Annotated in this window: 40 protein-coding genes and 3 pseudogenes; 23 read left to right on the top strand and 20 right to left on the bottom strand. The window is 72.2% G+C overall.

Annotation, left to right across the window (positions count from 1 at the left end; all coding sequences use genetic code 11):
- Positions 1–202: 202 nt before the first annotated feature.
- Positions 203–724 (bottom strand): excalibur calcium-binding domain-containing protein, encoded by a 522-nt coding sequence (locus tag ABZ622_RS34915; protein WP_360550233.1) that lies wholly within the window; start codon positions 722–724, stop codon positions 203–205.
- 268 nt (positions 725–992) lie between these two features.
- Here ABZ622_RS34915 and ABZ622_RS34920 point away from each other — a divergent pair, with 268 nt between their 5' ends.
- Positions 993–2,030: an NUDIX domain-containing protein gene (locus tag ABZ622_RS34920; RefSeq protein WP_360550235.1), complete on the top strand. Its 1,038-nt coding sequence runs from the start codon at positions 993–995 to the stop codon at positions 2,028–2,030.
- Here the strand turns inward: ABZ622_RS34920 and ABZ622_RS34925 are convergent.
- Together ABZ622_RS34925 and ABZ622_RS34930 are read right to left on the bottom strand one after the other, a co-directional pair.
- A pseudogene (locus tag ABZ622_RS34925) lies at positions 1,992–2,318 on the bottom strand (hypothetical protein); the annotation flags it as partial. The gene ABZ622_RS34920 and the pseudogene ABZ622_RS34925 overlap by 39 nt on opposite strands.
- A 36-nt stretch (positions 2,319–2,354) precedes the next feature.
- Complete coding sequence (locus ABZ622_RS34930) at positions 2,355–3,719, bottom strand: dipeptidase (protein ID WP_360550237.1); 1,365 nt, start codon at positions 3,717–3,719, stop codon at positions 2,355–2,357.
- Positions 3,720–3,902: 183 nt separating this feature from the next.
- On the opposite strand from ABZ622_RS34930, the gene ABZ622_RS34935 reads away from it, so the two are divergent.
- Positions 3,903–5,117, top strand: coding sequence for a geranylgeranyl reductase family protein (locus ABZ622_RS34935; protein ID WP_266918100.1), 1,215 nt, complete (start codon positions 3,903–3,905; stop codon positions 5,115–5,117).
- 77 nt (positions 5,118–5,194) lie between these two features.
- Here ABZ622_RS34935 and ABZ622_RS34940 read toward each other — a convergent pair whose 3' ends face one another.
- Positions 5,195–5,647 carry a nitroreductase family deazaflavin-dependent oxidoreductase gene (locus ABZ622_RS34940; protein ID WP_360550239.1) on the bottom strand — a complete coding sequence of 151 codons (453 nt, stop codon included), beginning with the start codon at positions 5,645–5,647 and terminating at the stop codon, positions 5,195–5,197.
- A gap of 127 nt (positions 5,648–5,774) precedes the next feature.
- Here ABZ622_RS34940 and ABZ622_RS34945 point away from each other — a divergent pair, with 127 nt between their 5' ends.
- From ABZ622_RS34945 to ABZ622_RS34955, 3 genes are all read left to right on the top strand, one after another.
- Positions 5,775–6,482, top strand: coding sequence for a TetR/AcrR family transcriptional regulator (locus ABZ622_RS34945; RefSeq protein ID WP_360550241.1), 708 nt, complete (start codon positions 5,775–5,777; stop codon positions 6,480–6,482).
- Positions 6,483–6,575: 93 nt separating this feature from the next.
- Positions 6,576–7,838, top strand: coding sequence for a sensor histidine kinase (locus ABZ622_RS34950; protein ID WP_360550243.1), 1,263 nt, complete (start codon positions 6,576–6,578; stop codon positions 7,836–7,838).
- Positions 7,835–8,500, top strand: coding sequence for a response regulator transcription factor (locus ABZ622_RS34955; protein WP_360550245.1), 666 nt, complete (start codon positions 7,835–7,837; stop codon positions 8,498–8,500). Before ABZ622_RS34950 ends, ABZ622_RS34955 begins: the two co-directional genes overlap by 4 nt.
- A 96-nt stretch (positions 8,501–8,596) precedes the next feature.
- On the opposite strand, the gene ABZ622_RS34960 is transcribed toward ABZ622_RS34955, so the two are convergent.
- Positions 8,597–10,099: an MFS transporter gene (locus ABZ622_RS34960; protein ID WP_360550247.1), complete on the bottom strand. Its 1,503-nt coding sequence runs from the start codon at positions 10,097–10,099 to the stop codon at positions 8,597–8,599.
- 87 nt (positions 10,100–10,186) lie between these two features.
- On the opposite strand from ABZ622_RS34960, the gene ABZ622_RS34965 reads away from it, so the two are divergent.
- Positions 10,187–10,588 (top strand): MarR family transcriptional regulator, encoded by a 402-nt coding sequence (locus tag ABZ622_RS34965; RefSeq protein WP_360550249.1) that lies wholly within the window; start codon positions 10,187–10,189, stop codon positions 10,586–10,588.
- Positions 10,589–10,636: 48 nt separating this feature from the next.
- Here the strand turns inward: ABZ622_RS34965 and ABZ622_RS34970 are convergent, their stop codons facing one another.
- Both ABZ622_RS34970 and ABZ622_RS34975 read right to left on the bottom strand, forming a co-directional pair.
- Complete coding sequence (locus tag ABZ622_RS34970) at positions 10,637–11,392, bottom strand: maleylpyruvate isomerase family mycothiol-dependent enzyme (protein ID WP_360550251.1); 756 nt, start codon at positions 11,390–11,392, stop codon at positions 10,637–10,639.
- A 43-nt stretch (positions 11,393–11,435) separates the two neighbouring features.
- Positions 11,436–12,674 carry an MFS transporter gene (locus tag ABZ622_RS34975; RefSeq protein ID WP_360550253.1) on the bottom strand — a complete coding sequence of 413 codons (1,239 nt, stop codon included), beginning with the start codon at positions 12,672–12,674 and terminating at the stop codon, positions 11,436–11,438.
- Between the two features lie 298 nt (positions 12,675–12,972).
- Here ABZ622_RS34975 and ABZ622_RS34980 point away from each other — a divergent pair, with 298 nt between their 5' ends.
- The 5 genes from ABZ622_RS34980 (at position 12,973) to ABZ622_RS35000 (ending at position 19,014) form a co-directional block, all read left to right on the top strand.
- On the top strand, positions 12,973–14,187 hold the full coding sequence (locus ABZ622_RS34980; RefSeq protein WP_360550255.1) for an ROK family protein: 1,215 nt from the start codon (positions 12,973–12,975) through the stop codon (positions 14,185–14,187).
- Positions 14,188–14,467: 280 nt separating this feature from the next.
- The gene (locus ABZ622_RS34985; RefSeq protein WP_360550257.1) at positions 14,468–14,899 is read left to right on the top strand and encodes a hypothetical protein; all 432 of its coding nucleotides are present in this window, start codon (positions 14,468–14,470) and stop codon (positions 14,897–14,899) included.
- Positions 14,900–15,363: 464 nt separating this feature from the next.
- The gene (locus ABZ622_RS34990) at positions 15,364–15,654 is read left to right on the top strand and encodes an SHOCT domain-containing protein (protein ID WP_360550259.1); all 291 of its coding nucleotides are present in this window, start codon (positions 15,364–15,366) and stop codon (positions 15,652–15,654) included.
- A complete protein-coding gene (locus ABZ622_RS34995; protein ID WP_360550261.1) occupies positions 15,651–16,445 on the top strand; it encodes an ABC transporter ATP-binding protein in 795 nt (264 codons plus the stop codon). Before ABZ622_RS34990 ends, ABZ622_RS34995 begins: the two co-directional genes overlap by 4 nt.
- Before the next feature lie 4 nt (positions 16,446–16,449).
- Complete coding sequence (locus tag ABZ622_RS35000) at positions 16,450–19,014, top strand: FtsX-like permease family protein (protein WP_360550263.1); 2,565 nt, start codon at positions 16,450–16,452, stop codon at positions 19,012–19,014.
- An 81-nt stretch (positions 19,015–19,095) separates the two neighbouring features.
- Here ABZ622_RS35000 and ABZ622_RS35005 read toward each other — a convergent pair whose 3' ends face one another.
- Complete coding sequence (locus ABZ622_RS35005) at positions 19,096–19,587, bottom strand: ATP-binding protein (RefSeq protein ID WP_360550302.1); 492 nt, start codon at positions 19,585–19,587, stop codon at positions 19,096–19,098.
- Between the two features lie 217 nt (positions 19,588–19,804).
- Positions 19,805–20,122 (bottom strand): hypothetical protein, encoded by a 318-nt coding sequence (locus ABZ622_RS35010; RefSeq protein ID WP_259933348.1) that lies wholly within the window; start codon positions 20,120–20,122, stop codon positions 19,805–19,807.
- 205 nt (positions 20,123–20,327) lie between these two features.
- Here ABZ622_RS35010 and ABZ622_RS35015 point away from each other — a divergent pair, with 205 nt between their 5' ends.
- Complete coding sequence (locus ABZ622_RS35015) at positions 20,328–21,458, top strand: PLP-dependent cysteine synthase family protein (protein ID WP_360550265.1); 1,131 nt, start codon at positions 20,328–20,330, stop codon at positions 21,456–21,458.
- Between the two features lie 28 nt (positions 21,459–21,486).
- On the opposite strand, the gene ABZ622_RS35020 is transcribed toward ABZ622_RS35015, so the two are convergent.
- From ABZ622_RS35020 to ABZ622_RS35030, 3 genes are all read right to left on the bottom strand, one after another.
- A complete protein-coding gene (locus ABZ622_RS35020; RefSeq protein ID WP_360550267.1) occupies positions 21,487–21,966 on the bottom strand; it encodes an SRPBCC family protein in 480 nt (159 codons plus the stop codon).
- Between the two features lie 126 nt (positions 21,967–22,092).
- A complete protein-coding gene (locus ABZ622_RS35025; protein WP_360550269.1) occupies positions 22,093–22,545 on the bottom strand; it encodes an SRPBCC family protein in 453 nt (150 codons plus the stop codon).
- A 68-nt stretch (positions 22,546–22,613) separates the two neighbouring features.
- Positions 22,614–23,450: a DeoR/GlpR family DNA-binding transcription regulator gene (locus ABZ622_RS35030; RefSeq protein ID WP_266918126.1), complete on the bottom strand. Its 837-nt coding sequence runs from the start codon at positions 23,448–23,450 to the stop codon at positions 22,614–22,616.
- 186 nt (positions 23,451–23,636) lie between these two features.
- Here ABZ622_RS35030 and ABZ622_RS35035 point away from each other — a divergent pair, with 186 nt between their 5' ends.
- Positions 23,637–26,030, top strand: coding sequence for a hypothetical protein (locus ABZ622_RS35035; protein WP_360550271.1), 2,394 nt, complete (start codon positions 23,637–23,639; stop codon positions 26,028–26,030).
- Here ABZ622_RS35035 and ABZ622_RS35040 read toward each other — a convergent pair.
- The 3 genes from ABZ622_RS35040 to ABZ622_RS35050 all read right to left on the bottom strand — a co-directional run bounded on the left by ABZ622_RS35040 (position 26,000) and on the right by ABZ622_RS35050 (position 29,929).
- The gene (locus ABZ622_RS35040) at positions 26,000–28,438 is read right to left on the bottom strand and encodes a right-handed parallel beta-helix repeat-containing protein (protein ID WP_360550273.1); all 2,439 of its coding nucleotides are present in this window, start codon (positions 28,436–28,438) and stop codon (positions 26,000–26,002) included. The two genes, ABZ622_RS35035 and ABZ622_RS35040, sit on opposite strands and share 31 nt — an antisense overlap.
- A 152-nt stretch (positions 28,439–28,590) precedes the next feature.
- Positions 28,591–29,124 carry a hypothetical protein gene (locus tag ABZ622_RS35045; RefSeq protein ID WP_360550275.1) on the bottom strand — a complete coding sequence of 178 codons (534 nt, stop codon included), beginning with the start codon at positions 29,122–29,124 and terminating at the stop codon, positions 28,591–28,593.
- A 298-nt stretch (positions 29,125–29,422) separates the two neighbouring features.
- Positions 29,423–29,929 (bottom strand): DUF6643 family protein, encoded by a 507-nt coding sequence (locus tag ABZ622_RS35050; protein ID WP_360550277.1) that lies wholly within the window; start codon positions 29,927–29,929, stop codon positions 29,423–29,425.
- A 358-nt stretch (positions 29,930–30,287) separates the two neighbouring features.
- Here ABZ622_RS35050 and ABZ622_RS35055 point away from each other — a divergent pair, with 358 nt between their 5' ends.
- The gene (locus ABZ622_RS35055) at positions 30,288–31,214 is read left to right on the top strand and encodes a PfkB family carbohydrate kinase (RefSeq protein WP_360550279.1); all 927 of its coding nucleotides are present in this window, start codon (positions 30,288–30,290) and stop codon (positions 31,212–31,214) included.
- A gap of 55 nt (positions 31,215–31,269) precedes the next feature.
- Here the strand turns inward: ABZ622_RS35055 and ABZ622_RS35060 are convergent, their stop codons facing one another.
- Positions 31,270–31,785: a DUF6630 family protein gene (locus tag ABZ622_RS35060; protein WP_360550281.1), complete on the bottom strand. Its 516-nt coding sequence runs from the start codon at positions 31,783–31,785 to the stop codon at positions 31,270–31,272.
- A gap of 312 nt (positions 31,786–32,097) precedes the next feature.
- Here ABZ622_RS35060 and ABZ622_RS35065 point away from each other — a divergent pair, with 312 nt between their 5' ends.
- Positions 32,098–33,072: an alpha/beta hydrolase gene (locus ABZ622_RS35065; RefSeq protein WP_360550283.1), complete on the top strand. Its 975-nt coding sequence runs from the start codon at positions 32,098–32,100 to the stop codon at positions 33,070–33,072.
- Between the two features lie 76 nt (positions 33,073–33,148).
- Here the strand turns inward: ABZ622_RS35065 and ABZ622_RS35070 are convergent, their stop codons facing one another.
- The gene (locus tag ABZ622_RS35070; RefSeq protein WP_360550285.1) at positions 33,149–34,210 is read right to left on the bottom strand and encodes a 2,4-dienoyl-CoA reductase; all 1,062 of its coding nucleotides are present in this window, start codon (positions 34,208–34,210) and stop codon (positions 33,149–33,151) included.
- Between ABZ622_RS35070 and ABZ622_RS35075 the strand changes: the two are divergent.
- A pseudogene (locus tag ABZ622_RS35075) lies at positions 34,211–34,666 on the top strand (TetR-like C-terminal domain-containing protein); the annotation flags it as partial.
- Positions 34,667–34,748: 82 nt separating this feature from the next.
- Here the strand turns inward: ABZ622_RS35075 and ABZ622_RS35080 are convergent.
- Both ABZ622_RS35080 and ABZ622_RS35085 read right to left on the bottom strand, forming a co-directional pair.
- Positions 34,749–35,444 carry a L,D-transpeptidase gene (locus ABZ622_RS35080; protein ID WP_360550287.1) on the bottom strand — a complete coding sequence of 232 codons (696 nt, stop codon included), beginning with the start codon at positions 35,442–35,444 and terminating at the stop codon, positions 34,749–34,751.
- 96 nt (positions 35,445–35,540) lie between these two features.
- A complete protein-coding gene (locus ABZ622_RS35085; protein WP_360550289.1) occupies positions 35,541–37,364 on the bottom strand; it encodes a choice-of-anchor A family protein in 1,824 nt (607 codons plus the stop codon).
- A 280-nt stretch (positions 37,365–37,644) separates the two neighbouring features.
- Here ABZ622_RS35085 and ABZ622_RS35090 point away from each other — a divergent pair, with 280 nt between their 5' ends.
- The 3 genes and pseudogenes from ABZ622_RS35090 to ABZ622_RS35100 all read left to right on the top strand — a co-directional run bounded on the left by ABZ622_RS35090 (position 37,645) and on the right by ABZ622_RS35100 (position 40,245).
- Complete coding sequence (locus ABZ622_RS35090; protein ID WP_360550291.1) at positions 37,645–38,025, top strand: antibiotic biosynthesis monooxygenase; 381 nt, start codon at positions 37,645–37,647, stop codon at positions 38,023–38,025.
- Between the two features lie 45 nt (positions 38,026–38,070).
- Positions 38,071–38,674: pseudogene (locus tag ABZ622_RS35095) on the top strand (IS630 family transposase); the annotation flags it as partial.
- A 245-nt stretch (positions 38,675–38,919) separates the two neighbouring features.
- Positions 38,920–40,245 (top strand): TerD family protein, encoded by a 1,326-nt coding sequence (locus ABZ622_RS35100; protein ID WP_360550293.1) that lies wholly within the window; start codon positions 38,920–38,922, stop codon positions 40,243–40,245.
- Between the two features lie 52 nt (positions 40,246–40,297).
- Here ABZ622_RS35100 and ABZ622_RS35105 read toward each other — a convergent pair whose 3' ends face one another.
- Positions 40,298–41,470, bottom strand: coding sequence for a glycosyltransferase (locus ABZ622_RS35105; protein WP_360550295.1), 1,173 nt, complete (start codon positions 41,468–41,470; stop codon positions 40,298–40,300).
- Positions 41,471–41,528: 58 nt separating this feature from the next.
- On the opposite strand from ABZ622_RS35105, the gene ABZ622_RS35110 reads away from it, so the two are divergent.
- The 4 genes from ABZ622_RS35110 to ABZ622_RS35125 all read left to right on the top strand — a co-directional run bounded on the left by ABZ622_RS35110 (position 41,529) and on the right by ABZ622_RS35125 (position 45,150).
- A complete protein-coding gene (locus ABZ622_RS35110) occupies positions 41,529–42,314 on the top strand; it encodes an aspartate/glutamate racemase family protein (RefSeq protein WP_360550297.1) in 786 nt (261 codons plus the stop codon).
- Between the two features lie 59 nt (positions 42,315–42,373).
- Positions 42,374–42,937, top strand: coding sequence for a hypothetical protein (locus tag ABZ622_RS35115; RefSeq protein ID WP_360550299.1), 564 nt, complete (start codon positions 42,374–42,376; stop codon positions 42,935–42,937).
- Positions 42,938–43,065: 128 nt separating this feature from the next.
- Positions 43,066–44,640 (top strand): apolipoprotein N-acyltransferase, encoded by a 1,575-nt coding sequence (gene lnt, locus ABZ622_RS35120; RefSeq protein ID WP_360550304.1) that lies wholly within the window; start codon positions 43,066–43,068, stop codon positions 44,638–44,640.
- A 30-nt stretch (positions 44,641–44,670) separates the two neighbouring features.
- Positions 44,671–45,150 carry an NUDIX domain-containing protein gene (locus ABZ622_RS35125; protein ID WP_124719350.1) on the top strand — a complete coding sequence of 160 codons (480 nt, stop codon included), beginning with the start codon at positions 44,671–44,673 and terminating at the stop codon, positions 45,148–45,150.
- Positions 45,151–45,214: the final 64 nt, after the last annotated feature.

Consider the following 45,214-nt stretch of genomic DNA (forward strand, 5'->3'; position numbering starts at 1 on the left):
ACTGTCGAAGAAACCGCTGGATGAACAACCTCAGGGGCCAGTTCTTCACGGACTACAACCTGCTCGCCGCGGGCTCGGTGATCGTCGCCCTGCCCACGATCGTGGTCTTCCTGCTGCTCCAGCGCCACTTCATCGCGGGCCTCACCCTCGGGTCCGGTAAGGGGTAGCCGCCGGACCCGAGGGTCGGGACCGCTCCGGGCGGCTATTCGCAGGCCACCCCGTCCCCGTCCCGGTCGAGGTGGCGACCGTAGCCGGGCTCGCCCGCGCGAATGGGCGCGGCGCCGGCCGCGCGCACGGCGGTGCAGTTGGCGTAGTACGTACTGGAGCTGCCCCCGCCCGAACCGGATCCGCCGGAGGAGCCGTCGTCCTCGGCCGCGGGCGGGACGGTCACCCTGACGGTGCGGGTCTTCGTGACGGTCGGCGCCGGCTCCGGGCTTGCGGTCACCGTCTCGGTGACCGACGGCACCGGGGTGGCCGTCACCGTGGCCGTCGCGGTCACCGTCGCGGACGGCGCGGCCTTCGCGGCCGCGGTCTTCTGCGTCGCGGCGGGATCGTCCGCGGCCCCGATGCCCACGCCCACGAGGAACAGGACGACGGCGGCCGGGATCACTATTCGCTTCCGCGCCCACTTCGGCCGACGGTCCGGCGGCACGGGCGGCCCGTACGGGGTGTTGCCGGGCGGCGGTGGCGGCGGTCCCCACGGCGGTTGCTGACTTTGAGACATATGTCCCCCCTGGTGCGGCTCATGGAGAGATGACCGTAACGGTCCCGGCGAGTGCCCAGGATTCAAATATTCCGGTGGTGATGAAATTGTGATGGTGGGGTGGAAAGGCTGTGGCCGTCCGGCGGTCGTCCGGAGATCGCGGCAGCTCGCGGTGGCGTCGGCGGTGCACGGCCGCCGGTTCCGCCCGGGAAGCAGGCATCGCCACAACCGGGTTTTCGCGGCAGGGTGTTGCGGGCAAGCCACAGGGGGCTACGGAAGAGGGGGAACCGTGATCGTCTGGATCAACGGTGCGTTCGGCGTGGGCAAGACGAGCGCCGCGCGTGAACTGATCGATCTGATCCCGAACAGCACCTTCTACGACCCAGAACTGATCGGTGCGGGGCTGCGGCAGCTGCTGCCCCAGAAGAGACTCGCCGAGGTGACGGACTTCCAGGACCTGCCGATCTGGCGGCGCCTGGTGGTGGACACCGCGGCGGCCCTGCTCTCCGAGGTGTCCGGTGTGCTGGTGGTGCCGATGACTCTGCTGAGGCAGGAGTACCGCGACGAGATCTTCGGAGGGCTGGCCTCCCGGCGCATCGCGGTGCGTCATGTCCTGCTCTCGTCCGAGGAAACGATCCTGCGTAAACGGATCGCCGACCGCGTGGAGTATCCCGACGACCCGGCGCACAGCGACCGGGTACGGCAGTGGGCCCGCCAACACATCGAGCCGTACCGGGCGGCCCTCGGCTGGCTCACCCGGGACGCCTACGCCATCGACACCGGCGCGCTCACCCCGTACGCGACGGCCGAGCGCATCGCCGAGGCAATCGGCAGCGGCGCCGCCACCCCGTGCGAGATCGTGCAGACACCCGAGCCGACCGCGGAGACCGTGGCGGCCGGCGTCCTGCTCTTCGACGAGCACGACCGGGTGCTGCTCGTCGACCCGACGTACAAGCCCGGCTGGGAATTCCCCGGCGGAGTCGTCGAGTCCGGCGAGGCGCCGGCCCAGGCCGGCATCCGTGAGGTGGCCGAGGAGATAGGCATCCGTCTCGACCGGGTGCCGAAGCTCCTCGTCGTCGACTGGGAGGCACCCCGGCCGCCCGGCTACGGAGGCCTGCGGCTGCTCTTCGACGGCGGCCTGCTGACCGGCGCGGACGCGCAGCGACTGCTGCTGCCCGGCTCCGAGCTGCGCGGCTGGCGGTTCGTCACCGAGGCGGAGGCGGCCACCATGCTGCCCCCGACCCGGTACGAACGCCTTCGCTGGGCGCTGCGTGCCCGGGAACGGTCGGCCGTACTCAATCTGGAGGCGGGCGTCCCGGTCGGCTGAGGCACGCATCGGCGCGGCGGCGTCCGCGGTGAGCGGTTCGCCGTGCCCGAAGCGGACCATGGCCGAAGCAGACCGTGGCCGGCTCCAGCGTGGCCGGCCGCCGGAAGGAGGCCGCGGTCTGTGCCCGGTCGGTGTTCAGGACGCCCGGCATCACCGAGGCGCCCAGGTCATGGGCGAGGATCTCGGCACTGTGCCGGTCGGCGAACTCCCGCGCCGTGCCGCAGTGGTCGCAGTGCCCTGGGTGATCACGATCCGGCCGATTCGGCCTGGGTCCGGGCCCTGACCGCGTTCTCGATCGGGGCCCGGGCTACGGGTGACGGACGGTCAGACCTGCTTGGATTCCGCGTAGTTGCGCAGGAACAGGGCCTCGGCGACCGACAGCCGCTCCAGCTCCTGGGGCGACACGCTCTCGTTCACCGCGTGGATCTGCGCCTCCGGCTCGCTCAGGCCGATCAGCAGGATCTCGGCCTCCGGGTACAGGGCGGCGAGGGTGTTGCAGAGCGGGATCGAGCCGCCCATGCCGGACGTCTGCATCTCCTCGCCCGGGTACGCGGCCGCCATCGCCTGCGCCATCGACGTGTAGGCCGGGCTGGAGGTGTCCGCGCGGAACGGCTGGCCCTGGCCGACCTGTTCCACCGCGACCCTGGCGCCCCACGGGGCGTGCGCCTTCAGATGGGCGGTCAGCAGCTCGGTCGCCTCGGCGGCGTCCTGGCCCGGCGGGACCCGCAGGCTGATCTGGGCCCGCGCGCTCGCCTGGAGCGACGGCGTCGCGCCGACCACCGGCGGGCAGTCGATGCCGATGACGGTGACCGCGGGCCGGGCCCAGATGCGGTCGGCGACCGTGCCCGAGCCGATCAGCCCGACACCGTCGAGGACCTTCGCGTCCTTGCGGAACTCGGCCTCCGGGTACTGCAGTCCGTCCCACTCGGTGTCCGTGGCGAGCCCGTCGACGGTCGTGGTGCCGTCCTCGGCGCGCAGCGACGCCAGCAGCTGGATCAGCGCGGCCAGCGCGTCCGGGGCGGCGCCGCCGAACTGCCCGGAGTGCAGGTTGCCTTCGAGGGTGTCCACGCAGACCCGCAGCATGGTCATGCCGCGCAGCGTCGCGGTGACCGTCGGCAGACCGACCCGGAAGTTGCCGGTGTCACCGATGACGATGGTGTCGGCGGCCAGCAGTTCGGGGTGCGCCTCCGCGTACCGCTCCAGACCGCCGGTGCCCTGCTCCTCGGAGCCCTCGGCGATCACCTTCACGGAGACCGGGACGCCTCCGTCGGCCTTGAGGGCGCGCAGGGCGAGCAGGTGCATGATGAACCCGCCCTTGCAGTCGGCCGAGCCGCGGCCGTACCAGCGGCCGTCCCGCTCCGTCAGCTCGAACGGGGGTGAGAGCCAGGCGGACTCGTCGAGCGGCGGCTGGACGTCGTAGTGCGCGTAGAGCAGTACGGTCGGGGCGCCGGCCGGTCCGGGCAGGAAGCCGTAGACCGACCGGGTGCCGTCGGGGGTGTCGAGAAGGGCGACATCCCGGAAGTCCTCGGCGCGCAGCGCGTCGGCGACCCAGTCGGCCGCCGCCTCGCACTCGCTCTTCGGGAACTGCGCGGGATCCGCCACCGACTGGAAGGCCACCAGCTCGGCCAGCTCCGCCTTGGCGCGGGGCATCAGCGAGGCAATGGTCTCGGAAATCGGACGGGCGGTCATGGGCACGCTCCTCGTGGGTGCGACGTTATATGTACGAATCCGGCCACATGCGCACCGAGTGTGCGGCGTCGCATGCGGGACGAACGTACGGTCGATCCTCCCACAGCGGGGGCCGGGAGCAACGCGCCGTAGGATGCCGTGAGCAGCATGGGCCACTGGTGGGATCGGGAGCAGAAGCACATCGTGAGCAGCGAGAACGCAGACGCCGTACAGGAGCACGAAGAGTCGTCCGTGTGGGATGTCGTCGTAGTCGGCGGCGGACCGGCCGGAGCCTCGGCGGCATACGCGGCGGCGGTCGCCGGCCGACGGGTGCTGCTCCTTGAGAAGGCGGAGCTTCCCCGGTACAAGACATGTGGCGGCGGCATCATCGGGTTTTCGCGTGATTCGTTGCCGCCGGGGTTCGAACTGCCGTTGCGGGACCGGATCCACGCGGTCACGTTCTCGCTCAACGGCAGGCTGGCGCGGACCCGCCGCTCCAAGCGGATGCTCTTCGGGCTCATCAACCGCCCGGAGTTCGACGCGGGCCTGGTCGAGGAGGCGCAGAAGGCGGGCGCCGAACTGCGCACCGGCGCGACGGTGACGAGGGTCGAGCAGCACGGCGCCTCGGTGCCCGACCGGCGCACGGTCGCCGTGGTGCTCTCCGGCGGCGAGACGGTCCTGGCCCGCGCGGTCGTCGGTGCCGACGGCAGCGCGGGGCGGATAGGAGCTCATGTCGGGGTGAAGCTCGACCAGGTGGACCTCGGCCTGGAGGCCGAGATCCCGGTTCCGGCCACGGTCGCGGAGGACTGGGCGGGGCGGGTGCTGATCGACTGGGGCCCCATGCCCGGCAGTTACGGCTGGGTCTTCCCCAAGGGCGATGTCCTGACCGTGGGTGTGATCTCGGCGCGGGGCGACGGGGCGGGAACCAAGCGGTACCTGGAGGACTTCGTCGCCCGGCTCGGCCTGGCCGGCTTCGAGCCGAAGATCTCCTCCGGCCATCTGACGCGCTGCCGCAGCGACGACTCGCCGCTGTCGCGAGGGCGGGTGCTGGTGTGCGGCGACGCGGCGGGCCTGCTGGAGCCGTGGACCCGCGAGGGGATCTCGTTCGCGCTGCGGTCGGGGCGGCTGGCCGGTGAGTGGGCGGTCCGGATCGCGGAGTCGCACGACGCGGTGGACGCCCGCCGACAGGCGCTGAACTACGCGTTCGCCATCAAGGCGGGCCTCGGCGTCGAGATGGGTGTCGGGCGGCGCATGCTGAAGCTGTTCGAGCGCCGTCCGGGGGTGCTGCACGCGGTGCTGACGGGATTCCGCCCGGCCTGGAACGCGTTCGCCGGAATCACCCGCGGCACGACCTCGCTCGGCGAACTGGTCCGTACGCATCCGCTGGCGCAGCGGGCGCTCAACGCGATGGACCGTTAGAGGCTCTTGCCGGACTGCCGGACTGCCGGACTGCCGGACTGCCGGACTGTCGAACCGCCGCCTGCCGGGCCGCCCGGTCAGCTCTCCACGGAGATCCGGAAGACCGGGTGGTCGGGGCAGGCCGCCAGCAGTTCGGCGTCCGAGGACTCCGCGGTGACGCCCTGGAAGTAGTCGTTGACCTGCCAGCCCCACCGCTCCAGGTAGGTGCGGATGATCAGCGACTTCTGCTCGTCGTCCGGGATCTCCACGGCGCTGAACTCGCGGACCTTGCGGCCCACCCGCAGTTCGCCGCCGCCGGCCGCCCGCATGTTGCGCACCCACTGGGAGTGACCGCGGGCGGAGACGAGGTACTGCGCGCCCTCATGGGCGTGGGGGTTCACGGGCACCCGCTGCATCTGCCCGCTCTTGCGGCCGCGCACCGACATCTCGGCCGAGCCGAACATGCTGAGGCCATGACGGGCGAGCCGGCCGACGATGCCGTTCATCCGGACGCTGAGGGCGCTGCCGCGAAGGTAGTACGGCTGAGACATGGTGACTCCCCAAGGTTTTGAGAGCGGTGCTCTCGCTTGAGATCAGTGTGCATGGATGGGTGCTCAAAATCAAGAGCACTGCTCTCGTTGTTGGTCGGTGCTCTGCTTCCGTGGCAGACTGCTGACCATGAGCACTGTCCGAGGAGCCAGGGAACGGGCCCGTATCGAGGTCACCGCCGCCATCAAGGACGAGGCGAAGAAACAGCTCGCGGCCGAGGGTGCCGCGAAGCTGTCGCTGCGCGCCGTCGCCCGGGAGCTCGGGATGGCGTCCTCCGCCATCTACCGCTACTTCCCCAGCCGGGACGAGCTGCTCACCGCCCTGATCGTCGACGCGTACGACTCCGTGGGCGAGGCCGCCGAGGCCGCCCACCGGGCCGCTGCCGCCGGGAGCGACGGCCACCTCGCCCGCTGGATCGCCGTCACCCGCGCCGTGCGTGACTGGGCCCTCGCCCACCCCCACGAGTACGCCCTGATCTACGGCTCGCCGGTGCCCGGCTACACCGCACCGCAGGCGACGGTCGGCCCCGCGTCCCGCGTCGGCCTCGTCCTGATCGCCCTGGTCGCGGACGCCCACCGCGCCGACGGCCTGGTCCTGCCGCCGCTCGCCGGGGATCTGCGCGCGGAGGCCGCGCGGATGGTCACCGAATTCGCCCCGGACCTCCCGCCGGAGGCCGCCCCTCCGCTGATCGCCGCCTGGGCGCAGCTGTTCGGACTGATCTCCTTCGAGATCTTCGGCCAGTTCCACCGGGTGGTGGAGGTCCGGGAGGCCTTCTTCCGGGAAGCGGTCACCGAGATGGCCCGCACGGTCGGCCTGCCCGCCGGCGGCAACGGCTGAGGGCTCTCCCGTACGACGTACTCCCCAGGGAGTACGGGTGATGACCACGCCCGGCTGACGCCCGGGGCGCGGCCCGCGGTCTAGCGTGGCCGCATGGAAGAGCAGCGCTCACACGGAAGCGGCGGCGGTCCCCCCTGGGCGCACGGCGAGCCGCCGCGGTGGCTGACCGGGGCACCGGGACGGTCCGCCACCCGGCTGCCCTGGCCGTCGACGATCCTGATCGGCGCCGTCGTCATGATCGGCTCCACCGTCGCGGCCCAGGGGCAGATGGACGAGCGGGCCCCGCTGGACCTGTTCGCGCGGCTGCTGCTCTTCCTGGCCGTCGCCGTGCTCCTGGTGCGTCACCGGCACCCCGTGGTGGCCGTCTTCGGCAGCTCGGCCGCGGCGATGACCTATCTGGCGGCCGGCTATCCGTACGGTCCGGTCTTCCTGGCCGTCGCCGTCGGCTGCTTCAGCGCCGTCGTCGCCGGACACCGGCGGGCCGCCTGGTCGGCCGTGGTCATGGTGTGGCTGGGGCACGTCCTGGTGGCGCACTGGCTCTACCGGTGGCTGCCGCCCTCCGACGACCACCCCGCCGCCTGGGGACAGGAACTGGGCATCGCCGCCTGGGTGGTCGCCATCATCGCGGCCGCCGAGTTCGTACGCGTACGACGTGAGCAGTGGGCGGACCGGCGGGCGGAACGGGAGGCCGCCGAGCAGCGCCGGGCCGACGAGGAGCGGCTGCGGATGGCGCGTGAACTCCATGACGTACTGGCCCACAGCATCTCCGTCATCAACGTCCAGTCGAGTGTGGGGCTCGCGCTGCTGGACTCCGACCCCGAGCAGGCGCGTGCGGCGCTGACCACCATCAAGGCAGCCAGCAAGGAGGCGCTGGGCGAGGTCCGCCAGGTCCTCGACACCCTGCGCACCCCCGGCGATGCCCCGAGGGCCCCGGCCCCCGGACTCGGCCGGCTCCCCGAGCTGGTCGAGCAGGCGGCGCGCACCGGACTGACCGTCACCGTCGAGACCGAGGGCGAACGTCCGGCCGTGCCGCCCGGCGCGGATCTCGCCGCCTTCCGCATCGTGCAGGAAGCGCTGACCAACGTGGTCCGGCACTCCGGATCGCGTACCGCACAGGTCGGGATCGGCTACGCGCCCGGCCGGATCCGGCTCCGGATCGACGACGAAGGACCCGCCACCGGCGGTGACGCCGGAGGCAGCGGCAACGGGCTGGCGGGGATGCGGGAGCGGGCCGCCGCGCTGGGTGGCACGATCGAGGCGGGCCCCCGGCCCGACGGCGGCTTCCGGGTGCGCGCCGAGCTTCCGCTGCCGTCCGGTTCGTCCGGCACGGCGGCACACAAGGAGGAGACGCCGTGATCCGCGTACTGCTCGCCGACGACCAGTCGCTGGTCCGGGCGGGCTTCCGCGCCCTGCTGGACGCCCAGCCCGACATCGAGGTGGCCGGGGAGGCCGCCGACGGCGCGGAGGCCGTGCGCCTGGTGGGTGAACTGCGGCCCGACATCGTGCTGATGGACATCCGGATGCCGCGTCTCGACGGCCTCGCCGCGACCCGAGCCATCACCGAGGACGCCCGGCTGGACGACGTCAGGGTGGTCATGCTCACCACCTTCGAGCTCGACGAGTACGTCTTCGAGGCGATCCGGTCCGGGGCCTCCGGCTTCCTGGTCAAGGACACCGAACCGGATGAACTGCTGCGCGCCGTACGGGCGGTGGTGGGCGGCGACGCCCTGCTGTCGCCCGGGGTCACCCGGCGCCTGATCGCCGAGTTCGCGGCCCGTTCCAAGGAGCCCGCGGTGGCGACCGGGCTGCGCGAGCTGACCGAACGGGAGCGGGAGGTGATGGCGCTCGTCGGCATCGGTCTCTCCAACGAGGAGATCGCCCGGCGCCTGGTCGTCAGCCCGCTCACCGCCAAGACCCACGTCAGCCGCACCATGGTGAAGCTGGGCGCCCGCGACCGCGCCCAACTCGTCGTGCTGGCCTACGAGTCGGGGCTGGTGCGGCCGGGCTGGCTCGGCTGACCCCGGCGCGGACGGGGCACGGCGGCGTACGGATGCGGTGCCCGGCCGACGGGCAGGCCCCCGGCCGGACACCGCACCGTCCCCCTCGCCCGGTGGTCAGTCCCGCACGGACACCTTCCGCGCGGACGTCGCCGCGGCCTCCGCCACGCGGTCCGTCCCGGACGACGCGACCAGCACGGTGTGCTGGACGGGCCGGCGGCGCCGCAGCCCGGTGAGCGTGATCAGCAGTCCGGCGAACGCGACCACGGTCACCACGACCAGGCCGGGCCGGTAACTGTCCAGGACCGCCTGACGCGATCCGTCGCCACTGCCGTGCGCGGTGATCACCGCGGTCACGACCGCCAGGAAGATCGCCCCGCCGACCTGGATCGAGGTGTTCAGCAGGCCCGAGACCATGCCCTGCTCGTCGTCGTCCACCCCGTTGGTGGCCTGGATGTTGAGCGAGGGGAAGGTCAGCGCGCAGGCCGCGCCGAGCAGCAGCATGGACGGCAGGATCACCACGGCGTACGAAGGCGTGAGGGTGATCCGCAGGAAGAGCGCGTAGCCGACGACGAGGGACGTGAACCCGGCCGCGATGACGCGCGGTGTCCCGAACCGGTCCACCACATCACCGATCTTCGTGGCGGACAGGGCGACCAGCACCCCCGCGGGCAGGAAGGCCAGCGCGGTCTCCAGCGCGGACCAGCCGAGCAGCGACTGCATGTACTGGGTGACCAGGAACTGGAAGCCCACATAGCTGCCGAAGAAGGCCGCGGCCCCCAACTGCGCCCTGACCTGGCTCCCGGAGCGCAGCACCCCGAGGCGGATCAGTGGGTTCGCGGTGCGCCGCTCGATGGTGACGAAGAGGGTGAGCAGTACGGCGACGGCGAGGAACGACAGCAGCGTGCGGGCGGAGGTCCAGCCGGCCTCCGGCGCCTGCACGACGGTGAACACCAGCAGCAGCATGGCCCCCGTGCCGGTGACGGCGCCCGGCAGGTCGTAGCCGCGGTGGGTGTCCTCGCGGTCGCTGTGCGGGATCAGCTTGAGACCCGCGACCAGGGCGATCAGGGCGATCGGGGCGGGCAGCAGCATCGTCCACCGCCAGGACAGCTGGGTGAGCAGGCCGGAGAGGACCAGGCCCATGGAGAAACCGGTGGCCGCGCAGGTGGTGTAGATGGACAGGGCGCGATTGCGCTGCGGGCCCTCCTTGAACGTGGTGGTGATGATCGAGAGACCGGCGGGCGCGGTGAACGCCGCACTCAGTCCCTTGATGAAACGGCTGGCGATCAGCAGCGGTCCGGAGTCGACGAATCCGCCGAGCAGCGAGGCGAGGGCGAAGACGCCGAGCGCGATGAGGAAGACCCGGCGCCTGCCCAGCAGATCGGCGGCCCGGCCGCCGAGGAGCAGCAGCCCGCCGTAGCCGAGGATGTAGCCGCTGACGATCCACTGGAGGGTCGAGGTGGTCAGTCCGAGATCGTCGGCGATGGACGGCAGGGCGACGCCGACCATGGAGACGTCGAGGGCGTCCAGGAACATGGCGGCGCAGAGCACGAGGAGCGTGCCCCACAGGCGCGGGCTCCAACGCGCATGGGAATCGGGGACGTTGAGCGGAGTGGTCATGCGGAGCACAGTACATGCGCATGCATTGAATGCAAGTGCATTTAATGACGGTGCAACAATCGGTGTCATCTCTGCTAACGTGCGGTCATGGCAGCGAACAAGTCCGAGCGGGCGCTCGTCGACGAGTGGCGGGACATCCTCGCGCTGCACGCCAGGACGCTCTGTGAGCTCGACCGCGAGCTGCACCGGCACGGCCTCGGCGCCAGCGACTTCGAGGTGCTCGACGTGCTGGCGGAGGGCACGTCCCAGGACGGCGACTGCGCCTATCGCGTACAGGAGCTGGCCTCCAGGGTCCACCTCAGCCAGAGCGCGCTGTCCCGTCTGGTGGCGCGGCTGGAGAAGGACGACCTGGTGCGCCGGGGAATGTGCAGCGAGGACCGGCGGGGCGTCCAGGTGGAGCTGACGGCGAAGGGCCGGGCGCGCCATGCCGAGGTGAAGCCGCTGCAGAGGTCGGTGCTCGCCCGGATGCTCGACGGGGCGGCGGAGTGAGCGCGGCGCAGGTCGCCGTCGGCTCCAACGGGCCCCGGCCCCGGCGGTTCAGGACCAGGTGACTCCGGAGTTCTCGCGCCAGATCCTGGCGGGCTCCGCATCGCCCGTCACGGTGATCGCGGCGAGCGGCAGCCGGTTCCAGAGCGTCAGATAGAGCTCCTCGGCCGATGCGGTCAACTCGCAGTCCACAGGCCCCTCTTCGGGCGCCCCGTCCACCCTCGCGGCCCGTGGCGGCTCCGGCGAGAGGTGTACGGTCCAGCAGGCGTCCACGTCCGTGGCGCGCACCCGGAGGGAGCGCGGCTCCGAGGTGCGCACCCGGCTCTTCGGGCGGGCGTGGAACCCGCACAGCAGCTCGTCGATCCCGTCCACCGCGTGAGCGGCCGGGACCGGTGACGGCCGCCCGCCCCGGGCCGACTCCGCGTCCACCCGGTGGATCGTGGTCTCGTGCGCCTGCCGCCGGGCCCAGAAGGCCAGGGGGGACGGCGCGGGCAGGAAGCTCCAGCACACCAGCCCGGCCGGTGCGCCGTCCAGGGCGTCCACCAGGAGACCGTGGCCCTCGCGGAACCAGTCGATCAGTGCCGGCCCGTCCAGATCGGGCTCCCCGCCGTCGGGGTGGTACGAGGTGTGGCCCTCGACCACGAACGCGGTCGCCCAGCGGTGCACCGTCCCGGTGTGCCGCAGCAGATCGCGCACCCGCCACTTCGGACACGTCGGCACCGGGGCATCCGTTCCCGCCTCCTGCGCGGCGGCCGCCAGCAACAGGCCCTCGGCGGCCAGGGACTTGACGTGGTCCGTGATCTCCATGGCTCCGATTGTGTCAGTGGGGCGAGCATCCCGGCCCGGTGTTTCAGGCCACCGGTGGATGGGTCGCGTTGCGTACTCCGTACCCCAGCGCGGCGGCCGCGGTGGCCAGCAGGGCCACCGTGGTGAGGGCCACCGGGAGCGAGAACCAGTCGGTCAGGAAGCCGATCGCGGGCGGCCCGAGCAGCATCCCGCCGTAGCCGAGCGTCGACGCGGCGGCCACCCCGCCGGGCCCGGCCAGCTCACCGGCCCGGCCGACCGCGACCGGAAAGATGTTGGCCAGGCCGAGACCGGTGACGGCGAAGCCGAGGAGGGCCGGCCAGGTGGTGGGGGCGAGCGAGCCGAGCAGCATTCCGACCGCGGCCGTCGCACCGCCCACGACGAGGGTGCGGGTCTGGCCGAGCCGTTCGAGCAGCGCCGTACCGCTGAGCCGGCCCGCCGTCATGGCCAGTGCGAACAAGGAGTAGCCGGCCGCCGCGACGCCGGGGTGGGCGTGCAGGTCCTGCTCCAGGTGGAGTGCGCCCCAGTCGGCCAGTGCGCCTTCGCCGTAGGCGGTGCAGAGCGCGATCAGGCCGAACAGGAGCACCAGCCGGCGGGCCCTTCCGCTCGGTCGGCGAGCCTGGGCGGCACCGGCACCGGCACCGGCACCGGCCTCGGCCGGGGGCCGGGGCGCCGGGTGACGCAGCAGCACCGGCCCCGCCACCGCCGTGACCAGGAGCCCGACCCCGGTGAGGATCAGGAGATGGGTGGCGGGGGAGAGGCCGCCCGCGACCAGCCCGCCGAGCCCGGCGCCGATCATGCCGCCGAGACTGAAGGCGGCGTGGAAGCCCGGCATCACGGGGCGCCCGAGCGCGGCGACCAGATCGACTGCGGCGCTGTTCATCGCCACGTTCATCCCGCCGTACGCGGCACCGAAGACCAGCAGGACCAGGCCGAGCGCGAGCGCCGAACGGGTCTGCGCGGGCAGGGCGATGGAGAGGGAGAGCAGGACGCCGCAGACCACGGTCACCGGATGGCTGCCGAAGCGTCGGCACAGCCGGCCGGTGAGCATCATGGTCACCACGGCCCCGGCGGACACTCCGAGCAGGGCGAGGCCCAGCGTGGTGGCGGAGGCACCGGTCTGGTGCTTGATGGCCGGGATACGGACCACCCAGCCGGCGAAGAGGAAGCCGTCGAGGGCGAAGAACACGGTCAGGGCGGTACGGAGGCGGGCCGACGGAGGCGCGGCGGTGTTTCCGCCCGGTCCCCCCGGTAGGGCCGTCCGCAGTTTGTTTAGTTGCGGCACAAACTCAGCATAGGGGCGCCACGACAACGGGCGCAAGACGGCCGTCCGCCGCTTCGGCGGGGCCTTCTCCCCGGATCCGGCCCCGGTCCGGACGCGCGGCTTCCGGTGCGTTTCCGCGAAGTCCCGCCGTACGTCCGCCGGGTGTGGCCCGCGGCGCCGGGTGCGGGCAGGGCGCCGAGGGGAGCGCGGGCCGGGCGGGCTCCCCGGACGCGCTCCCGGCGCACAGCCGGGCCACCGGGGCATCGGCCGTGCCACCGGGGCGTCGGCCGTACCCCCGGACCGTGGGAGACTCGCCCCCATGAACGGCAAGGTGTCCACCACCCGGACAAAGTTGGAGAGGGGCCGCAGCGCGCTCGGACCCGCGCTGGAGCTGGTCCACACCGGACGCGCGCCCACCCGCGCCGTCCTCACCTCCGAGCTCGGAGTCACCCGGGCGACGGCCGGTGCGGTCGCCGCGGAGCTGGAGGCACTCGGCCTGATCCAGGTCGACTCCCGGCCCGGCTCCGCCGCCGGTTCGCAGGGCCGCCCCTCGCACCGGCTGTCCGTCCGGGAGTCCGGCCCCGTCGCCATTGCCGCCCAGGTGCACGCCGACGGATTCCGGGCCGCGCTCGTCGGGCTCGGCGGGCGGCTGGTGGCCACCGCTCCCGGCTGTGTCACCGTCACGGCGGACCCGGCCCAGGTTATCGGTGAAGTGGTCGACGACTGCGCCCGGTTGCTGCGGGACAGCGGCCTGCGCTGCGTCGGAGCCGGCCTCGCGGTGCCCTCGGCGGTCGCCGAACCGGAGGGCAACGCCCTCAACCCGCTGCACATCGCCTGGCCGGCCGGTGCGCCGGTGAGCGAGATCTTCGCCGACTGCGTACGCGGAGCGGGCATCCCCGGCCCCGCGTTCACCGGGAACGACGTCAACCTCGCCGCGCTCGCCGAACACCGGCACGGCGCCGGCCGGGGCGCCCAGCATCTGCTCTGCGTGGCCACCGGACACCGGGGTGTGGGCGGCGCCCTGGTCCTCGACGGCCGCCTGCACACCGGGAGTTCGGGGCTCGCGCTGGAGGTGGGTCATCTCACGGTGAACCCCGAGGGGCGCCCCTGCCACTGCGGCGGGCGCGGCTGCCTGGACGTCGAGACCGACCCGCTGGCCTTCCTCGTCGCCGCCCGCCGCGAACCCGGCCCGGAGGAATCGCTGCTCAAGCAGGCCGGCGACCTGCTCCGCACGGAGTACGGGGACGCGGCGGTACGGGCCGCGGCCGAAGAGCTGATCGACCGGCTCGGCCTCGGGCTCGCCGGCCTGGTCAACATCCTCAACCCGGACCGCATCATCCTCGGCGGACTGCACCGCGCCCTGCTCGACGCGGACCCGGAGCGGCTGCGTGCGGTGGTCGCCGACCGCAGCCTGTGGGGGCGGAGCGGCAGCGTCCCGATCCTCCCGTGCACGCTCGACCACAACAGCCTGGTCGGCGCGGCGGAACTGGCCTGGCAGCCGGTGCTGGACGATCCGCTGGCAGCGCTGGCCTGACGGGGCCACCGAGCGGCCGTACGCCCCCCGGCCCCGGCGTCGTAGGCGTCCGAAGCCGTCCGTTCCGCCGCACGCCGCACACCGGTGTCCGGGGTGCCGCGCCCCGTCCGGCCGGCACACCACCGCACCGGCGCGGCGGTGTGCCGGCCGCCGTCGCCCCCACGCGGCGGGCCCTGCAGTCGCGGCGCCGAAGGATTGCGGTGATCCTGGCAGTGGCGCGTGGCCGGCTTCGCACGGGCAGTGTGCGGCGCTGACCGCGCTGTACAGGAAGGCGACGGCCATGACAGCGATGCCGGACAGCAATCGGCCGAGGCACGGGGCGCCCGACAGCGAAAAGGTCAACGGCGCGTCCCTGTTCGCCGGGGCAGCGCTGATGCTCAGCGGGCCACTCAGCATTCTGATGGGCGCCGCGGGCATCGCGCAGGACACCCTGCTCGCCGTCTCGTCCCACTACGCCTACCGGTTCGACCTGACCACGTGGGGTGTGATCCACCTCGTGATCGGAGTGGGGCTCGTCGTGGCCGGCCTGGCAGTCCTGCTGGACAAGAGCTGGGGCCGCGGAGCCGGCGTGGCAGCCGCGGGCATCAGTCTGATCACCCAGTTCATGTTCGTTCCGTACTACCCGGCGTGGGCCATCCCCATGATGGCGCTCGACCTCATGATCGTGTTTGCGCTGACGAGGCTCCAGATCGGAGCCGGCGACAGTCACTGAATCCGGACAGGACTCCGGACGAGCAGGAACCGTGCCCGAGCACCGCCGTGCGCCCTCGCCGCGGCGGTGCCCCTTCGTTGTGCCGACGCCCCTGACGGGCAATCCGCCGGCGCAGCCCCCATGGCCGTGGAACATGGCGCACGGGGAACCTGGCGGCAGTTGAACACGAGCTCCTACTTGCTCGTCCGGATCGAGACGCCGGGCAAGACCTCCGCTCCTCGGGAACCATCCGAACCGAATGGGCCCGGTGCCGGGCCCATTCGGTTCCCGGACCGTGTGCTTGCGCGAAGCAACGCCGGTACGCCCAGGGCGCCTTCGGGAGCAGCCGCACGGGCGCGACGTACTCCCCGGGAGGTACGCACACGGCCGCCGGCCGTACGACGACTCGGCCCCCCTCTTCGGGCCAGGCTCGGAAGCATCGGGAAAACCCGAATCCGAATCCTGAACCGAGGGAGCCGACCGAGATGAACACCCTGGCGTACAGCGGTGGACCCGGACCCTGGATCCTCCTCTTCCCGCTCTTCTGGGCGACCGTCGTCATCGGCGGTGTCACCCTGCTGCGCCGTACCGTCCGGCGCGGCCGACGAGGACCCTGGCAGAACCGCGTCACCGGAGAAACACCCACCGAGCCGTCACCGATCACCCTGCTCGGCCGGCGCTTCGCGGCCGGCGAGATCGACGAGGACGAGTACTGGCGCCGGCTCTCCGTCCTGGACGAACAGTTCGGCCGCGGCAGCAAGGGAGGCGTGGCATGACCACCACCGTCCCCAGCTCCGAACCCGCCCCCGCCCCCGCCGCCACTCCCGCCCCCGCCGCCCGCGTCGTCGACGCCGTGAAGCTCTACGGCGCGGGCGGCACCCGGGTCAGGGCACTGGACGGGGTGAACGTCGACTTCCCGGCCGGGCGCTTCACCGCGATCATGGGGCCCTCCGGATCCGGCAAGTCCACCCTGATGCACTGCGCCGCCGGGCTCGACACGCTGACCTCGGGCTCCGCCTTCATCGGTGACACTGACATCACCGCACTCGACGACCGAAGGCTCACCCTGCTGCGCCGCAGCCGGATCGGTTTCGTCTTCCAGTCCTTCAACCTGCTGCCGACGCTCACCGTCGCCGAGAACATCACCCTCCCTCTGGACCTCGCGGGGGAGCGGCCCGACCGCGAGTGGCTCGACACCCTGATCGACACCGTCGGCCTCCGGGACCGGCTGCACCACCGGCCCGGCGAGCTGTCCGGCGGACAGCAGCAGCGGGTGGCGGTGGCGCGGGCCTTCGCCGGCAGCCCCGATGTCGTCTTCGCCGACGAACCGACCGGCAACCTCGACTCCCGCTCCGGCCAGGAAGTGCTCCGGCTGCTCGGCCGCACCGTCCGGCAGACCGCCCGTACGGTCGTCATGGTCACCCACGACCCGGTCGCCGCCGCCCACGCCGACGAGGTGGTCTTCCTGGCGGACGGCCGGCTCGTCGACCGGATGCCCGACCCCACGGCGGAGCGCGTCCTCGACCGCTTCAAGTCCTTCGCCCCCCACCCCTCGCGCAGGCGGTGACGGCATGAACGGCACCCGCGCCTCAGTACGCCTGAGCATCTCCTCGCTCCGCGCCCACAAGCGCCGCTTCGCCGGTACGTTCGTCGCCGTCCTGCTCGGCGTCGCGTTCCTCACCGGGACGCTCGTCATGGGCGACACCCTGCGCGCGAGCTTCGACACCATGTTCGCCAACGCGAACGCCGGTACCGACGCCGTGGTGCGCGGCGCCGACGTCATCACCGTCGCCGGTGACACCCGGGGCACCCGGCAGCCGGTGAGCACCGCACTGGTGAAGCGGATCGAACGGACCCCCGGCGTCGCCGCGGCGGCCCCCGACATCCAGGGCGCCGGCCAGCTCATCGGCGCCGACGGCAAACCCATCGGCGGCCAGGGCCCGCCCACCCTCGCGGGCAACTGGATCGACGACCCGGAACTCAACCCGTACCGGCTCGCCGCCGGACGCGCCCCCGCCGCCCCCGGCGAGGTCGTCATCAACCGGGGCACCGCCGACCGGGGCGGGCTCGGGATCGGCGACACGACCGTGCTGCGCACCCCCGACCCCGTACACGTCAGGATCGTCGGGCTGGCCACCTTCGGCGGCCAGGACGGCATGGGGCAGGTCACCTACACGGCCATGACACAGGCCGACGCCGAGAAGTACCTGACGCCGAAGCCCGGCGAGGCATCGGCCATCCAGGTCCGCGCCGACCCCGGCACCGGCCGGCGGGAACTCGTCGACGCGCTGCGGCCCGTGCTGCCCAAGGGCGTCGAGGCCATCACCGGGCAGGCGGCGGCCGCCGAGAACCGGGACATGATCTCCGGCGCCTTCCTCGGCCTGTTCACCACACTGCTGCTGGTGTTCTCCGGGATCGTGCTGCTCGTCGCCACCTTCTCCATCCACAACACCTTCGCCATCGTCGTCGCCCAGCGCACCCGGGAGAACGCGCTGCTGCGCGCGCTGGGCGCGGCACGCCGTCAGGTCGTCGTCGCGACCCTCGTCGAGGCGACCGCGGTCGCGGTGATCGCCTCCGCCGCGGGTCTGGCCGGCGGCATCGGCATCGCCGCCGGACTGCAGGCCCTCTTCCCCGCCGTGGGATTCCCGTTCCCAGCCGGTCCGCTGGTGATCGGCGCCGTCTCTCTGGTGCTGCCGCTCGCCGTGGGCGTCCTGGTCTGCCTCGGCTCCGCCCTGCTGCCCGCCATCCGGGCCGGACGCACCGCGCCGCTCGCCGCCCTGCGCGAGAGCGCCGTCGACGGCTCGGGGGCGTCCCGGACCCGGGCCGTCACCGGAGTGGTGCTGCTGGTGGCCGCTGTCGGCGTCGTCCTGGGCGGCACCCTGGCCACCTCTTCGGTCGGGCTGTCGGCCATCGGAGCGGTGGCGGTGCTCGCCGCTTTCGTGATCCTCGGCCCGGTCGCCGCCGCGTACGCGGTACGGGCCCTCGGCGCCCCGCTCGGCCGGCTGCGCGGCGTCACCGGCGGGCTGGCCCGGCGCAACGCGCTGCGCAGCCCCCGGCGGACCGCGTCCACCGCGACCGCGCTGATGATCGGCGTCGCCGTGGTCTCGCTCTTCACCGTCTTCGGCGCCTCGCTGAAGGCGACCATGAACCGGACCGTCGACCGGTCCTTCGCGGGCGATGTCGCCATCAGCGCGCCCGCCTTCGGCGCAGGCGGCAGCGGACTGAGCCCCCGTCTCGCCCCGGCCGTCGGCCGGCTGCCGCAGGTCGCCGCCGCCGTCGGCCTGGGCAAGGGGGTCGCGGAGGTCGACGGCGCCGGACGCGCCCTGACCGTTACCGACCCGGCCGCGCTCGGCAGGGTCTTCGACCTCGGCCGGGTCGACGGCTCACTGACCGCGCTCGGTACGAACGGGATCGCCGTCTCCGCCACCGAGGCCGCCGAGCGCGGTCTGCGCCCCGGATCCCCGGTCCGGCTCACCTTCACCGACGGCGCGCGGCAGGACTTCACCGTCCGCGCCGTATACGACCGGCCGGAACTGGCGGGCGACTACGTCATCACCCGCCGGGCCTGGGCCCCGCACCGCGCACAGGACGCCGACTCGCTGATCGCCGTCTCCTTCGCACCCGGGGTCTCCACCGCCGACGGCAGGGCGGCGGTCGCGAAGACCGCGGCGGCGTACGGCGACCCGGACGTACAGACCCGCGGCGAATACGCGAAGTCCTCGGCCGGTGCCATCGACATGATGCTCACCCTGGTCTACGCCCTGCTGGCACTCGCCGTGCTCATCGCCCTGCTGGGCATCGCCAACACGCTCACCCTGGCCCTGCACGAACGCACCAGGGAGCTGGGCCTGCTGCGGGCCGTGGGACAGACCAGGGGCCAGCTGCGCTCGATGGTTCGCTGGGAGTCCGTCCTGGTGGCTGCGTTCGGCACGGCGGGCGGACTGCTTCTCGGCGGCTTCCTCGGCTGGGTGCTGGTCGAGGCGTCCGCCGGCGACACCGCCGTCGCCTTCGACCTGCCGCCGCTGCGGCTCCTGGCGGTCGCCCTCGTGGGGATCGCCGCCGGAGCGCTGGCGGGCCTGCGCCCGGCCCGCCGGGCCGCGCGGCTCAACGTGCTCCGCGCGATCGCCGCCCAGTAGCGCACGACGGGGAGGGGCGAGCCGCCGCCCGGCGCCTCGCCCCTCCCCGTCGTGTCACGGTCCGCCCGCCGGCCCGGCAGGTCAGCCGACCACCGCCGACCGTGCGGCGGAGGGCGTACCGCTCTCCGGATACGTGGCGGAGTCCAGCTCGAACGGCCCGTCGGTGGTGGCCCCGTACACCGGATGCGGTGGCAGCGCGAAGCTCCGCGGAGGCGCCGGAAGGGTGAACCAGACGACCTTCCCGGCCCCGCCCCTCGGACGGACCCCCCAGCTCTCGCTGACCGCGGCGATCAGTGCGAGCCCGCGCCCCGACGTGCTGGACGAGCTGGGCTCACGCACGGTCGGCAGCCGTGGGTCGTGGTCGTGGACGGACACCGTCAGCCGTTCGAGCAGCAACTCGATCTCGACGGTGCATGACTTGTCCGGCTGGGCATGCCGGTGGACATTGGTCAGCAGTTCGGTGACGCCGAGCGCGGCCTGGTCGATCAGAGGATCGAGATGCCAGTAGCGCAACTGCGCCGAGACGATTCTGCGGACCTGACCGATCCGCGACGGCAGGGCCTGGAGCTCCACCGTGCAGTGCCTGCTTGGCTCGCTGATCACGGCTGCGACTCCCCGAAATAGGTCCGGAAGAAGACGAAGGAACGGATCGCGCGGCCGGCCGGCCGCTGATCCGGTCTCCGGCGGCATGGATCTCAGTGTCACCGCCGGTGAACCATGAGTGACGTGTCCAATGTCGCCCAGGGGTCATAGCTCCGCAACTCGCGATGGACCGGTGCGGCCCTCGGGGTCAGGTCATCCGTCCACCCGCGCTGCGCAGCGTTTCGAGGAACCGGCGGGTCGGGCCGCCCCGGTCCGGACCGCGGTTGCGCTGCCCCATCGTCAGCCGGTAGCGCGTCCCGTTGAGGCGGGCCACGGCCGCACCGGCTCCGGCGAACCACGGCCTGCCCGCGCTCACCGACACCACCGGGGCGCTGTCGATCTCCCGTCCGTTGCTCGTCAGCAGGGCCAGCCTGCCGTCCTTGACGATCACCTGCCCGGCCCTGGTGAGCGAGCGGGCCCACCGCTCGATCCGTACCCCCGTCGCACTGAACTCCGTTTCCGGCATGGCTGCTTCGCCCCCTTCGTGACACTTCTGATGGGAAGTCTGCACAAACCGGGACCGCCGCGCCAGGCCGCGTCGCGGTCCGGTTGCGAAGATGCCGGCCCGCCGACGCCAAGGCAGGGCTATGGAGCATCAAAGTGAACGTTTGTGCAGGTGGGGGGAATACCGTTGTCGGCGGAGTGATGGCGACACGAGGAGGAACGCGCTGATGGGCAACGAAAAGCACGGCGGCGACGGCCGGGCCGCGGCGACGATCGACATCGACCGCTCCGACGCCGGGTACCGGGCCTGGCTGAAGGAGGCGGTACGCAAGGTCCAGGCCGACGCCAACCGCTCGGCCGACACTCATCTGCTGCGCTTCCCGCTCCCCGAGGCATGGGGCATCGACCTCTATCTCAAGGACGAGTCGACGCATCCCACCGGCAGTCTCAAGCACCGGCTGGCCCGTTCGCTCTTCCTCTACGGGCTCTGCAACGGCTGGATCCGGCCGGGCAAGCCGGTGATCGAGGCGTCCAGCGGATCGACGGCCGTCTCGGAGGCGTACTTCGCCAAGCTGATCGGTGTGCCGTTCATCGCCGTGATGCCGCGCACCACCAGCCCCGAGAAGTGCCGGCTGATCGAATTCCACGGCGGCCGATGTCATTTCGTCGACGACTCGCGGAAGATGTACGAGGAGTCCGCCACGCTCGCCGCGGAGACCGGTGGCCACTACATGGACCAGTTCACCTACGCCGAGCGGGCCACCGACTGGCGCGGCAACAACAACATCGCCGAGTCGATCTACCAGCAGCTGAAGCTGGAGCGCTATCCGGAGCCGGCGTGGATCGTCGCCACGGCGGGCACCGGCGGCACCTCGGCGACCATCGCCCGCTATGTGCACTACATGCAGTTCGACACCCGGATCTGCGTGCCCGACCCGGAGAACTCCTGCTTCTTCGACGGCTGGACCCAGCACAACCCCCTGGCCACCAGCGACTGCGGCTCCCGGATCGAGGGCATCGGCAGGCCCCGGATGGAGCCGAGCTTCGTGCCCGGGGCCATCGACCGGATGATGAAGGTGCCGGACGCGGCCAGCGTCGCCGCCGTGCGCGCCCTGGAGCAGGCCATCGGGCGCAAGGCCGGCGGCTCCACCGGGACCGGGCTGTGGAGCGCGTTCAAACTGGTCGCGGAAATGGTCGAGCAGGGCAGCACGGGCAGCATCGTCACCCTGATCTGCGACCCGGGCGACCGCTACCTCGACAAGTACTACTCCGACAGCTGGCTCGCCGCACAGGGCCTGGACATCACCCCGTACGCGGCGACCATCGACTCGTTCCTGGCCGACGGCAACTGGCCCTGATCGCGGGGCCGGAGCGGGGCGCGGGGGCTCAGGCCGCGGATCCGGTCAGCCGCCGGTCGAGCTCGCGCACCGCGTCCCGGAAGGACCGGCCCATTCCCGACCGGGCCAGCCGCAGGGAGAACCGGAAGGGCGCGGAACCGTCGGCGGCGAACGTCCACCGCACCCGTGTACCCGTCCCGGCCGGGGTGAGCAGCCACTCCTCCAACAGGGCCCGCATCCCGGGGGCGTTGGTCCGGTCGGCCCGGTAGGCGTACCGCTTGCCGGGCTCCGCCGCCATGATCGTCTCGTGGATCACGAAGCCGCCCCTGAGCCGGACCGCGCGGCCCGTGCCGTCCTCGGTGGGCCGGGCCGACGTCACCGCCGTGAACCAGTCCGGCCAGCCCGGCACATCGTCGGCGAGCGCCCGGTAGACGTCCTCGGGAGCCGCGGACACCTCGGCGGCGAAGACCAGTCGCAGCGGAGCGGATTCGACGAAATCGAGCTCCACGGAACGGAGTCGGCGTGGCATGGAACGCACCTCCCGTGCGGTCGGCGGCGGACGGGGCCGTGCCACACCATAGCTGACGTACCATCAGATGTCGTGGCCGGTGGAGCCGTCGCGCCCCCGCGCGTACGGACCGGCCCCGGCGCCACGTTACGGACGGCGACCCGTCGGACGGTCCAGCATGCTGTCGAGCACCCGGCCGAAGACCCGGCGGCCCGCCCCGGCGATCAGCGGATCGCACCAGCGCGGCAGCAGCCGCATGCCCAGCTCCTCCACCCACACCACATGCGAACCGGAATCCGTCGGATACACATCGATCGACGCCCGGCCCCGCACCAGCGAACCGCGCTTCTCCAGCCGGCACAGCCCCGCGCGCCCGGCCGCGGGCGGCGTCCACCGCACTACTTCCATCGGGTCGTCGAACGCCAGCGGCCCCACGCCCGTGCGCGCCACGAAAACGGTTCCGACGCCGGTCGGCAGCCCCATGGGGACGGTGATCGTGGTCAGCGGCACCTGCGCGGCGTGCCGTTCCCAGTCCGTCACCCGGCGCCAGGACTCGGCGGCGGGCAAGGAGGTGAAGCGCTCGATCCGGAAGACGGCCACAGTACGATCCTAAAGGCCCGGGCACCGCCCGTAGCGAGCCGAGCGGAATCCGTGCTATGGCTCAGGGCTCAGGAGTCGCCCGCCGCGACCGCGCCGGTCACCACCAGCCCCGGCAGGTGCTCCTCGATCTCCTCACGGGCGGCGGCCGACAGCCCCGCGTCCGTCACGAAGGTGTCCACCTGATCCAACGAAGCGAACGAACTCAGGCCCACCGTGCCCCACTTGGTGTGGTCCGCGACCACCACCACCCGCCGCGCCGACTGGACGAAACGCCGGTTGGTCTCGGCCTCCGCCAGATTCGGCGTCGAGAGCCCGGCCTCCACCGAGATCCCGTGCACCCCGAGGAACAGCACATCGAAATGGAGGGAGGCGATCGCCTGATCGGCGACCGGACCCACCAGCGAGTCCGAAGGGGTCCGCACCCCGCCGGTCAGCACCACCGTGGCGGCCCCGGGCCGGGCCCCGCCCGCGCCCCCCGGACGCTGCGCGGCGTGGAAGACATCGGCGACCCGCACCGAGTTGGTCACCACCGTCAGATCCGGCACGTCCAGCAACTGCTGGGCGAGCGCGTACGTCGTCGTACCGCCGGACAGCGCGATCGCGCTGCCGGGCACCGCCATGGCCGCCGCCGCTCGCGCGATGTCCTCCTTGGCGCTCAGCTCCAGCGCCGACTTGGCCTCGAAACCGGGCTCGTGGGTACTGGCCTCGACCACCGGAACCGCACCGCCGTGCACCTTCTCGACGACCCCCAGACGGGACAACGCGTCCAGGTCCCGGCGCACCGTCATGTCGGAGACGTTCAGCTTGCGGGTCAGCTCATTGACCCGGACCCCGCCGCGCCTGCGCACCTCGTCGAGGATCAGGGCGCGCCGCTGCTCCGCGAGCAGGTTCTGATTGTCGCTCAACGCCGGGTCCGGTCCTTCCCTCTGGCCGTGCAGCAGTCTCTTCGAACGGGGTCATCCTGCCACGCGGTGTCGCCGGGCGCCGCACTGGGGAGATTCCGTGAGAGCGGTGCGGCCACCGGCCCCCTTCCGCGATTCTGATGACCCCGCATCGACACCCCCCCACGACCCAGAGAGTGAGCCACTCCCGTGCCACCTGCCACCCAGGCCCCACAGAGTCCCGGGCCCGCGCTGGAACTGCTGGTCCACGGCGTGGGCGGCGCCACCCCCCAGGAAATGCTCGACGATCCGCGTACGGTCCGGATCACCGGCGACGCGACCGCCGCGATCTACCGGCGGGCCGAGGACACGGACGCCGAACAGCACCCCGAGCGGTACCGCGACCGCCCCATCCCCGAGGCCTACTGCTGGTCCAACCTGACCTCCGGCAACGGCTCCCGCGCCCTGTGGCTGCTGCTGCTCCCGTTCATGGTGGTCAACCTCGCCCACTGGATGCGCCCCACCGCCCGCTCCCGCACCCGCACGGTGCGGCTGTACGGCGTCCTCGTCCGGCTCGTCGCGCTCAGCCTCACCGTGCTGCTGACGGCGGCGGCCTGCGAGGTCGCGCTCGACCTGGCGGCCTGGCAGTGCGCGGGCGTGCCGAACTGCTCGAACCAGCGGTCCTGGCTCGGCTTCCTGTCGACCGCACAGGGCGGCTGGTGGTCCCAGCCGGGCCGCAGGCTGGCCCTCGCCGCACTGGTGCCCACCGCCCTGGTGGCGCTCCTGTGGTTCCTGTCCAACCGGACCTGGAGCGCCTACGAATCACAGCGCCCGCTCACCGGAACCGAACCCGACGAGGACCTCGACCCCACACCCGCGCCGGCCACCACCGGCACCACCCCGGCCGGCCGCCCCGCGCTCGGCCGGCCCGGATTCTGGTACGGCCGCCGACTGGTCGCCCGGCTGCGAGCCGCCCACACCGCCGCAGGCTTCCTGACCGTCGCCGCCTCGGTCGCGGGCGCCGCGGCCCGCCACGATCGCTCCGTCACCGGCCCGGTACCCGGCATCATCGGCCGACTGATCGAGGCGGCCCTGGTCCTCGGCGGACTCGTGGTGCTCTGGGTGGTCTGCCGCCGGGGCCGCAGCGAACGGCGCCTCGACAACCGGCTCGACCGCGCCCTCATCACCTACCTGCCCGGCGCGGCCCTGACCCTGCTGGTCCTCGCCGCGGCGTACGCCGCCTGGTCCCGCCCCGACTGGGCCTCGTCCGGCGCCCTCCCCGGCGACCTCGCCTTCAGCGTCATCACCCTTGGCCAAGGGACACTCGTCGTCGTGCTCGCCGTGGTGTCACTGAGCCTGTACCGCCGCACCCCCGAGCCCCGCACCGTCATGTACGGACTCGGCGGGCCCGTCGTCGCGATGCTCGCCTGCGCCCTCGGCGGCGTCATGAGCGGCGGGGTCTCCCAGCGCGTCGCCGACTGGCTCGACGGACCCGGCACCCCCGGCATGGGCCGCAGCTCCGTCATCGAGGGCCCGCCGGTGCTGCTCAGCTGGCAGGCGTCGGTCATCCCCGTACTCCTGGTGCTGCTGGCCGTCCCGGCCCTGCTGCTGCTCGTACGGACCTGGCTCGCCGCCCGCGCCCTGGAGCCCGGGATCGACCGGGCCTACGAGGACGAACGCCCGGACCCCGCCCGGACCCGGCAGATCGCCCGGATCCAGGCCACCGCCGCCCTCACCGACTCCGCGCCCTGGATCCTCGGCCCGGTCTGCGGCGCCACCCTGCTGCTCGGCGCGGCGGCGGTCTGCGGGGCCTGGGTGAGCGGCCAGGTGCCCGGACTCGCGATGAAGGGCAGCGGCCCGTTCATCGAGTCCGTCGCCCAGGCAGCCCAGTCCACCGGCTCCTGGATGGTCGGCCTCGGCTTCATACTCTTCGTCACCTGGGGACGGCGCGCCTACCGCGACGCCTCGGCCCGGCGCACCATCGGCATCCTCTGGGACGTCGGCACGTTCTGGCCGCGCGCCGCCCACCCCTTCGCACCGCCCTGCTACGCCGAACGGGCCGTCCCCGACCTGGCGTCACGGATGTCCGGCTGGACCGCGCTCACCGGGGGCAGGCTCGTCATCTCCGGACACTCCCAGGGCAGCGTCCTCGCCGCCTCCGCGGTCTGGCAGCTGCCCGCCGAGACCCGCGGCCGGGTCGCCCTGCTCACCTACGGCTCGCCGATCGAGCGACTGTACGGACGCTGGTTCCCCGCCTACTTCGGCCCCGGACCGCTGCACGCGATGCACCGCTCCGTGCACTGCTGGCGCAACCTGTGGCGGGCCACCGACCCGATCGGCGGCCGGGTCCGGCTCGACGAGGCCCCCGGACCCGAGGTCGACCGCGGTCCGCTGAAGGACCCCCTGGTCTACGGCCGGACCCGGGAACATCCGCTGCCCGAAGCCGTCCTGGGGCACTCGGACTACCAGGCGGACCCGGTCTTCGCCCAGGAGCGGGCCGCGCTCCTGGAACGGCTGGACCCGGTCCTGCCCCGCCAGGCCGACGGGGAGGGCACCGGCAAGGCCCGGCGGACTCACGGCAGTTCGGGCAAGTCCTCCGGGTAGAGCAGGGTGAGGTCGTCCGTGCTCGGCTCGGCGAGCTGGGCGACCCGGCCCGCATGCCGCTCCACCATCGACTCGAAGGTCTGGCGCGCGGTACGGCCGTTGCCGAACGCCGGACCCTTGGGAAGCTCGGTGAAGTACTTCAACAGCGCCTCCCCGGTGCCGGAGGACAGGCTGTACTCGTGCTCGTCGGCCTGCTGCTCCACGATGTGCAGCAGCTCGGCGGGCTCGTAGTCGCTGAAGGTGATGGTCCGTGAGAAACGGGACGCCACACCGGGGTTCACGGTGAGGAACCGCTCCATCTCGTGGGTGTAGCCGGCGACGATGACGACCACCGCGTCCCGGTGGTCCTCCATCAGCTTCACCAGCGTGTCGATCGCCTCCCGGCCGAAGTCCCGGCCGGAGTCCTCGGGCGACAGGGCGTACGCCTCGTCGACGAAGAGCACCCCGCCGCGCGCCCGGTCGAAGGCCTCCTGGGTGCGGATGGCGGTCGAGCCGATGTGCTCGCCGACCAGATCCACCCGGGACACCTCGACCAGATGGCCCCGCTCCAGCACCCCGAGCGAGGCGAGGATCACGCCGTACAGCCGGGCCACGGTGGTTTTGCCGGTGCCGGGGGAGCCGGTGAAAACGAGGTGGCGGCGGACCGACGCGGCCTTCAGCCCGGCCTCCTGACGCCGACGGCCCACCTCGATCATGTCCGTGAGGGCCCGCACCTCCCGCTTGACGCTGTCCAGGCCCACCAGCGCGTCCAATTCCCCGAGCACCGCGTCCGAGCCGCGCGCCGGCGCGGTGGCGGGCACCTCCGCCGGGGCGGGCTCGACGGCGCGCTGCCCTGGGACCCCGTCGAGCAGTCCGGGGGCCGACTGGGTCGCCGTCAGCACGGTGGGCGCCGGGGGAGCGGGGGAGCGCAGCGCGCTCTCGTCGCTGGTGCAGTCCTCCACGACGGGGCCGGTTCCCCGGCCGTCCCCGCGCGTGACGGGCGGCTCGGCGAACTCGTATCCGCCGCGGGCGCACCGCTCGGTCCGGCAGCGGGTCAGCGTCGTACGGCAACCGTCCATCACATGGAAGCCGTAGCCGTCGCTGCCGGTGACCCGGCAGCCGTTGAACGTGCCGCGGCCCTCGGCGGAGACGTAGAAACCGGCCTCGGCGGGCGAGGTGACCGTGCAGCGCTCGATCGTCGGGTCGGCGCCCTTGGTGACGATCACCCCGGTCTGCGCCGTGTCGATGGTGCAGTTGTTCAGCGTGCCCCCGCTGCCGTGGTCGCGGAACCAGGCGCCGGTGGACGCCTCACGGATGCGGCAGTCGTCCAGCTGCGCGGTCGCCCCGTCGCTCACCGAGACCGCGGTGTTGCGGACCTGGGACAGATCGCTGTCGACGACATCGGCACGCGAGCCCCGGTCCAGCACGAAAATGGCGTCCGGCACGTCATGGACCCGGCAGGAGTCAAGTATCACGGTCGCCCCGTCGCTCACCCAGACCGCCGGGTAGTCGCCCGTACTGTCGTGGATCTCGCACTGGTTGGCGTCGACCCGGGTACCGGGATCCCAGACCGAGAGGCCGTTGCGGCCGAAGCGGCGCACCGTGGAGCGGGTCAGGGTGAGCACCGAACGGGAACGCAGGTCCACCGCGTTCTCCGGGATGTCGTGGATGTCGCAGTCGGCGAGGGTCAGAACCGCGTCGGTGTCGAGCGTGACGCCGTCCGCCGAAGTGCGGTGCACCGTGCAGTCGGTGAGGTGGGCGGCGGCACGCGCGGTCACCTGTATCCCGCTGCCCTTGATCTCGTACACCTCGCAGCCGACGCCCTCCAGGGCGCTGCCCTCGCCGGTGACGCTCAGGCCCGCGCCCGACGCGTGGTGGACCCGGCAGCGCTCCAGCCGCGGATGCGCGCCGTCGCGCACCGAGACCCCGGACTGCCCGGCGGAGACGACCTCGCACTCCTCGAACACTCCGCCCGCGCCGTCGAGTACGGCGATGCCGACCCCGGCGGGGTTGTCGACCGTGCAGCGGCGCACGGTCGGCCGTGCCGTGCCGCGCACCTCGATCCCGGCGGCGGAACGGGTGACGATCCGCAGGTCCGCGATCTCCGGTGCGCCGTCCTCGACCAGCAGCGCGGGGGCCGTCGAGTCCTGGCCCTCCACATGCAGGTCCGAGACGACGGCGGAGGCGCGGACGGTCAGCGGCACCCCGTCGGCCGGCGCGATCCGTACGGAGCCCACGGAGCCCTCGGGCCCGCGCAGGGTCACCGCCCGGTGCAGGACCAGATTCTCCCGGTAGGTGCCCGGGGCGATGGTGAGGACATCACCGTCGGCCGCGGCCTCCAGGGCTGCGGTGAGGGAGGCGTATTCGCCTGTGCGGCGCCGCCACCGCGATGTGCCGGTGTGCGTCACCTGGACCGTGCCCTGTGCCATGGCGCTGTTGTGCCCCCACCTCGTGCGTGCGTGATGCCCGTGTCACCGGCCTTGCGGCAGCGGCGAATCCCGGGACCGCCCACCGGGAAAGCGGGCGGGCCGGTCCACCGTAGCGCGCGCGGCGGGCGGGAGTTGCCCCGATCAGCAGCTGATCAGCTGCCGGCTCCGGTCCTGCCCCAGTCCGGACCGGTCCTGGCCCAGTCCTGGTCGATCCGGGTGTACCTCGACCGCATCATGCGCCGGACGACCAGCTGCCGTACGCCCTCGATCAGTCCGACGGCGAGCATCGTCGTGCCGAGCCCGGCCAGCACCGCGTGCGTACGGGCCGTCGGAGCGTCCATCGGACGCGAGGCGGGGCGGCCGTCGAGGTCCGTCCAGATCTCCACCTTCGTGCCGGGGGCGGTCTTCCGGGAGGAAATCGTCACCGTGCCCCGGCGGGCGGTGCCGTCCGGGGCCTTCCAGCGGGCCACCACCGGGATCTGCGCGGTGTGCTCCGAGGAGACCTCGGGATCGGTGGCGAAACGCGGCGGCCGCGGTGCCCGGCGCAGCACCACCGCGGTGGCGGCACGGCGCCCGGCCTGCTGGGCCCGCACCGATTTCTGCAGGGCGTCGTCCGTGTACGATCCGCACACCCAGCCCAGGACCGGCGCCGCCGGCACCATCAGGAGCAACGCGACAAGAGCCAACCACGCCTCGCGCCGGTCAGTGGTGCGGCGCAGGGGATTGTGCCGCCAACGCCATACACCCGTAACCGCTCGCACAGACCCGCACCCCCTTCCGTATCCGTCTTAGCCTGATACGGCACGCTTCGCGTGCTGAAGGAGCGAAGAGAGAGCAACTTCACCCCGGCCAACGCGCGGACCACCCCCGTGAGTTCCCGCCCGCCGGACCGGGCTGACGGGCCGTCGGGTGCGGGAACGCCGAAGTCGCCGTCGAGTCCCCATGGCTCGACGACGACTCCGTGCGACTGCGCGTGAGGTCGGCTCAGTACCCCCGGCCCTGGTACGGGCGGTTGTACGGGTCCTCGTAGGGCGAGGGCGCCGGGGCCGGCCGCTGCGGCGCCGGACGCGGCGCCGCGGGACGCATCGCCTCGTAGCCGGTGCCCGGCGCGGGCCGCTGCTGTTGCTGCGGGTGGGGCGGCTGGTAACCGCCCCGGGCCGCGGACGGCTGCTGCGGGATGTACGGCGCCGGGGCGTGCTGCAGCTGCGCGTGTTGCAACTGCGCGGGCTGCATCGGCGCGTAACCCTGCTGAGCCGCCGGCTGCTGGTAGCCGTACGACGGACCGGGCTGGGAAGGCGCCGCGGGAAGAGCCGGCAGCGCCGCCGGGAGAGCCGGCAGATAGCTGTTGCCGGTGTCATAGGCGGCAGGCACTCGGATCGGAGCGATCTGAGGGGTGCCCCGCTCCGCGACCAGGGAGTCGTAGATCGGAGTGTCGGGGAACGACGGTGCGGCGTAGTAGCCGCCGCCGTAGGTGGAGCGGGGGGAGGTCATGACACCTAAGTTAAGCCCACGATGTGCCGGTTGGGGAGTCCCAATCTTGGGGTCATCCGTTTTACGCTGATTCTGTCCGCCCGGCCTGCTAAGAGATCCATAAAGCTTTCGTCGGTCGCGGGGGGCTTTTCCGTCCAAGAGCCCTATGCGCAACGCCCGTGGAGAATTTCTTGGAACGGCGGTGGCGTGTTCCCTCACGTCCTCCTCCTGTTCAGTGAGTACCGCGAGTTCCATATGGCACCCAGCCGCATGCCCGAGCCCCATGTGCCGCCCGCAGCAGCCGTGTCGGCATGCGGCCGCAGGCGGTTGCTCATGGCCACGGCATACTGGGCCGGGGCAGGAGAAGAAGGGCTCAGCGGTGATCCGACAGCACACGGAGTACGACGTTCTGGTCGTCGGCGGCAGTGGGGTGGACACCATCGTGCGGGTTGACGCACTGCCCGTCCCGCTCGCCGACTCGGTCCATGTCGGGCCGATCGAGGAATGGCCGGGACACACCGGTGGGAACGTCGCCCTCGGCTCCCGGGCGCTCGGACTCAGGGTCGCGCTCCTGGACTGCATCGGCGACGACTGGCCCGGCGCCCAGGTCCGCGAGCGACTGGCCGCGGGGGACGTGGAGTTCGCTCCGCTGATTTCCCCGGCGGGCACCCGCCGCGCCGTGAACCTGGTGGATGCGACCGGACGCCGGATGTCGTTCTATGACGCCCGCGACCCGGCCGACCTGAGGATGCCCCGGGATTTCTATCTGCCGAAGCTGCGGCGTACCCGCCACGTCCACCTGTCGATTATGAATTTCGCCCGCTTCCTCTACGACGACATCGAGGAACTCGGCGTTCCCGTCTCGACGGACCTGCACGACTGGGACGGACTGGCGGATCATCACCGGGAGTTCGCGCTCCGCTCCGACCTCGTCTTCCTCAGTGCGGCGGGCGCGGGTGAAGGCACCTTCGCCCTGATGCGGGAGATCCTCCGCGAGGGCCGCGCCGGCACCGTGGTCGCCACGGCGGGCGCGGGCGGCTCCCACGTCCTCACCCGGGACGGCGGCCCCACCCCGCACCACATCCCGGCGGCCACCCCACCCGCACCGGTGGTGGACTCCAACGGCGCGGGGGACGCGTACGTCTGCGGATTCCTGTACGGGAGACTCACCGGCCGGGGCCCACTGGAATGCGCCCGGCTGGGAGCCGTGGCGGGGGCGTACGCCTGCACCGCCCCGGGCTCCACCGCTCTCGTTCCGCGGGAAGTCCTGCTGGCACCGGACCGCGCCCGGAACGCGAACTCGTAGTCCTGGCCGGACCGGCACGCCGTCCTCACGCCCACCGCGGATCACGGCAACGCCCTCAATTCCCGAGGCCTTGGGCGGTGTACCCGGCACGGCCGGCGAGTGTCGTCAGCTCTTCGACCTGCGCGGCGCGCAGACAGACCACCGGGTAGCAGTCCGATTCGATGTCGAGGACGGCGAGAGCCGCGCCCACATCGCGGTAGTGCCGGCCACAGGCCATCAGGAACTCGTGGGTGGGCAGGGACATCTCGTCGGCTTCGAAGAGCGCCCAGGGGTCCACGGACGGCCGGGAGACGAGCGTCCTCAAGTGGGCCCGGATCTCCTGCGGATCCTCCTTCCAGTCGAACTCCGCGAGCAGCCGGTGCTCGAAGAGCGCGTCCACGAGTGCTATCCATGCGAGTTCCGCGACGGGCTCGTGGATGCCGCGCTCATCCAACTGGGCCGCGTGCGTCCGCGCATAGCCCTCGGGATCGTCGTAGGCGTGCAACACCTGCTCGGCCACATCCGGATGAGCCGGGGCGAGAAGCGACGCGGTGGCTTCCAACGACGCTCGGACGGTGTCGGTGCTGGACATGGGGTGGGCTCCTCGGGCGGCTGTGCCGTGGTCGTCGCGGGGGCGGGGCGCCCTCTCGGGCGTTCACGGAGAAGCCTGGCACGGGGGTGTGACAACGGATGCCGCGCCGGACGGCCACGGCAGGACGTGCACCCGCGGCGAATGAGCCTCAAACCTGCTGCGGTGGTGTGGGGGCCTGGTGTGCCGGTTGCGACTTGCGGCCGGGGCGCCAAACATGGATGTGGGCGGTCTCCGCCCCGGAACACCCGTCACCAGCAGGGGCTGAGAAAGCCGCGCGACGACGCACCCGTGTGCCCGACCCGAGGAAAGCCCATGACCGAATTCCCGCCTCCCCTCACCCCCTGGCTCGAACCCGCCGCGAAGGAACTGGCCGAGGCCACGGACCCGCACCCCCGGATCTACGAGGTCCCGCCGGAACAGGGCCGCGCCATCCTCGCCGGCCTGCAGAGCGGCACCGGCGTGCCCCGCCCCGAGGTCGACGAGGAGTGGGTCGAGGTCGACGCCGGTGAGTGGGGGACGGTCCGCACCCGCATCATCCGCCCGAAGGGCGTGAGCGGCCCGCTGCCGGTGCTGTTCTACATCCACGGCGCCGGCTGGGTCTTCGGCGACGACAAGACCCACGACCGCCTCTTCCGCGAACTCGCCGTCGGCGCGGGCGCGGCGGGCGTCTTCCCCGTCTACGACCGGGCTCCGGAGGCCAAGTACCCCACCCAGGTGGAGCAGAACTACGCCGTGGGCCAGTGGGTCGTGAAACACGGCGGTGAGCACGGCCTGGACACCTCGCGCGTCGCCGTCACCGGCGAGTCGGTCGGCGGTTGCATGTCGACGGTGTTCGCGCTGATGAACAAGGACCGCGGAGGGATCGGCCTCAAGGCCCAGGCCCTGCTCTACCCGGTGACCGACGCGGGCTTCGACACCCCGTCCTACCAGCAGTTCGCCGAGGGCTACTACCTCACCCGCGACGCCATGAAGTGGTTCTGGGACGCCTACACCACCGACCCCGCCCAGCGCGCCGAGGTGTACGCCTCCCCGCTCCGGGCATCCCTGGAGCAGCTCCGGGGACTGCCGCCCACCCTGGTCGTCACCGACGAGGCGGACGTGCTGCGCGACGAGGGTGAGCAGTACGCCAACAGGCTCCGCGAGGCGGGCGTCGACGTCACCGCGGTCCGGGTGGCGGGCATGGTTCACGATTTCCTGCTCCTGGACAGCCTGCGCGACACCAGGGCCGCCAACATCGCCCGCAAGATCGCCATCGACTTCCTGGGGTCGGCGCTGCACGACAGCTGAGATCCCGGCACCCGCGACCTGGACGGGACCGCCCGCCATCCGGGTGCGAGCCCCGGGGCGCCCCTCCGGTGGCCCGCTACGCGGCGCGCCCCGCCGTGTTCAGCCAGGTTCGGTAGCGACGCAGTGCCCCGCGCTGCCTGCACTGTTCGGCGAGGAGGGCGATCGCCGGGTGGGTGCCGGGCGTGGGGCGGCTGCCGCGGGCGATCCGGCGCATCTGGTGGCGTACCTGGGCCATGCCCGCGGCCGAGGCGAGTGCCTTGTCCGACCAGGTCACCGGCCGCAACCGCCGGTCGGCCTCGCGGCCGGTCCGCCAGAGCCCGGGCAGGTCCGGGGTGACGGCGAGGGCGGTGCCCATTCCGATGACCGCCACACCGCTGTCGAGGACGCGCCGGGCGGTCTCGCGCCGGGTGATGCCGCCGGTGAGCATCAGCGGCAGCGGGCTGGTGCCGACCAGGTCCTTCGCCAGGTCGAGGAAGTACGCCTCGCGGGCCTGGGTGCGCTCGTCGGCCGGGCGTCCGGACATCGCCGGGCTCTCGTAGCTGCCGCCGGAGAGCTCGACCAGGTCGACGCCGAGCGGAGCGAGCATCCCGATCACCTGGCGTGCGTCGTCGGCGTCGAAGCCGCCGCGCTGGAAGTCGGCGGAGTTGAGCTTGACCGCGACGGCGAAGGACGGGGAGACGGCGGCACGGACGGCGCGGACGATGTCCAGCAGCATCCGGGCCCGGTTCTCCAGCGAGCCGCCCCACTGGTCGGTGCGCTTGTTGACCAGGGGGGAGAGGAACTGCGACAGCAGATAGCCATGCGCGGCGTGGACCTCCACACCGTCGAAACCGGCCTGCTCGGCGCGCCGGGCGGTGACCGCGTACCGGGTCACGGTGGCCCGGATCTGCTCGGGCGTCATGGCTACGGGGCGGCCGAATCGGCTGCTGTGCCTGCCCAGGTCGACGGCGACCGCGGAAGGGCCCCACAGGACGCCGGGCATGTCGGATCCGATCTGGCGGCCGGGGTGGTTGATCTGCATCCAGATCGACCCGCCGCCGGATTTGCCGGCCCTGGCCCACTCGGCGAACGGCTCCAGCGGAGCGGCGGCGTCGAGCACCACGCCGCCCGGGCCGGTCAGCGCCTCGGCGTGGACCATGACGCGCTCGTCTCGGCGGTCGCCGCGCAGGGTTACCGCGAACTCGCCGACCATCTCGCCGCGGCGCGTCCCTCGCCCGCGACGCCCGACGAGCTCGCGGCGGTGGCGGTCGCCTACGTCCGGTTCGCGCTGGAGCGTCCCGCGCTGTTCCGGGTGATGTTCGCGGAGCCCTGCGATCCGGACAGCGAGGAACGGGCCGGCGCGACCACCGCCATCTCCGAGTACGTCCGCCGCATCGTCCGCGGGACCTTCCCCGGCGCCGACCCCGACGCTCTGTCCACCACGGTGTGGGCCCTCGTCCACGGCCTGGCGTTCCTGCATCTCGACGGCAAGCTCGACACCTCCACTCCCGAGGCGGTGTCCGGCCAGGTGCGCGCCGCCGTCCACGCGCTGTTCACCGCCTCCGCGGCGATGTCGCCCGCAACCGCCGCACCGCACGTGCGGGCGGGGGCGTAGCGGTTCGCGCGGTGCCGTACGGGGGTGGTGATCCGTGCCCGGCCGAGGGGAAGGGCCGCCCGGCGGTCCACCCCGTCACGCTTCAGCCCGCCGTACCCGGCTTGGTACCCCATACGTACACGCGATCGTCGATGGTCAGGAGGTCCCACAGGGCCGCCGCGTCGTCCACCTTCAGGTTGACGCATCCGGCCGACCCGCCGCCGTCGTACAGGTCCCCCGGGTGGCCGTGCAGTGCCTGGCCACCGTCGAAGAACTGGGAGTACGGCATGGGCGCGTCGTCGTAGAGGGTCGAGACATGGTCCTTGTCGCGCCAGTAGATCGAGTGCCAGCCGGGCCGAGTCTCCTGCGCGTCGCGGCCGGTGCGGATGGGTACCGGGCCGAACTCCACCCGGTCCCCGGTCTGCACCCAGAGGAGCTGCCGGTCCATGTCGGTGCAGGTGACCCGGTACGAACGGGTCGGGCAGTGGCCCGCGGCGTTCGGGTCGGGGGTTGCCTCGACGGCGACCATGGTGCGGTAGGTACCGAGGTCGGCGAACCCGTCGGTGCGCGAGACCTTGTTTTCGCGCTGGAACGCGCGGATCGCCGTGCAGTCGGCCACGGACTGGCGGCCGTCCACGGGGCGGCCGAGGTGCTTCTCCAAGGGGCGCTGGTAGGGGCCGGTGGGAGCGGTGCACGCGGCGGCCGCACCGCCCGGAGCGGCGATGGTGGCAGGGGCCGAGCAGAGCACTGCCGTGGCGGCTGCGGCGGTCACGGCAGTGGCGGAGCGGACTGGGTGCACGGATGACCTCCTGGCGGCGCGTGCGGGGCCCAGTCAGTGCACCAGCCCACCGGTTCGGACGCCATACGTGAACGGCCGAACCGGTGAGCGGACGGGCTACGCGCGCCGGGTCTCGCAGGTTTTGCCCTTGCAGGGCTCACCGCGGGTGTTCTCGACCGTCGCCGTCACACCGGTGCCGCTGTTCTCCGCCGTCACCTCGTACGGCCCGGAGACCGGGTTCGCGGGCAGGACGTAGCCCTCCGGCACCGCGGTCTCGCGCAGGTAGTACTCGCCGAGCAGCAGGTCGTCGAAGGAGCACCCGCCGTTCTCGTCGGTGGAGCAGTCGTCGACCCGGGTGTCGGGCTCGGTGCCGCCGGTCTGGAGGCCGGGGGCGTCGTTGGTCTCGCGCCAGAGTTCGAAGACGGCGCCGGCCAGTGGCTCCCCGTTCTTGCGGTCCTTCTTCACCAGATCGATCCGGCCGGTGCCGGACGGCTCGGACGTGCTGGTGTTCTGTGCCTCGGTCTGGACGCCGGTGCCGGCGTTCTCCTCGCTGAGGACGAGCGGACCGAAGACGTTGGGGTCGGGCAGGTCGTAGCCGTCGGGGGCGGCGGTCTCACGCCAGTAGTAGGTGCCGGTCGTGGTCGTCGCGGCGCAGATGCCGCTGGCCGGAGTGGTGCAGGTGCTGACCCGGGTGTCGGGCTCGGTGCCGCCGGTCTGGAGGCCGGGCGCGTCGTTGGTCTCGCGCCAGAGTTCGAAGTCGGCCCCGGCGAGCGGAGCGCCGGTGGCCGTGTCGGTCTTCAGCACCCGGACCTCACCGGTCGCCGGCTGCGGTCCGCCACAGTCCGGCAGGTCGCCGTTGAAGGGGTAGGCGTGGAACTCCTGCCCGCCGCCGCCCGTCGCGGAACTGGTGTGCGTCAGGGACCCGGTGGTGAAGAAGCGGCCGTTGATGCCGGGCAGCTGCACACTGGTCATCGAGGACTGCTCACCCATCAGGAAGCTGCCCTGGAACTGACCGGTTCCCTTGAGGTCGACCGTCGTGGCGTCGGGGAAGTTCCACAGCAGCCGCTCACGGTAGGCGTTCAGCGGGTCCGTGTCGTCGGAGATGCCCCCGCTGTACGTGTTCAGCACCCGGTCCGTCCCGATGACGTTGACCAGGATGGTCGCGTCGTCCGGAATGCCGGCGAAGACGATGCCCTGCTGTGAACCGCCCGGGCCGACCATGTCGAATTCGACGTTGAAGACCTGGAGGGCTGACGTCCCGTCACCGGTGAACAGGGTCTGCGTCCCCTGGTTCACGGCTGTACCCGTCGCGGTGCGCGGTTGGCCGTCGACTCGGGCGTAGCAGCGGCTGGCGTCCGTCAGCTGGTCACGCAGCCCGGCGTACGGCTCGATGGCGGCGTCGTCCTGGATCAACTCGCCGTTCACGGCGCCGGTCTGCGTGCCCGCGTACCGGACGATGCCCCGCTCGCTCAGCAGGCCGCCGGTCGTTTCCAGGGTCTGCCCGGCGGCGATGGTCACGTTGCCGCCGGCGGTCAGGAAGTCGGAGTCGACCGGAGGCACCACCCGGGAGCCGACACCGGCGATGCCCAGGTTGTACAGACCGCTGGCGGACGGGTCCTTGTTCTGGTCGAAGTCGTCGAGCACGACGACGCGGCCCTCGGCTTCGGCGGCTCGCCCGCGTACCAGGAAGTCGTTCCCGACGAAGACGTTGATCGCGTCGTCCCGCCCGGCGATCGAGCCGTTGTTGATCCCGGGGAACGGGTCCGGGCAGCTGCCGGGAATGCAGGGCCCGAGCCCGCCGGGCAGGGGGGCGGCCACGGCGGGCGCGGCGGGCAGTCCGAAGGTGAGCACGGGCACGGCCATGGCGAGCACGGCGCAGGAGGTCCTGGTGGCGCCGGCGCGTGAGCGCAGCGTGGAGAGACGCCGAGTCATTGATCTCATGTCGGGCATTCTTTTCAGGGATTTGCATTTCGGAGTGGATTCCGAACCGTCCTGCCACAAAGGGCTGCCGCAAGCACCCGAACAGGCTAGTACTGCATCAGGCAACGTTTGACCTGGTGTTCCCCGTCCCCTGCATCGTTCTGTGAGCCGGCAGGCTACTGGCCGTTGCCGGGAGTTGGAGGGAGAGCTCGGACGGCTTCGGTCAAGAACCCGATCCCTCATGTATCGCGGTCAGGAAAGACGCTGGATCGTTGGGCACGTCCCGCCTTACGGTGACGCCATGAACGGTCGCCCGGAAGCGCCTGTTGCGCCCGTCGAAGCCTATGAACCCCCCTATTCCGTAGCTGTGTTCACTACGGTGCGAACCCAGGAACAGAGCGACTACAGCGAGACCGACGCCCGCATGGAAGACCTGGTGAAGGACGTCCCGGGGTTCCTGGGGATGGACCACGCGCAAACTCCTGGCGGGCTGGGCATCACTGTCGGGTACTTCCGGGACGCCGACGCCCTCACGAAGTGGCGGACCAACGCCGAGCACCGCGCAGCGCAAAGGGGTGGGCAAGCCGAGTGGTATCAGAGCTACACGCTGCACGTGGCGAAAGTGGCACGGAGTCACGGGTTCATGCGAGCGCAGACCCTGCGGAGCCCGACAGCAGGCTGACCGACCGAAGCCGCCTCCTGGTGCGGCAATTGCCGTCGCGCCAGGCTGCCCGAGCGGCGCGAGATCGCGAGGTCGAGGTCCAGCGAGCATGATCTGCCGTTCTTGCACCTGGAGCCTGACCGAGCCGGCGGACTTCCTGGTTGCGCAGGGGGTGGTCGACGACACCAGCCACAAGGGCCTGCGCATCCTGCTCCGAGAGGAAGGCGTGTCCTTTCAACACATGAAGACCTGGAAGACTTCCCGTGACCCCGACCACGCCGCCAAGAAGGCCCGCGTCGAACACCTCTGCGCGCTCGCCGACGGCGAGGTCATACCCGAGGACGGCGAACCCGAAGTCATCTTCTGCATAGACGAGTTCGGCCCCCTCAACCTGATGCCCCACCCGGGCCGGCAGTGGGCTGAACACGGAGGCCAGCACAAGAACCCCGACTGTGAACCACGCCGCAGGCGGCGGGCGACCTGCAACCGCTACGGCGAGGTGCGGATCGAGGCCCAGTTCACCGGCCTGCGCTGCTTCACCCTCGATGGCACCGACCATGCCGACCACAGAGTGCAGGGCAGCATGATCCGCCGCTTCATCATCCGGAGAAACCGCCACGCCGACGACCGGCGCCTACGCGCCCTCATCGACAGGGCGAACGTTGCCTGATGCGGCACTGGGTCCGGCCCGATGGGCCCCTCTCCCAGGGGATCCGGCGCGGGCCCGGTCACCGACGACGCACGGACTGTTTCCGCACCGCTCACCCGCCGGCCGGCGTTCCGGTACCCGGGCCGAGCGGACTCGGGGGAGGGGCGCCCAGCAGATCGCCGGGACCGGACCGGACGTCCGTGACTCCTGTGACGGTCCGGGGGATTAGGTTGGCCGAGAAAAGTTTTCGGGCAGCCGGACTCGCGATGGGGGCGAGCATGACCATGCTAAAAGGAGCCAATGTTCCGGTGGCGGCTCAGGCCGTGCGGGTCGAACTGGGGTGGCACACCTCCCCGGGGACACCGGACGTGGACGGCTCGGCGCTCCTTCTCGTGCCGTCGGGAAAGGTGCGCGGCGACGCCGACTTCGTCTTTTACAACCAGCCCGCCCACGCATCCGGCGCCGTGCGTCACGAGGGCAAGCGCACCGCCGGTGACGGGACGACGGACAACCTCGTGGTCGACCTGGCGCGCGTCGAGCCGGCCATCGACCGGGTGGTCCTGGCGGCCTCCGCGGACGGCGGCACGTTCGGCCGGGTGACCGGGCTCTACGTACGGATCACGGACGCGGCGACCGGAAGGGAGATCGCCCGCTTCGACAGCGCGGACGCGACGGTCGAGACCGCGTTCATCCTGGGGGAGCTGTACCGGCGCCAGGGCGCCTGGAAATTCCGCGCCGTCGGCCAGGGATACGACAGCGGCCTCGAAGGGCTCGCGACCGACTTCGGGATTTCCGTCGACGAACCGCAGAAGCCTCAGCCTGCTCAGCCTTATCACCAGCCCGGAACGCCTCAACAGCCTCAGAGCGCAACGCGGGTCGACCACCGGCCGCCGGCCCCGCCCGCCCCGCCGATGGCACCCCCGGTGCCTCCCGCGCCCCCCGCCACCGCGCCGGTCCGCCTCACCAAGGTGACGCTCACCAAGGACGCGCCATCGGTCTCCCTCGCCAAACAGGGCGGTACTTCCGGAGCGCTTCGCGTCAATCTCAACTGGGAAGTGCGCAAACAGTTCAAGGGCTGGGGAAGCAAACTCGGCAGAGCGGTCGCCAACCACTCGGACCTCGATCTCGACCTCTGCGCCCTCTACGAACTGACCGACGGCCGCAAGGGGGTCGTGCAGGCGTTGGGAAACGCGTTCGGCGCTCTCCAGCACCCTCCCTACATCCACCTCGACGGGGACGACCGCACCGGCGCCGTCACCACCGGCGAGAACCTCACCGTCAACCTCGACCACAAGAACCAGATCCGGCGGGTCCTGATCTTCGTCACCATCTACGAAGGTGCCCGGAGCTTCGCCGACCTCCATGCGAGCGTCACTCTCCAGCCCCAGCACGGCGCCCCGATCGAATTCTCGCTCGACGAGTGCACCGTCCCCTCCACGGTCTGCGCACTGGCGCTCCTGACCAACAACGGGGGAGACCTCATGGTGCAGCGCGAGGCCCGCTACCTCGTCCCCGAGCGCGGAGTGAGCCCGCAGCGCACCATCGACTACGCCTACGGGTGGGGCATGAACTGGACGCCCGGCCGAAAATGACCCCCCGGCGGTCCGGACGGCCCTGCCGCCGCCGGCCCACCACCGGCTCGGCTCACCGGTCCGGCGCGGCCTCGGGACGGGCGTACGTACGCCCCTTCCAGGCCGCGCCGCGGCCCCGGTAGTGCTGCACCGCCGAGTCGACCGTCACCAGCAGATAGAGCACAGCGGTGAACGGCAGCAACGGCGCCAACCACAGCGACTGCCGGTAGTGGCCCAGCATCGGCAGATACGTCCCCGCCATCACCGCCCACGCCAGCCCGCCCGCCCAAGCCGCCACCGGGTCACCGGCCGACAGCCCGGTGACGAGCGCGACCGGCGGGACCAGATAGACCAGCGCGAGCCCCAGCACCGTTCCCAGCAGCAGCGCCGGACTGTGCCGCAACTGGGCGTACGCGCTCCGCGACACCATCCGCCACAGGTCCGCCAGCCGTGGATACGGCCGCACGCTGTCCACCCGCTCGGCGAGTCCCAGCCAGATCCGCCCGCCGCTGCGCCGCACCGCCCGCGCCAGCGACACATCGTCGATCACCGCCTGCCGGATCGACTCCGGCACCCGTGCCCGCTCCGCCGCCCCGGTCCGCAGCAGCACACAGCCACCGGCCGCCGCCGCCGTCCGGGCACCCGCCCGGTTCACCCACCGGAACGGATAGAGCTGCGAGAAGAAGTACACGAAGGCGGGCACGACCAGCCGCTCCCAGAGACTCGACACCCGCAGCCGGGCCATCTGCGAGACCAGGTCGAAGCCGCCCGACTCGGCAGCGGCCACCAGCTCCCGCAGACTGTCCGGCTCGTGCGCGATGTCGGCGTCGGTCAGCAGCAGGTAATCCGGCTTCCTGGTCCGGGCCAGCGAGATCCCGTGCCAGACCGCCCAGAGCTTGCCCGTCCAGCCGGGCCCGGGCTCGCCCGGCTGGACGACCGTCACCGGCAGCCCCCCGAACCGCACGGACAGCGCACGGGCCACGTCCCCGGTCCCGTCCCTGCTGCAGTCGTCGACGAGGAAGACCTCCGCCCGGCCCGGATAGTCCTGCGCCAGCAGCGACGGCAGGCTCACCGGCAGCATGTCGGCCTCGTCGCGTGCGGGCACCACGATCGCGACGGACGGCCAGCGGGCGGGGTCCTCCCGGCGGGGCAGCCGCTGGTCGGTCCGCCAGAAGAACCCTTGTCCCAGCAGCAGCCACACCCATGCGGCCAGCGAACCCACGGCGATCCAGGCAACGGCGCTCATTCGCCGCAGTCTGCCCCACCGGGGCGGAACCGCAAGGGCGGTCGACTATGGTGACCGGGTGAAGATCGCGCTCATGGACTCAGGAATCGGCCTGCTCGCGGCAGCCGCCGCGGTACGACGACTGCGGCCCGACGCCGATCTGGTGCTCTCCTCCGACCCCGAGGGCATGCCCTGGGGACCGCGTACGCCCGAATACGTGACCGCCCACGCGCTCGACGTGGCCCGCGCGGCCGCCACCCACCAGCCGGACGCATTGATCGTCGCCTGCAACACGGCCTCCGTGCACGCCCTGCCGGCGCTCCGCGCCGAGCTCGAACCCACGCTGCCGGTCATCGGAACCGTCCCCGCGATCAAACCGTCCGTCGCCGGCGGCGGCCCGGTCGCGATCTGGGCCACGCCCGCCACCACCGGCAGCCCGTACCAGCGCGGACTCATCCGTGAATTCGCCGGCTCCGTCGAGGTCACCGAGGTGCCCTGCCCCGGTCTCGCCGACGCCGTGCAGAACGCGGACGAGACCGCGATCGATCTCGCCATCGCCGCGGCCGCCGCCCGCACCCCGCGCGACGTCCGGGCCGTGGTCCTGGGCTGCACCCACTACGAGCTGGTCGCCGAACGTATCCGTGCCGCCGTACGGCAGCCGGGTCTGCCGCCCGTCGCGCTGCACGGTTCCGCGGGCGCCGTCGCCGCCCAGGCACTGCGCCGGATCGGTGCCGGACCCGCTCCGTCGGCCGAACCGTCCGAGGGTCTCGCCGTGCTCCTCAGCGGCCGTCCCGCCGACCTGCCGGGGGCCGCTCTGGCCTACGCCGAGGGGCGGCTGCTGGGGGCGGTCAGCCCGGCCCGCTGACCCGGCGCGGGCCGTTCGACCCATCCCCGGCGTGCGGATTCCTGAGTACGCTGCTTGACATGAGGGACCACCCCCGAAAACCCCGGCAGGACGGAGCCGACGCCCGGTCCGCCGTCTGGATCGGCCGGGCCACCAACCGGGCCCAGTGGGTGCTCGCGGCCGCGGGCGCGGCCTGTCTGGCACTCGGCGTCCAGCTGGCCGTCACCTCCAACTGGACCTCCGGGATCGCCCCGCTGCTGATGTCCGTGATCGGCTGTGTCGCCGCCGGACTGCTCATGCTGTTCGGCACCCTCGCCTTCGTGAACGTCGCCGTCAGGATCGACGGGGACGCCCTGGAGGTGCGCTGCGGCCACATGGGCGTCCCGCGCCGCCGGATCCTGCTCACCCACGTGGTGGGCGCGGAATTCGTCCCCGAGGTCACCCCACGCCAATGGGGCGGCTGGGGCTACCGCTGGCGCCCCGAGCAGGGCACGGCCGTGGTGGTCCGCAGGGGCGAGGGCCTGGTGCTCAGGCTCGGTGACGGCAGGACGTTCACCATCACGGTCGACGACGCCGAGGCGGGCGTCCGGTTCATCCGCGAACGCCTGCACCTGCCGGCGACCGGCGCCACGGCCGGAGCCTGACCGGAACGGCGGGGACCGGATCCGTACGGGAGAGCGACGGAACGATCCGGTACGAAGGGGGCCACCGGGCGGGCGCGGCTGCCGGACACACAGGCGGCCACCGTAGACTCCGCCGGGTGAGCGCCACCATCACCTCAGTCGAAGCCGCGCAGCCAGCCTCGCCCCCCGTGTCCCGCAGGCGACGCCTGGTACGGCCCGCCGCCGCGGTGATCGCGGGCGTCCTGCTGTATCTGAGCTTCCCGCCGCGACCCCTGTGGTGGCTGGTGCTGCCCGGATTCGCCCTGCTCGGCTGGGTGCTGCACCGACAGCGGCTCCGCGCCGGATTCGGACTCGGTCTGCTCGCCGGACTGGGCTTCATGCTGCCGCTGCTGCACTGGACCGGCGAGGAGGTCGGCCCGGTGCCGTGGCTGGCCCTGGCCGCCGCCGAGGCGCTGTTCATCGCGGTCGGCTGCATCGGGATCGCCGCGGTCAGCCGCCTCGCCTGCTGGCCGCTGTGGGCCGCCGCGGTCTGGGCACTCGACGAGGCGGTCCGGGCCAGGGTGCCGTTCGGCGGCTTCCCGTGGGGGAAGATCGCCTTCGGCCAGGCGGACGGTGTGTTCCTGCCGCTCGCCGCCCTGGGAGGCACGCCGCTGCTCTCCTTCGCGGTGGTGCTGTGCGGCTTCGGTCTCTGCGAGGCGGTGCTCCGCTTCCGCGCCCACCGGCGCACCGGCACGCTGCCCGGGGCGGCCGTCGCCGCCGTGGCCGCGACCGTCCTGGTACCCGTTGTCGGCGCGTTCGCCGCGCTGCCCCTGGTCGACGACTCGGCCGAGGACGGCACCGCGACCGTCGCCGCGATCCAGGGCAACGTGCCCCGGCTCGGACTCGACTTCAACTCCCAGCGCCGCGCCGTCCTGGACAACCATGTGCGCCGCACCGAGCAGCTCGCCCAGGAGGTGAAGGAGGGCAAGGTCCCGCAGCCCGACTTCGTCCTGTGGCCGGAGAACTCCTCCGACCTCGACCCGTACCGCAACGCCGACGCCCGGATCTTGATCGACGACGCGGTGAAGGCGATCGGCGTGCCCACCGTGATCGGCGCGGTCGTCGAGCCCGACAGCGGGAACCTGCGCAACACCCTCATCCAGTGGGATCCGAAGAACGGCCCCGTCGACACGTACGACAAGCGCCACATCCAGCCGTTCGGCGAGTACATGCCGATGCGCTCCGTCGCCCGGATCTTCAGCTCCGACGTGGACCGGGTGCAGCGCGACTTCGGACCCGGGAAGAAGGTCGGGGTCTTCGACCTGGCGGGGACGAACGTGGGGCTCGTGACCTGTTACGAGGCCGCGTTCGACGACGCAGTACGGGACACCGTCATGCACGGCGGCCAGCTGATCGCCGTACCGAGCAACAACGCCACCTTCGGCCGCAGTGAGATGACCTACCAGCAGCTGGCCATGTCCAGGGTGCGGGCGGTCGAGCACAGCCGGTCCGTCGTGGTCCCCGTCACCAGCGGGGTCAGCGCCGTCATCCGCCCGGACGGGAAGATCGTCGAGAAGACGAAGCTGTTCACCCCGGACGCGCTCGTGGACGAGGTGCCGCTGAGGTCCTCGCTGACGCCCGCGACCCGGATGGGCACGCTCCCCGAGGGGGTGCTGGTGCTGATCGCCGTGGCAGGGCTCGGCCTGGTCGCCGTCCGTGCGGTACGGAGCCGGCGCGCCCGGTGACGCCCCGGCGCGCCACGTAGGGTCGGGCCCATGGCAACTCCTGATTTCATCCGCGAGATCCGCGCCACCGCGGGTCAGCAACTGCTCCTGCTGCCGGGCGTCACCGCGATCGTCTTCGACGACGAGGGCAGAGTGCTGCTCGGACGCCGTTCAGACACCGGCAAATGGTCGGTCATCGGCGGCATCTGCGAGCCGGGCGAGCAGCCGGCGGCAACGGCGGAGCGCGAGGTGTACGAAGAGACGGGCGTGCACTGTGTCGCGGAGCGGGTGGTGCTCACCCAGGCCCTGGAGCCCGTGCAGTACGCGAACGGCGACCGCTGCCAGTACCTCGACGTCACCTTCCGCTGCCGGGCGACCGGCGGCGAGGCATGCGTCAACGACGACGAATCGCTGGAGGTGGGCTGGTTCCCGGTGGACGCGCTGCCGCCGCTGAACGAGTTCGGGCTCTTCCGGATCAAGCAGTCCATGACCGACGAGCCCACCTGGTTCGAACCCACCGCCCGGCAGTGAACGGCGTCGTCCGCCGGGCGGGTGGGGGGCCGCGCCCCCCCCGCCGTGGGGGGGGGGGGACAGC

Source organism: Streptomyces sp. NPDC007164 (assembly GCF_040634135.1).
Lineage (GTDB): Bacteria > Actinomycetota > Actinomycetes > Streptomycetales > Streptomycetaceae > Streptomyces > Streptomyces sanglieri.

Bases quoted from the DNA above. Each gene is read 5' to 3' on its own strand.
- ABZ622_RS34915 (WP_360550233.1), bottom strand. From the start codon at position 724: ATGTCTCAAAGTCAGCAACCGCCGTGGGGACCGCCGCCACCGCCGCCC.
- ABZ622_RS34930 (WP_360550237.1), bottom strand. From the start codon at position 3,719: ATGACCGCCCGTCCGATTTCCGAGACCATTGCCTCGCTGATGCCCCGC.
- ABZ622_RS34940 (WP_360550239.1), bottom strand. From the start codon at position 5,647: ATGTCTCAGCCGTACTACCTTCGCGGCAGCGCCCTCAGCGTCCGGATG.
- ABZ622_RS34945 (WP_360550241.1), top strand. From the start codon at position 5,775: ATGAGCACTGTCCGAGGAGCCAGGGAACGGGCCCGTATCGAGGTCACC.
- ABZ622_RS34950 (WP_360550243.1), top strand. From the start codon at position 6,576: ATGGAAGAGCAGCGCTCACACGGAAGCGGCGGCGGTCCCCCCTGGGCG.
- ABZ622_RS34960 (WP_360550247.1), bottom strand. From the start codon at position 10,099: ATGACCACTCCGCTCAACGTCCCCGATTCCCATGCGCGTTGGAGCCCG.
- ABZ622_RS34965 (WP_360550249.1), top strand. From the start codon at position 10,187: ATGGCAGCGAACAAGTCCGAGCGGGCGCTCGTCGACGAGTGGCGGGAC.
- ABZ622_RS34970 (WP_360550251.1), bottom strand. From the start codon at position 11,392: ATGGAGATCACGGACCACGTCAAGTCCCTGGCCGCCGAGGGCCTGTTG.
- ABZ622_RS34980 (WP_360550255.1), top strand. From the start codon at position 12,973: ATGAACGGCAAGGTGTCCACCACCCGGACAAAGTTGGAGAGGGGCCGC.
- ABZ622_RS34985 (WP_360550257.1), top strand. From the start codon at position 14,468: ATGACAGCGATGCCGGACAGCAATCGGCCGAGGCACGGGGCGCCCGAC.
- ABZ622_RS34990 (WP_360550259.1), top strand. From the start codon at position 15,364: ATGAACACCCTGGCGTACAGCGGTGGACCCGGACCCTGGATCCTCCTC.
- ABZ622_RS34995 (WP_360550261.1), top strand. From the start codon at position 15,651: ATGACCACCACCGTCCCCAGCTCCGAACCCGCCCCCGCCCCCGCCGCC.
- ABZ622_RS35000 (WP_360550263.1), top strand. From the start codon at position 16,450: ATGAACGGCACCCGCGCCTCAGTACGCCTGAGCATCTCCTCGCTCCGC.
- ABZ622_RS35010 (WP_259933348.1), bottom strand. From the start codon at position 20,122: ATGCCGGAAACGGAGTTCAGTGCGACGGGGGTACGGATCGAGCGGTGG.
- ABZ622_RS35015 (WP_360550265.1), top strand. From the start codon at position 20,328: ATGGGCAACGAAAAGCACGGCGGCGACGGCCGGGCCGCGGCGACGATC.
- ABZ622_RS35020 (WP_360550267.1), bottom strand. From the start codon at position 21,966: ATGCCACGCCGACTCCGTTCCGTGGAGCTCGATTTCGTCGAATCCGCT.
- ABZ622_RS35040 (WP_360550273.1), bottom strand. From the start codon at position 28,438: ATGGCACAGGGCACGGTCCAGGTGACGCACACCGGCACATCGCGGTGG.
- ABZ622_RS35050 (WP_360550277.1), bottom strand. From the start codon at position 29,929: ATGACCTCCCCCCGCTCCACCTACGGCGGCGGCTACTACGCCGCACCG.
- ABZ622_RS35060 (WP_360550281.1), bottom strand. From the start codon at position 31,785: ATGTCCAGCACCGACACCGTCCGAGCGTCGTTGGAAGCCACCGCGTCG.
- ABZ622_RS35065 (WP_360550283.1), top strand. From the start codon at position 32,098: ATGACCGAATTCCCGCCTCCCCTCACCCCCTGGCTCGAACCCGCCGCG.
- ABZ622_RS35070 (WP_360550285.1), bottom strand. From the start codon at position 34,210: ATGGTCCACGCCGAGGCGCTGACCGGCCCGGGCGGCGTGGTGCTCGAC.
- ABZ622_RS35085 (WP_360550289.1), bottom strand. From the start codon at position 37,364: ATGAGATCAATGACTCGGCGTCTCTCCACGCTGCGCTCACGCGCCGGC.
- ABZ622_RS35090 (WP_360550291.1), top strand. From the start codon at position 37,645: ATGAACGGTCGCCCGGAAGCGCCTGTTGCGCCCGTCGAAGCCTATGAA.
- ABZ622_RS35100 (WP_360550293.1), top strand. From the start codon at position 38,920: ATGGGGGCGAGCATGACCATGCTAAAAGGAGCCAATGTTCCGGTGGCG.
- ABZ622_RS35105 (WP_360550295.1), bottom strand. From the start codon at position 41,470: ATGAGCGCCGTTGCCTGGATCGCCGTGGGTTCGCTGGCCGCATGGGTG.
- ABZ622_RS35115 (WP_360550299.1), top strand. From the start codon at position 42,374: ATGAGGGACCACCCCCGAAAACCCCGGCAGGACGGAGCCGACGCCCGG.
- ABZ622_RS35125 (WP_124719350.1), top strand. From the start codon at position 44,671: ATGGCAACTCCTGATTTCATCCGCGAGATCCGCGCCACCGCGGGTCAG.